Genomic DNA, 57,671 nt, shown 5'->3' with positions numbered 1-57,671 from the left:
AAATGAACGCACTTTTACGGCAGATGGAAGTGACGCCTCACTCCGGACAATGCAACCACGGACGCCCGACATATATTGAATTAAAACTGACAGATATCGAAAAACTCTTTTCTCGGCGATAGACCTTCCTATCTATAATCTTGTGGAAGGGGATTACACGGATAATACAGATCTATCGGGAGATCCATTTTGGACTTTGACTTTCTCAAGCTGAAACCTGCGACACAGTTTTCCGATGCCTTCTGCGATGATTTTTATGAAGAGGTTCCCGATGGCTGGTGGGTCATTGTTACCGATGTCGTAAATTCCACAAAAGCGATAGAATCCGGACGTTACAAGGATATCAATATGCTGGGTGCGGCCGGAATAACAGCTGTATTCAACGTTGTTGGCGGAGCCAGCATCCCCTTTGTCTTTGGGGGCGATGGCGCGACATTTCTCTGTTCTGATAAAGATTGCCCGGAACTGATCGCCGAACTGTTAGCCGTCAAAGCTTTTGGCCTACAGCATTACAATCTGGAACTTCGGGTTGGTTGCGTTCCAATGCATGAAGTGCGCGCGCAGGGAAAAAATGTTCAAGTCGCCCGTCTCGAGCTTTCCCCGGGTAACAGCTTGGCACTATTTAATGGTGGTGGGTTGGCTTTAGCTGACAGCATTATCAAGTCAGATAAAACGGGGCAATACTGTAAGAACCAACAAACAGAGAGACTCCCCAATCTCACAGGCCTTTCTTGTCGTTGGCAGCCGTTAAAGCCTGTAAATGGCCAGATTTTAACATTGCTGGTACAGGCCACTGTCGAAGAAGACTATGCCAGATTGGTCGAAGGCATTCAGATAATTTTGGATCGAGGGAATGTTGACTTCAACCCTGTAAAGCCGAAGGAGATGAAACTTTTAGGATTTTTTATGAATTTTTCTTTGGAAAGGTTCGCGGCCAGCGCAGGCTCTGACAGCAAAGTAGTCCCTGCTTTGAAGCTTTTGTTTGAAAGGCTTTATCAACGATTTTCCCACTTCTTTAATATCAAGTCAGGCCCTTACCAACCTGATATCTATTTGACAGAACTACGGAGTAATTCGGATTTTCGTAAGTTCGATGATATGGTCCGCATGGTTTTGGATTGTAAGCAAGATGTTATAGAAGAGTTGCAGTTATTTCTGGAAGCTGAACATAAAGCAGGTAATTTGATTTATGGCATTCATCTCTCTGACGAAGCTCTTATGACCTGCCTGTTATTGGATCTAAAGCACTCTCAGCATCTTCACTTTATCGACGGTGCAGACGGTGGATACGCCATGGCAGCAAAAAACCTTAAGGCACAAGCGAAGATTTAAATATTACTTCTCGGCGAGCCTAAGAAAAAAGAAAACGCGGGCTTTGCCGTATTTGCGGTTATCAACTTCTTCAAAGCCGGGAGGGGGTGTGATGGTCTCTTTGGCGTCGGCTTCGGCGACGATGAGGGCGGTTGGGGCGATCCAGCCTGCTTTGTCCAGAGCGGCGATTGAAGGGTCGCTTAGGTTTTGATTGTAGGGCGCATCCATCAATATAAGCGAACAGGGGTTTGTTGTCCTCGGTGGAAAAAGCGCATCACCGGCTATGATTTGGGTGGATAATTGTTCTTTGAGGGTTTTGATGTTGTTCTGGAGAGCTGTAAGGCTCTCTGGAGCTTTCTCAATAAAGGTTACATGCTTAGCTCCACGCGAGAGTGCTTCAAGCCCCAGGGCTCCTGTGCCAGCAAAGACATCAAGCACGTATTGGTCAACCAATAATCTGCTGGTGCCAGAGGGAAGTAGCCCGCGGCTGACATCGCCCTGGAGCAGGATATTAAAGAGCGATTCTCTTGTCCTGTCCAAAGTAGGCCGCGCCGTTTTGCCATCTGGGCAATCGAGCTGTCGTCCACGATGTCTGCCACCGACAATCCTCATTTTACGGACGCTTGCTCCGAGATGTAGGTTTGGTCGTTTTACGTGTGTCAGGCTTGCCCTGTTTACTTATGGGCTTGTTTACCGGACGGGCTGTCCCCTTACCACTAGTCGTCTTGCCAGATTTTCCTGCTTTACCTGATTTCACAGGGACTTCTACGGGCGCTTCTTTAGGGAGACCTAATTGATCTCTAACCAGTTTATATGGGAGTTCGACGATCTCACCTTCAGGAATTTCACCAAGCTGAAAAGGCCCGTAAGAAATTCTGATCAAACGGTTGACGACCAGACCGAGATGTTCACACACACGTCGAATTTCTCTATTCTTTCCTTCTTGAAGAGACATGGTCATCCAAGCATTGGATCGGGCTTGATTACTGATGGCTGCTTCAATTGGGGCGTAGTGTATACCTTCAATGGTCATACCCTCGCCGAGGGCCTTGATATGGTGATCCTCAACCGTGCCATGGACACGGACGCGGTAACGCCTGGTCCATCCTGTGGCCGGGAGTTCCATCTTGCGTTTGATTTCGCCGTCGTTGGTAAAGAGCAAAAGACCTTCGGAATTGTAATCCAGTCGTCCCACTGGCTGTAGGCGAGGAAGATCTTTTGGCAGATTGTCAAAGACAGTTGGACGGCCTTCCGGGTCACGTGCGGCCGTAATTTGGCCTTTTGGCTTGTGGTATTTCCAAATGCGTGCGCGCTCCGCCTGGGGAAGGGGCTCGCCATCGACGATAATTGTATTTTCAGGCCCAACAACAATGGCGGGTGACTCCAAGACTTTACCGTCGAGTTTAACCCGGCCTTCAGCGATCCAGCGTTCCGCATCCCGACGAGAACAGAGGCCTGCACGTGCGATTACTTTTGCAATGCGCTCTTTCTTATCGGAAACGGGTGCTGCCTCGACCCTTTGATAGGTATCCGCTTCGGGTTTAGGCGAAGCAGGCTTACCCTTGATGGGTCGATTATTGCCAACAGCCTTTGAAGGTCTGCCTTTGGCGCTTGGTCCTGACTTGGGACGGCTCGGTCGTGGTGTCTTTGTGTTTGTCATGGCCGGAATGTATGCCCGTGTAGCTCTTCTGTCTACTGTGAATAAAACAAATGACCTATGCAATTAATATCCAGTGTCTCTGTTACATGATCTGATACTTGACCTAACACCGATTTAGACGGAGAGTCCGCGACTATGGAAGAGGATGTAAAAGACATTTATTGCAAGAAACCTGGTGAAGCCATGGGGCTGGCGCTGAAGGAAGCACAAGCCGCTGCGAAAGCGGGGGAAGTTCCTGTTGGCGCGGTGATTATTGACAGCCAGACAGGTAAGGTTTTGGCGCGGGCTCATAACCGTGTTGAGCGGGATAATGATCCCACCGCCCATGCCGAAGTTCTGGCGATTAGGTCTTTAAGCAAGCAACAGAAAAACGCACGGCTGAAGGATTGTGATCTCTATGTCACCTTGGAGCCTTGCCCTATGTGTGCAACAGCGATTTCCTTCGCACGCATTCGACGCGTTTATTACGGCGCTTACGACCCTAAAGGTGGTGGCGTTGATCATGGCCCGTGCATATACGAGCACGACACCTGTCATCATCGCCCCGAAGTTTATGGCGGTTTGAGTGAAGAGGCCTGTGCCGCTCTTCTGAAATCATTCTTTCAAGAACGCCGATAAGTAAATCCTGCCTTCTGTGGGGCTGATGATTTCTCTTTAAGAAACGATTCTAACGAGCCAGTTCACGCCAGCCTATGTCACGGCGACAGAAACCTTCGGGCCAAGTGATTTTATCGACGGCCTGATAAGCCTTTTCCTGAGCTTCTTTGATATCTGTCCCTAAAGCGGTTACCCCTAACACGCGGCCACCGATGGCTTGTAAGCTGCCATCGTTGCCCGTGGTTGTTCCGGCATGGAAGACAGTTACCGCAGGATCTTGGTTGGCATCATCGACGCCTTTGATGACGGTGTTTTTCTCATAAGACGCCGGATAACCTTTTGCAGCCATAACCACGAGCAAAGCTGTTTCGTCGTGCCAATCCAAGGTGATTTTATCAATCCCGCCTTTTGCTGAGGCAAGAAGAGCTGGCAAGAGATCTGATTTCAACCGTAGGCACAGGGCCTGACATTCTGGATCACCAAACCGGACGTTGTACTCTATCAAACGCGGTCCCGTATCGGTCAGCATGAGGCCGGCAAAAAGAACGCCCTTATAAGGGTGACCTTCTGCTTTCATGCCATCGATCGTTGGCTTGATGCAGCGATCAAGAACTTGTTGTTCAAGTTCCGGGGTTAACACGGGGGCTGGTGAATAAGCACCCATACCGCCAGTATTTGGCCCGGTATCGCCTTCGCCGACGCGTTTGTGATCTTGTGCTGAGGCGAGGGGCAGATAATTTTCGCCATCTGTGAGGACAAAGAAACTGGCTTCTTCGCCCTGCATAAATTCTTCAATGACGACCTCGGCCCCTGCGGCCCCAAAGGCGCGGCCAGATAGAGCCTCTTCCACTGCGGTGTGGGCTTCCGACAGTGTCATCGCAACCGTCACCCCTTTACCAGCGGCGAGACCGTCTGTTTTGATAACAATCGGGGCACCTTGTTCATCCAAATATTTTTTGGCTGAAGGTAAATCTGTAAAGCGCTGATAGTTGGCTGTCGGAATATTATACTTGGCACAAAAGTCCTTCATAAAACCTTTGGAACCTTCCATCTCAGCCGCAGCAGCAGAGGGGCCAAACGCAGGCACGTTGATTTCTTCAAGTCTGTCGACAAGGCCATCAACCAGTTGAGCTTCCGGGCCGACGACGACAAAATCGATGGCACTCTTGGACACAAAATCAATGATTGCATCGAGATCTTCGGCCTTAATCGGCAGGCATTCTGCGACTTCAGAAATTCCGGCATTCCCAGGTGCACAATAGAGCTTTTCGCAAAGTGGAGACTTGGCAATAGACCAACAGAGTGCATGCTCACGGCCACCAGATCCAACGACGAGAATTTTCATTTTATGCTCCCGATATTCAGGCAATTTTTAAAGGGTCAATCAATCTGGCAAGCTTATGCCCTATTCAGCGTGGGAAAGCCAGTCTCAGTCTGCCTTCTTAGCTGCATTTTTTTAAGTGTTGGCGTGAGATATTTTAGATTGCTCTGTCGACTTTCGATAAGGGGCTGTTTAGGATAGCTCGTAATGACTGATCTATTTTCATCTCCCCCTTCTTCACCATCTGGCGAACGTGGTAATAACGCGCCAGCAATGAGTGTTAGTGAAATCTCTACGTCGATCAAACGCGAGCTTGAAACTCGGTTTGATCGTGTCCGTGTCCGCGGCGAAATCTCTGGCCTTAAACGTGCGGCCTCTGGCCATATTTATATGTCCTTGAAAGATGACAATGCTGTCTTGAGCGTTATATGCTGGCGTGGACAAGCTGCGAAACTCTCTGTTGATCCACAAGACGGGCTAGAGGTAATCGTAACGGGTAGAATTACGAGTTATCCCGGACGCTCGAACTATCAAATTGTGATCGATAGTATGGAAGTCGCTGGTGAGGGGGCGTTGCTTAAGCTCCTGGAAGAGCGCAAACGCATGCTGTCCTCGGAAGGTCTTTTTGCCGACGACAGTAAACGTGCTATTCCTTTCTTGCCTGAAGTTATCGGGGTTGTAACTTCGCCAACCGGGGCTGTTATCCGGGATATTATGCACAGACTATCCGATCGTTTCCCAAGGCGAGTTTTGGTCTGGCCCGTTCTTGTCCAAGGCAAAGGGGCTGCTGAACAAATTGCAGCGGCAATTGAAGGTTTTAACGCTCTCGAAATTGGAGGAAAAATTCCTCGACCCGATACACTGATTATCGCACGTGGTGGCGGCAGTTTAGAAGATCTTTGGGCTTTCAATGAGGAAATCGTTGTCCGTGCGGCTGCAAACTCCAAGATACCTTTGATTTCAGCTGTCGGTCATGAAACAGATACAACACTGATCGACTTTGCTTCGGATAAAAGAGCACCGACGCCAACTGCTGCAGCTGAAATGGCGGTTCCGGTCCGGGCTGAGCTCATTGGCGAAGTTCAGGATATTGGGCGCAGAATTTATTCCGGTGCAAACAGGCTTTTGAGTGAAAGACGCATGCAGGTTGAGGCTCTTTCTCGTGGTCTTCCTGATCCAAGACGTTTAATCGAAGAAAAGATGCAACGGCTGGATGATCGTGTGGAGCGGATGCGAAATGCCATGAGAGGCTTTTTGCGCCATCAGGCTGCTGGTTTGTCTGAACTTTCCGCGCGCTTGCCTCACCCTAAACAGCAAATACTTCTCGCCAATCAGCAACTGGTTGCCCTTAAAGATAGACTCAATGCATCTGGATCGTACTTGTTGCCAAAACGACAACAGGAACTTGATCGTCTTGACGCAGGTCGACGTATGGTTGCTGCGAGTAAACTTCGGATTGAACGCGCAGGGAATGAACTACGTTCTCTTGAACGTGTTCTTGAGGGGGTCTCTTATAAAAATGTCCTTAAACGTGGTTTTTCAGTTGTGCGTGGGGCAGATGGTAATGTGCTTGGACCTTCTGACATTTCGGATGGTACCCATCTGAATATAGAGTTTGCGGATACTGCGTTTGTTGAAGCTGTTGCCAGTGAGCCGACAAAGTCGTCTCCTTCAAATCCATCTTCAGGTGGGGAGAAGAAATCTTCTGTGAAGAAAAAGAAAGCGCTCCAAAAAGCGGATCAAAACCAAGGAAGCTTATTGTGATTAAATCCCTTTTACTTACTTTTTTTCTGATGCCTTTTCTTGGTCAAAGCGTTTTTGCTGAGGACATTGTTAGTTTAAAGGGAGAATTTATCCAGGGTGGAATTATTTTAGGACAAGCGCCAAGCGGGTCTGAAATTTCTCTGGGTGGCAAGGCGGTGAAAGCTTCTAAAGAGGGCCATTTTGTTTTTGGATTTGGTCGCGATGCCGAAAGCCCCGTTATTTTGATTATTCGTACGCCGGAGGGCGCCGTTGAAAAACGGGAACTTGTTCTTAAAAAGCGCGATTATAAAATTCAAAAAATTGAAGGCGTTGCTCAAAAATATGTTTCCCCGCCTAAGGAAGTTTCTGATCGAATAAGTCAGGATGCTAAATTGGTTGCTGAGGCTCGAACTTCAGACTTTGATGAACCGATGTTTGCACTTGGGTTTGTTTGGCCTGCTCGGGGTCGCATATCTGGTGTCTATGGTAGTCAGCGTGTATTTAATGGCGTGCCTAAGCGTCCGCATTTTGGGGTTGATGTTGCGGCACCGGTTGGGACGCCGATAACAGCACCTGCGCAAGGTATTGTAACCTTGGCGCATCCTGATCTGTACTACTCAGGAGGGACAGTGATTCTTGACCATGGGCACGGTTTATCTTCAACCTTTTTACATATGAATTCTGTCACAGTGAAAGTTGGGGATTTGTTGGAACAGGGGGATCAACTGGGCACCTTGGGGGCAACTGGCCGTGTGACTGGGCCTCACCTTGATTGGCGGATGAATTGGTTTAAGGAACGGGTGGATCCGCAGACACTTGTGGGTGTTATGCCGCAATAAAGTAGATCCAAGTTTAACCTATAAGTTAAACAGAATTCTTTAATTTGGTATAGGCTGTTTTCGGCCACCGCCGATGTAGCCATAGCCAATCTCCGGGTTTTTCTCTGATCCAACCTTCAATAATTTTATTGAGCTCTGTCATGCCTTCTATTCCCGCTTTATCTCTACTGAGCGTATCAGGAAAATCCACGGCAGAATGACAGGTTAAATGAAAGGATGCAGGGCCAGTGCGTTTACACTGTATCGGAAAAACAACAGCGTTTTTCTTTGCACCTAAAAGGGCAGGGGCCGCAGGGGTCATGGCCGGGATACCAAAAAAAGGGGCTTCTATTCCGTCGTTCATTTTTTGATCAGCGAGAATCCCAACAGCAGAGCCAGCTCTAATTGCTTTCAAAGAAGCGCGTGCGCCCTCGACACCTTTTGAAGCCGAAGTGTTCCCTGTAGAGGTTCTAATTTTATCAATAGCTTCCGCCACCAAGGGGTTATTGGGTTGGCGCACAATGATGGTTTGCGGATAGCCTCGTAAAGCCGCGGTCATTGGAAGGACTTCCCAATTGCCAATGTGAGCACCGACAAAGATAAACGCTTTGTCTTTTACTTCAGGGGCTTCAAATTTCTCAATACCTTCGACAGTAATGTAACCCTTGTCGAGTTGAACGATTTCCTTGAGATGAGGATATTCAAATATAACCCGCCCGAGGTTGTCCCACATGTCCCGGATAATTTGTTTGCGTTCCTCAGGGGAGAGTTCAGGCATGGCAAGTCGAAGATTTAAATCAGCCTTGCGGGTTATACCTAAACGCGGACCAATCGTACGTCCCAATAAGCCCCCAAAATTTGAACAGGCTTTAACAGGAAACAACCCAACCAAACCGATCAAGAAGCGGAAGCCAAGAGCTTCAATTTTATGGCCAACAGTCGGGATCGTGATCATTTGGGTCCGGATATTTTGTTGAGTAAATTCTCTAAAGCTTTGGAGTTATCCCAAACTGCTTGGATGGGCAAGCAATGGATAGTATCTCTCAGGTCCTCTGGAATTTTAACGTAATCTTTTTCAGTGGTGTAAATCAGATCAACGCCTGAGTTTTCCGCGGCTTTTATAATATTCGCTAAATCTGATTGGGTGTACTGATGGTGGTCGGGGAAATCTTTTGTACCCACAAGGACAGCTCCTTGTTGTTGGAGGGTCGCATAGAATTTTTGAGGATAGCCAATTGCGGCAAAAGCGAAAATTGATTTGCCCTTTATATCATCTAAAGAACTTGTGGAGGGGGGAGCTGATTTTGCGGCTGTAAGAGGTTCTACATGGGCGCGTAGGACTGGAATATCATTGGGTTGGGCGAGGTAGGAAGCTACCTCTGGGTTGGGCTGTTCGTTTGCCGGGCCCATGAGAACCACTGCATCAGCGCGGTTGATACCTCTGCTGATTGTCTCCCTTAACGGTCCGGCGGGGATCACGCGTCCGTTTCCAAAACCAAGATTGTTATCAACAACAATAAAGGAGAGGTCTTTGAACAGCGTTGGGTTTTGAAAACCGTCGTCTAGCAAGAGAATATCGCCACCCTGTGCAATGGCTAATTGTGCTGCTTTTACCCTGTCGCGGCTTACCCATGTAGGAAGGGTGCTCGAGAGCATCAGAGGCTCATCACCGACATCTGTTGCTTTGTGCAAATTGGGTTGAACTCTTAAGGGGCCGTGTTCAATGCCGCCATACCCTCTTGTAATTATATGAGGGGTAAACCCCAATTTAGTAAGTGTTTGGGCAACTGAACGTGTGATGGGGGTTTTTCCGCTTCCCCCGGCACTGAGATTGCCAATGCAAATGACCGGGACGCTTACTTTGACGGGCTTTGTAACCGCCTGCCGAAGATAACTGCCTAAAACATAGAAAAGAGAGCACGGGAGAAAAAGTGTACTGATGAGGCCACGGCTTTTCCAGAAATCAGGTGCGCGCATTAGCCTGCTTCCCCGTGGGTTCCGGATGTATAGGGCTGTGGCCAAAAGTTAGATCTGCTTCGGCGGTCAATTCGTTAAGTTGTTGTTCCAGCTGCTGGCGATAAAGCTCCAACTTCTCTTTCGAGGCATCGCGCTCTACCAAGATGGGTGTGCCCCAAAGAATGGTGCCGCGCGAGAAGGGGAGCGGTAGAAAGAAGCGATCCCAGGAATTGAACAGCTTGCGATTGGAAACGCTGCCCGTTACGGGGAGGATGGGACGTCCGGTCATCTGAGCGGCTTTTATAGCGCCATTTTTTGCACGCATCCTTGGGCCTTTGGGGCCGTCGGGAGTGACGCCAATAGCGCCCCCCTTATCGAGCGTTCGTTTCAAGGTGACAAGAGCTGAGGCGCCCCCGCGACGACTTGACCCTTCAACCGTTTTAAAACCGAGATTTTCAATCGACTTTGCAATGACTCTGCCATCTCTATGCGCAGAAATCAGCATATGAAATCTGCTGCGGTCGCTATGCTTCCAGGCGTGAAACATCATAATCATACGGGCGTGCCAGAAACAGCCGATGATATTAGATTCGTGCTCTAGATAGTGACGGGTCTCTTCTGACATACTCTCTTGCCAACGTGTCGTTGAGCGAACCAGCGTAATGTAGCTGGATATGAGCCTTGCGGCGAAGTTTTGAAAGAGGGCAGAGCGGAGAACCCGTTTCGATAATTTCATCGTTAGTTTTGAACGGATGTTTCTAAGGTGTCTGGATCTTCTGTAATAACGTGTGCTTCTTCTGCAAACTGTAGGGCATAGAGTTTGGCGTAGGTGCCGCCTTTTTCCACAAGTTCAGTGTGAGATCCTTGTTCTATGATTCGGCCCTGGTCCATCACATAAATCACATCGGCGTCAATAACGGTGGAAAGACGGTGGGCAATTACCAATGTGGTTCGCCCTTGCATCAGTGTATTGAGCGCGGTTTGAACGTGACGCTCAGATTCCGTATCAAGGGCTGAAGTCGCCTCATCCAGCAAAAGGACTGGGGCATTTTTCACCATAGCGCGGGCAATGGCGACCCGCTGGCGCTGACCGCCCGATAAGCGGGACCCACGAGGGCCAACCAAAGTTTCATAACCTTCGGGAAAATCTTGAATAAACTCGTGGGCGTGGGCGTTTTTGGCAGCAGTTATGATTTCTTCTTCTGTGGCATCCGATTTACCATAGGCAATATTGGCTCGGATTGTATCGTCAAAGAGCTGGATTTCCTGACTTACCAAGGCAATGGCTTGTCGCAAACTCATCATTGTCACATCACGAATGTCTTGTCCGTCGAGTGTAATACAACCCTCGCTCACATCATAAAATCGTGGGATCAGATTGAGAATGGATGTTTTACCAGCACCTGATGCACCGACAAGAGCGATTGTCTGGTTAGCTTTGGCAACAAGGTTGATATTTTTAAGTGCTGAGGTTTCATCGTCGTATTTGAAATTCACATGTTCAAAACGAACCTCACCCTTTGTTACCTGAAGAGCCTTTGCTGTGGGAGAGTCTTGTATCGCGGGTTCACTGTCGAGTACTGAATAAACCCTGTGAGCGGCAGCAAGACCTGTCTGCATACTGGCATTCAACTTAGAGAGTTTCTTAATCGGCTCATAGGCTAATAGCAGTGCCGTGATGAAGGCAAAGAAAGATCCGGGATCCTTAGTTCCTTGAATTACTTCGTTACCGCCATAAACAATGACAATTGCAATGGCTATCCCGCCCAGAGTTTCCATGATCGGTGAAAGGATAGAACTCGTGCGTGCTGACTTGAGATTTAAACGTAAAACTTTGTAGACAGTATCCGAGACACGTTTGGTCTCGTGGTCTTCCATATTGTAGGCTTTTACGTGACGAATACCTTGGAACGATTCGTCCAGTCGTGTTGTTAGCAGACCGAGAGATTCTTGAGTGTTGGTTGAAACTTTACGGATACGTCGTCCTGTTTTTACAATGGGTAGGATTGCTGTGGGGAATGCAGCAAAAGCAATCGTTGCCAGAAACCAATCTTGATAAAACATCATCCCGATCAAACCAATGGCGGTCAGGCTGTCTTTGCCGATTGATGTTAAAGTGTTCGAGACCACACCTTTGAGCATGTTGGCATCATTGGTGAAACGGGAAACCAGATTACCTGAAGATTCTTCATGAAAGTAAGAAAGGTCCGTTTGCATCAATTTTTTAAAGAGCTGGGTTTGTATTGTAGCGATAATTTCCAACCCCACATGCTGCATCAACATTGATTGCGCATAGGTTGCCAATCCCTTTACCAGAAAGATGGCCACGACAGCCATCGCAATTGGCATCAGAAGATCTTCGTTTCGATTGAGAAATATGTCGTTGATTATGGGTTCCATCTGCTTTGCCAGCATAACTGTAGATCCGGCAACGATTGCCATAGCAAGTAGAGATAATCCGATTTTGAGCAACTGGCCAGAGACGTAATCACGAAACAGGCGTTTGACCAAAAATCGTGTAGAGGCCTCGCCCAAAGGCATTTTTTTGCTTTTTTTACTCGACATTTCGCTCATTCAAATTGCACATATTCATATTATAATTGTTGATGTTTTAAGTTTAGTTTCCTGCAACGGTCATACCATCAATACGGACTGTTGGTGCGTTACTGCCATAACGAAATGTTAGATCGCTCGCTGGTGTGAGGTTTAAGAACATACTTTTAAGGTTACCAGCGATGGTTGCCTCGGAGACTGGGTATGCTATTTGGCCATTCTCGATCCAATATCCTCCTGCTCCTCGACTGTAATCCCCGGTCAATCCATTGACGCTAGAACCCATCATTTCAGTAACGAAGAAACCTTGTTTGATATCTTTGATCAGTTCTTCAACACTCAATTCGCCAGGTGCCATGTAAAGGTTCGTTGTTGAGGGGCCTGGATTTCCTGAGGTTCCGCGTGATGCGTGGCCAGTGCTTTTCAGGTTAAGCTGCCGGGCGGAACTGAGGCTCAATAACCAGGTTTTAAGCGTCCCATTCTCGATAATGTTTTGTTTACGGTTTGCAAGACCTTCTGCATCAAACGGTTTAGATCTTAATCCCCGATGAATATGTGGGTCGTCAACAATGGTGATTCCATCAGCAAAAATTTTCTGACCTAAAGATTCTTTAAGAAAGCTTGTTCCGCGGGCAATTGCGGGGCCAGTAATTGCACCGACCATGTGACCCATGATGCTTGATGAAACTCTGGGGTCAAAAACAACAGATATATCGTTTGCAGTATCCGGTTTGCGTGGATTGAGACGTTTGATGGTCTTCATTCCAGCACTGAGGCCGATTTCGGCTGAAGAGATGAGATCGTTACCATAGACAGCACTGGAAAAGTCATAATCTCTTTCCATGCATTCTTTTTCGCCTGCAAGTACTGAAACAGATACTGAATGACCGGAAGATTTGTAACTACCTGAGAAACCATTTGAGGCTGCGAGTGCTATGGTTGCTTCACCCCAACTTGCCTCGGCGCCACCAGAATTAGTTACTCCTTTGACCGCAAGAGCAGCTTCTTCACAATCTTTAGCTCTTTGAATAAGTTCGTCTGCGCTGGGCTCTATTGGGTCATAAATATCTAGCTCAGGAAAAGATTTTGTAATTTCATCTTCGCCTGCAATCCCGGCATACGGATCTTCGGGAACGGCTTTGGCCATAGAAATAACGCGCTCAACCAACTCATTTATTGCCTTTGGCGAAGTGTCGCTGGAAGAGACAACAGCATTTCTCTTTCCGATGAACACTCTAAGGCCTAAGTCGTTGCTTTCTTCGCGTTCCAGCTTTTCCATTTTCCCCAAACGTTGGGCATGAGACACGGAAACTGATTGAAACATAACGGCATCGGCTGCATCTGCTCCAGCAGCTTTGGCTTTTGTAATCAGATCTTCAAGCAGATTTTGTGACTCAATGGATGACGTCATGAATGTTCCTTGCATAGAAAAGTTATGGCTACATATATAGGCTAGCAAGGCGATGGAATAAAGCTGCAGATAAAGGTTTTATCTCTTTTTCTAAACTAAGTAGAGTTTCTGAACGAAACCAACCTGTCGGATATCAAATTAAAGGATCATAAGACCATTGGAGTAAGGCCTGTCGCTGCTTGGGACGACAGAAAATATCACCGGGATGGCAGTTCGCTTTTATTTGTCCGGCATGTCGGGCAAATGCTTTCCAGCGTTTGATTTGATGGGTGTCTACGCCAGGCAGTCGTCGTCCAAGGTAATATCTGCAATACCATTGAAACCATCCTCTGGGATCCGGAGCGATGATCCACCCTTTTTGCTGCCATACGTCCAATGGTTGCCGGCTTTTGATGCCAAAGTAATTTATGGAAGGATCAGCTGTGTCGCTTAACTTTGCTTTCTCATACCATTCTGGTGGAAACTCGTCCTGACAATCATTGCAATATTTCCCTTCAAAGATACCAAGTTCCAACATTTTTGATGGTGAATAGTATGGACGGAATTCAGGAGCAAAATCTTGTCCTGCTTCTGCGGACAAGGTGTAATGATAATTTTCTTGAAAGCGATCCTTTACGTGGATTATTTGGTCGATAGGCATATTTAACCTCGAAGTGATTTCAATCTAGGTTTCTTTAATCTTGGAGTCGGAAATGAAATAAAGCAGCCCCTGGTTAAGGGAGCTGCTTTATAACTGATCGGTAGAATGTGAGCCAAATTTTATTGCTGCGAAAGAATCTGGTTCGTTGCAGAGACAATGGCCTTGATAGAAGCAACGGTTGTGTTTGGATCAATCCCCACACCCCAAACCGTTTCGCCGTTACTGGTTTTTAGTTCCAGATAAGCGACAGCTTTAGCATCTGATCCATGCGTCAGTGAGTGCTGGTGATAATCCTCAACGTTCAAACGAACACCGAGGTTTTGGGCTATCGCATCTGTAAAGCCTGCGATGGGGCCATTGCCCTTACCGACAATTTCTTTTGCTTCCCCAAAATGTTTGATTTGGGCGGTCAGGTGGCGAATTTCTGCAGCATGAGTATCAGGTACAGTCGTGTGTCTGATAAATTCTACTGGAGTAGTGGTACGAAGATAGGCTTTTTCAAAACTATCCCAGATAACTTCTGGCGTAATCTCTTTACCGGAATTTTCGGCGATACCCTGGATTTTTTTAGAGAAATTAACCTGAAGATCTCGTGGTAAATCCATATGGTAATCGTTTTGCATGATATAGGCGACACCACCTTTACCAGACTGGCTATTGATACGAATGATTGCTTCGTAACTACGGCCAATATCCTGAGGATCAATTGGCAAGTAGGGAACTTCCCAATGATTGGAGTTGTTGGTTTTTAAGGCTGCCATACCTTTTTTAATGGCATCTTGGTGAGAGCCAGAGAAGGCTGTGTAAACAAGTTCTCCAACCCATGGATGGCGTTGATGAACGGGCAGTTGATTACAGTATTCAGCAGTATCTTTAATTTTTGTGATGTCCGAAATATCGAGTTCAGGATCAACGCCTTGTGTCATCATGTTCACAGCAAGCGTGACCAAGTCAACGTTGCCAGTACGTTCCCCATTACCAAATAAGGTGCCTTCAACACGGTCGGCTCCGGCCAGTAATCCGAGTTCTGTGGCTGCAACTGCAGTTCCACGGTCATTGTGTGGGTGTAAACTAATGATAACGGAATCGCGTTTATTGATGTTGTTACAAAACCATTCAATCTGATCGGCGTGAACGTTAGGCGTCGACATTTCAACAGTTGCAGGAAGATTAAGGATTACCTTATTCTTCGGGCTGGCTTCCCAAACGTCCATTACAGCTTCACAGATATCAATAGCAAAAGGCATTTCCGTGCCTGTAAAACTCTCTGGAGAGTATTGGTGGGTAATCTTGGTTTCAGGGACTGTAGGGATCAATTCTTTGATCAGCTTGGCGCCTTCAACAGCAATATCGATAATACCCTGCTTGTCTTGACGGAAAACAACGCGTCGTTGTAATTCCGAAGTTGAATTATAAAGGTGAATAATTGCGTTCTTCGCGCCCCGAATACTGTCGAAAGTCCGGCGAATAAGGTGCTCGCGTGATTGGGTCAATACCTGAATTGTGACATCGTCAGGGATCATATCCTGTTCGATCAGCGTGCGGAGAAAATCATAATCTGTTTGTGATGCTGAGGGAAAACCGACCTCGATTTCTTTGAAACCCATGTCCAAAAGCATCCGGTACATTTTCATTTTTCGGGTGGTATCCATTGGCTCAATCAGAGCTTGGTTGCCATCACGTAGATCTACCGAACACCAGATTGGTGCTTTTGCGATCGTCTTTGCAGGCCAGGTCCGGTTGGCCAAGGTAACAGTTTCAAACGGTTGGTATCTTTCAAATGGCATTTTATTCATAACGTTGTTCTCTCTAACTCTCCGGGGTGCTCGCATTTCGGCTTATCTCCCGGCATTATTATATAATATTTTGTTCTATGAAGTTAGCGGCAAATATTACGATCACCGGGGGCCGCTTAATGGCTTCGATGATCGTCAATAAGTCGTAGAGTGCCTGTCAGAGAGCGAATGTTGTGTGAAAGCTCAATCTGTGAAACTTGATCGTTAATAATTTTTTCTAAAGCAGGAGGCGTCACGTAGGGTGTCAACGAACAACACTCTGTATTGATTTCAAATGAAGATAACATTTTGCGGTAGTCCAGTAAATTCCGAGTTGCAAATAGCACTAACCCCGGCTCTCTCAATCAGGAGGCCGGGTTGATAAGTCGCTCTAGGAGGCGAGTACTCAGAATTGTTCCGCTTTTTGTCATAAGTATAAGATGCTGCGCAATTCAGGTCGGGTCAAGTATAGATTGATGGATTTTAAAATCAGTTCAGTTTTTTTTTGTCTTTGAGGAAGTCCACACAGATAAAAAGCATATTGACCTTTTCCCCATCAACCGAAAGAGGAAGAACGATATCTTCAATGGTTTTGAATTCTTTATAAGGGCCGATATAAGGAGGGTTTGCGATAACAGGTGCTCGGTCTGTTACGGCCTTCTCGAGCATGGTCCAAAGCTTACTGGGTTTCTTTTGATGGGGTATTGTCGAGATCCAGGACCCGGTATGGTTATCGTTCAAATGGAGGGCGATTTCTGATCCGATCAGTCTATATTTAAAATCCAATGGTTCGAGTTGGACCTCATGAATAAGAATGTGGGGTAGAAGATGCTGAAGATCGGCAGGATCTAAATCTGCCCGTGCCGGCATCAGACGGTCACCCCTCATTTTGTTCCAGTATTGAAAAACTTCGAAATTTATAACAGACTTAATTTTAGTTGGATCGAACACAGGTTTTCTTTCGGTATTTATTTTTTCCAGATGGCTTTACCTGAACCAGGGAGACCAAGTTCTGACCACATCGAATCTACTTTGTCGATAACGTCTGAATCCATACGAATTTCTTCGCCCCACTCGCGTTTGGTCTCTGGTTCCCATTTGTCGGTAGCATCAAGGCCAATTTTGGAACCAAGGCCGTTTTCGGGAGAAGCAAAGTCCAGATAATCAATTGGGGTGCCTTCGATTACTGTGATGTCTCGTGCGGGGTCCATTTTTGTTGATATTGCCCACATCACGTCTTTCCAATCGCGAGCATTGATGTCGTCATCAACGACAATTACCCACTTCGTATACATGAATTGACGCAAATATGACCAAACACCAAGCATGACGCGTTTGGCGTGCCCGGGGTATGCTTTTTTCATAGAAACAACAGCAATACGGTAGCTGCACCCTTCGGGTGGAAGCCAAAAATCAGTTATTTCAGGGAACTGTTGTTGGATAAGAGGGATAAAAACTTCGTTCAAAGCCTCACCAAGAACGGAAGGCTCGTCAGGGGGGCGTCCTGTGAAAGTGGAGAGGTAAATCGGTTCTTTCCGCATCGTGATTGCTGTGATTGTGAACACTGGGAATGGTTCTACTGAATTGTAGTATCCTGTGTGATCACCATAGGGACCTTCGTCACCATATTCATCAAGGCTGACATAGCCTTCAAGCACAATTTCAGCATTTGCCGGAACCTTAAGAGGAACGGTTTTGCAATCGACGAGTTCTACTTTTTTACCGCGAAGAAGACCGGCAAACTGGTACTCGGAAAGTGTATCTGGAACAGGTGTCACGGCAGCAATAATAGTGCCTGGGTCTGACCCCAAAACGACTGCTGCAGGGAGCGGTTCGGGCTTTTGTTTCTTCCAACGGGCATAGTGCTGTGCGCCACCTCTGTGTTTGAGCCAGCGCATAAGGGTTTTATTTTTCCCTAGAACTTGCATGCGGTAGATGCCGAGATTGTATATATCGGTCTTTTCCTCACCAGGCCCTTTGGTGACAACCAGCGGCCAGGTTATTAAGGGAGCAGGCTCGCCCGGCCAACATGTTTGTATCGGAAGCTTTGTCAGGTCGATATCGTCTCCGGTGAGAACAATTTCCTGACAGGGAGCAGATGAAACATTCTTAGGTTTCATTGCCATCACGGTTTTTAAGAGGGGGAGGTTGCTCCAGGCTTCCTTTAGGCTCGCAGGTGGTTCTGGCTGTCTAAGAAAAGCCAGTGTCTCTCCGACTTCTCTTAGTTGTTCGGGCGTACGTTCCATGCCAAGAGCAACGCGCTCAACAGTACCAAATAAATTCACAAGAACTGGCATCCCATAGGGAGTACCGTCTTTGTTGACCACATTTTCAAATAAAACCGCGGGACCTTTTTCAGCCAGTAATCTGGTTTGAATTTCGGTCATTTCTAGCTCTGGTGAAACCGGGTGTTGTACTCTGACGAGATTTCCATGTTCCTCAAGGTGCGAAATAAAATCCCGCAAAGATGCGTAAGGCATTTTATATGTTCAGGCTTCTTCTGGTTCAATGATCAAGGTTGTACCTTCTACGCTGGTTATACTCACCTTGGCACCTTCAGGTAAATCCCCACCTTTGATTTTCCAAATCACTCCGTTAACGGTCTCTCTGCCGACCCCATTTTTCAAGTCACTGGTTAGAATGAAATTCTGCCCTATGAGGTCGTGTCCTCGTTTGTTTAAGTTCGGACTGTCGCTAACTGGGGGATGTTTTTTTGCATAGATACGCCAAGCAGCCACAGAAATAACTGATAGCACGGCAAAAATAATGATTTGTTTTTCCCAGAGTAAGTCGGGGAAGAGATAAACAAGCGCACCGACGATACCTGCGGAAATTCCCATCCACAAAGCAATTGCACCCGGCGCAAAAACCTCAACGGCAATTAGGAAGAGGGCAAAAACCCACCAGTACCAGAACTGAACATCTGTAAAGCTTTCCATTAAGCTTATGCCTCATCGTTTTTGTTATTTGAAGTCCATGGTGATTTTGCCGGCGTTGATGATGTATCATCATTGCCGATGACTGTTTTCGCGAGTTCGGCAATTCCTGCAATAGATCCAAGAATTCCTGTGGCTTCCATCGGCAAGATCATGGTTTTCTGGTTAGGGGAATCGGCAAACTTACCAAATGCTTCGACGTACTTCTGTGCAACAAAATAGTTAATTGCTTGAATGTCGCCTTCTGCAATAGCCTTGGACACTGACTCGGCTGCTTTGGCTTCTGCTTCTGCTTCACGTTCGCGGGCTTCAGCGTCCCTGAATGCTGATTCTTTACGACCTTCGGCCTCAAGGATAGCAGACTGTTTTAGGCCTTCAGCCCTCAAAATTTGAGCTTGGCGAACCCCTTCGGCCTCAAGAATGCTGGCACGTTTGTCACGTTCAGCTTTCATCTGGCGCCCCATAGATTCAACCAAATCCTTTGGAGGGGTAATGTCTTTAATTTCTACACGGGTAACTTTGACACCCCAAGGTGCTGTGGCTTCATCAACGACGTTAATAAGCTCTGCATTAATCTTATCACGTTTGGAAAGTAATTCGTCCAAATCCATTGATCCCATGACGGTACGAATATTTGTCATGGTGAGGTTTAATATTGCACGCTGGAGATCTCTAACTTCGTATGCCGCCATTGCCGCGTCCATTATCTGATAAAAGACAACTCCATCTACTTCGACTGACGCATTGTCCTTTGTAATGACTTCTTGAGATGGAACGTCCATGACCGTTTCCATCATGTTCAGTTCTGCGCCGACCCGATCTACGATGGGGACGATTAAATTTAAACCAGGTGTCAGTGTTTTTGTGTAACGACCGAAACGTTCGATGGTCATTTCAGTTCCTTGAGGAACTGACTTTACACCCATTAGGACAAGAATAACGGCTACAATAACAACGGCGATAGCAAAAATGGAAAAGGCGGAAAGCATATAAACCTCTAAAAAGAAAACATTTAAAATTTGCAACTATTAGGTTCGACTATACCTGACAGAATCAGAAATGAAATTTTAAAAAGGCAATCGTGAAAATACGAAATATCACAGGCGTAGATGAACTTCGAAATTGTAAGGTATAGGTGCTATGCAAATTTTTCCTTTAATTTCGCCATTTTTAACTATTACTCTTTTGTGAAGAGGCCTATAGTACCCAGAAGTACGTATGTACCGAGACAATTTCGGCTAGTTAAATAAGAGCATAGTAATGGCACAGTTTTTTGTAGTTGGCGGCGAATATGCAGATACTTCTTTCTGCGATGCTGTTGGGGGGGGCGAAGAGTGGATCGGCCCATTTAACGATTATGAATCTGCAAAAAAAGAGTGGTCACGTAAGGCGTGGCTTACGGTTGATGAGTGTACAACTCGCTTCCGTATTGAACGGATTGATACAGATACGCCTCCGCCTTGTACTGACTAGATAGCGTTTTCTGATGCCTTGGGAACTTCCTCGTGACCAAAGTGCTAGGCTTCGTATCGCCAAGGGGTATCCCTTTGAGGCTCCAAAATCTTCTTATCTATTTGTAGATGGGAAGGTGGAGCCTTTTTCTGATACTGAGAAGTACGGAGTATCTTTGAGCAAGCGTAAAGCCGTTATTGCTCATGGCTCTAATCGTGCGCCGGAACAACTCAAGCGAAAATTTTTTAGACACATCTCTGGCCAAGATCCGATTCCGGTCACTGCTATCTGGCTAAATGACCATGATGTTGTTTATTCAGCGCATGTTGCCCGCTATGGTTCGATTGCCGCAGAATTGATCTATAGTCCGGGTACAGAGGTACAGGTGTTTTTAACTTGGCTTACTGAGGCCCAGTTAGAGAGAATGCATGCAACGGAATTGCCCGGGGGGAGTTATTCTTATGGTCATATCAAAAGTACATGGGTTTCGGCTGATAGGCTTGATCTTCCAATAGACTCTATTGGCACAGCTGTTTATCGGAGTTCGACTGGGATACTGAATTACAACAACAACCCCGTCGCGATTTCTGCTCTGCCTGCTCGGAATCGTTTGTTGGCCGATTGGTCTCAAGAGCAGGCTCTGAGTTATGTGCACGGTACATCTGATTTAAAGAATCTTGATCAGGCGATTCTTCGCTCAATAGATTCTAATTCCTATCGAAATCAGCTTACAGATAAATTAAAAGAACAATCTTTAGATGTTTTTCATCCAACATATGCTATTGTAGAGTGAGAGTTCCAATGATTTGGAATTCTTTTTTGCTTGCAATTGAAAATCAGGTTCTTTAAGACCGCGCATTCTATGCCGCTTTACAGGGATCTGTAGCAGGAGAAGTACAGATCGCGATTGAGCCAAAGTCATCTACTGGTTGGAGAGGATGTAAAGTGTCCAATGCGCACGCCCTCTTCCAATTGGGGATGGACTTGAATCAAGATTCAAGCACCACCCAAACGGAAGAAAACAAATCCGAGTGTCGACAAGCTTTTGATGCTGTCGCGGTCGAGGCTTCTAATGTCGTCAAGTTTGATGAAGAACCGAAAGATTTCTTTATCGAACGTGATGGGGAGAAGTTTGCTGGTATGCACTTGATCATTGATCTATGTGGTGCATCTCGTCTTGACGATCTTGATTTTATTAAGAAGACCCTGATTGATTGTGTTGAAAAGTCTAAAGCGACGCTTTTGCATATTCATCTACATCACTTTACGCCAAACGGCGGCGTATCAGGTGTGGCGGTGCTTGCTGAGTCCCATATTTCAATCCACACATGGCCCGAAAAAGGCTATGCAGCACTTGATGTGTTTATGTGTGGGGATTCTGAACCTCATAACTCTATCGATGTCTTGAGTGAGGCTTTTAAACCTACAAAGGTTGTCGTAGATGAAATGCGTCGGGGGAAAGAACTGGAATGAGCGGATGGATAACGGAGGCTCTTCACGGAGACTTCCATACCAACTTTCGCGTCAATAAAGTCCTTTTCGATAATCAGACAGAACATCAAAACCTCGTAATTTATGAGAACGAAATTTATGGCCGAGTTATGGCTTTGGACGGCGTTACACAAATTACGGAACGTGATGAATTTATCTATCACGAGATGCTTGCGCACCTTCCAATTCTTGCTCATGGCAACGTTCGGAAGGTTTTGATTATTGGTGGTGGCGATGGTGGTATGCTTGAAGAAGTCCTCAAGCATAAAGACGTTGATAAAGTCACAATGGTTGAGCTTGACCGTACAGTGATCGAGCTCAGCAAAGAGCATCTTCCTATGATATGCGGAGATGCTTTTGATGATCCGCGGTTGGACCTTGTGATTAAAGACGGATGTCTTTTTATGAAAGAATGTTGTGAAAAGTACGACCTGATCATCGTGGATTCTACTGATCCTATCGGACCAGGTGAAGTTCTTTTTACAGATAATTTTTACACCGATTGTAAAAAATGTCTATCAGAGGACGGTATTCTGGTAACCCAAAATGGTGTGCCTTTTCACCAAGCCACTGAATTGAAGTCGACGATGTCGTTCTTTAAGCCAATCTTCGAAGAAACGACATGTTATATGGCGACGATCCCGACGTATGTCGGTGGACCTATGGCCTTTGGCTGGGGAACAGATAAAGCAGGTTTGAAAGATGTTTCTGTTGCAGAGCTTCAGGTCCGCTTCGCCGCATCGGAGATTGAAACTGATTATTATACCCCTGAAGTTCATAGAGCAGCTTTTGCCCTACCAAAATATGTTCAGGAACTGGTTGACTGATTCGTATCTAAATGTGGATTTTTTGGAAAAGGAGCCCAATGGCTCCTTCTTTTTATGGCAGTTTAAAGTTTAAGAAAGTTTTTGTGCAGGCATAAGGTCCCGCACCGAGTTACCAAAATAAATAGCATCCGCTGTGTTCAGGTCTTCCGAAGTCAAAATTTTCTCTGTCAGCCCTTTGTATCCTTCTTTTAAAAGGTGGGATCGGAGAGTTCCGTTTAAGACGCCACTGCTAATCGGTGGTGTGAAGAGTTGTCCATTGCGTTCTAAAAAGAAATTAGTTCTGGCCCCTTCTGTGATCTCTCCATGCTCATTGGTAAAGAGGACCTCATCACAGCCTGTCCACTTATTTTGCGTGGCCAACTCATCTTCATAAAACGCTCTGCGTGTAGTTTTGTGATAAAAGAAGATATCACTGCTATCGACGATTTTGTCAGAGAGGACGAAGCCGATGACTTTCGAGGAGGTGTGCAATTGAATTGCTGTGGTGGTGATTGTGGTGCTGCCGTCTTTATGCAGTAAAAGCCGTACTCTTTGGATGCCGCTCAGGCTGAGGTCGTTGAGCGCGGTTTCAATAGTAGTTCGTTCGAAGGGGTAACCAAAAAAACCGGCAGAATTTTCAAGTCGCTCAAGGTGTTCGCCGAGAAGGTAAAATCCCTGGCCTTCTTCCCATCTTAATGTTTCAATTAGATCAAATAGCGGTTTAGCATAGCCAGCCAAATTCCCGGATAAAAACTGACCTTTCAGCAGACATTCCTGATACTCGGATTCAGGACTGGAATCAAATACGATCCCACTGCCAATGCCCATCTCTCCTGCTCCATTCTTATTGAGCACAAGAGTCCGGATCGCGACATTGAACTGAGTATCGCCATTGGGAGCAATGTGGCCGATTGATCCAGTATAGACGCCACGGGGCTCTTGTTCCAACTCTGAGATGATCTCCATTGTCCGAACTTTTGGAGCGCCAGTAATAGAGCCACACGGGAAAAGGCGTTTTATAAGATCTGTTGGTGTGATCTCATTTAACAACTTGCCGACAATATTTGAGGTCATTTGGTGAAGAGAGCGGTAGGTCTCTACTGTGAAAAGCTCGGTAACTTTTATAGTTCCGATTTTACACACGCGCCCCATATCATTTCGGAGTAGGTCGACGATCATCAAGTTTTCTGCCCGGGATTTTTCATCCTGAGTGAGCCATATTTTGTTCTCATTGTCTTCTTGTTGAGTCTTTCCGCGCTGAACAGTTCCTTTCATGGGGCGTGTCCGGACATTTTCCCCTTCGGTAGATAAAAAGATCTCCGGTGAGAGGGAAAGGACGACCTGGTTACCAGTGTTTATATAGGCACCGTTCGCGACGCTTTGTCGTTGCCGTAATTCCTGGAAAAGGGCGATGGGGTCGCCCGAGATTTTAAAGTTATGTTTGAAAGTATAATTTACCTGATAGGTGTCACCGGCTGCGATATACGCTTTGACCTTGTCTATCGCTTTACAATAGCTTTTTTCATCCATTGAAGGAGACAGGTCTTTTAGTTGATATTCCCCGGATCTTTGTTTGGCTAGAAATTTGTGGGTCTCTGCTGGGTTTAAAGGAATTTTTTTTTCAAAAACACCAAACCATAACAAGGGAACTTGGCGATCTTCATCAGAAGGGAGCAGGGTTGTAAGTTTTTCTTCCAGAAGATATCCGAGCTCGTACGAAAGATAGCCTGCGAGGTGTTTGCCTTGTGCTTTTTGGCGGTCGATCTGTTCAAAAGCTGCGGCCAAAGCCGTGGGACTTTCACACGTTATGGTGCTTGAGGGATTGATAAACAGTACAGAACCGTTGCCAGAGAGCGTATCGTCGAGCAGGACAAAGGGTTCAGTTTGTTTTTGTAAGTACGCGTTCATCAGCCTGATGCTTGGTTTTTATTCTAAAAAGAGCTTTAACGCGCCCTGCGGTTGAGGTCCAGTTTTGTTTGGTTCTATCGTATCATAATTATCTTATATTTGGAGCGAAGGAGGACGGTTTGCGGCAGGTTCTCGTTTGAAACCGTAATGCCGTTGGGTAGAGCTTAATTAAAAAGATATCTATCGGCAGAACTTCCAAACGACAGCATTGCGGACATCAGTATCCTCAAGAGATGAGGATGTTAAAACTGAATAGGCTATAATTCGTTTCAAACCCATTTTGGGGAGGTATGTCCGACCTGGATCGCCCATTAAAACAGTCGTCCCTTGATGAGAGAGGTCCTTGAGCCACTGTGTGATTTCTTCAGCCATGGGACCTTCATAACAAACATCACCAGCCAAAATGAGATCCCATCCTGCATTCGGTTCGCCTACCAAATTTTCGACACATGTATTAATACGAACATTATTGAGTTCGGCATTAAGCTTTGTTGCTGTTATGGCAAAGGGATCGATGTCCACGGCGAGAACGTCTTTTGCTCCGGCAAGTTTGGCGGCTATTGCTTGCAGGCCGCAGCCACATGCAAAATCTAGGACTCGCTTCCCTTTGACCACGTGTGGATGGTTCAGAATATATTGAGCGAGAGCTTGGCCTCCGGCCCAGGCAAAGGCCCAAAAGGGAATATCCAAACCGAGGGTTTCAAGTTCTTTTTCCCCGTGCTGCCAAAAAGGGAGGTCTTCAACGGCAAGGTAAAGCTGTATTTGATCTCCAAGAAGTGGTGTGCCAGACGGGCGGGTATTTTCTTTGATGAAAGCTTTTGGATTGCTGATGGGCTTAAGCATCAAGTGAAGTCACCAATGCTAAAGTGGATATTAAAGCTGAAACAAAAGAGGAGACGGAGTATTTTGAGAAATTCATTTGACGTTTGCAGCCATAAAAATTCCAGCAAGGAAGATCCACCCAATAATCCTGTTGGATTTAAATTTACTCAGGCAGTCATGGGCGTTGTCAATTTTTACGGTGGTAATTTGCCAGATAAAATGAAGAGACATAACGCCGATGCCAATCCAAAAAGGCCAAATTAATCCCATCACCCATCCGGCCGTCGCAAAGCAAATTGTACAGAGACTATAAAAAACAATAAGCCAAGACTGAGTATGGCGTCCAAGTCTAAGGGCGGTGGATTTTACCCCAATTAAGGCGTCGTCTTCTTTGTCCTGATGGGCATAGATGGTGTCGTAGCCTAAGGTCCAAGCGATTCCACCTATGTAAAGTAATAGGGCGGGTAATGATAATTCTCCGCGGACAGCAGCCCACCCAACCAAAGCGCCCCAATTGAATGTGAGGCCGAGCCATGCTTGCGGCCAATAAGTAATACGCTTCATAAAGGGATAGCAGATTACCAGAATAATAGCTGAGGCAGCTAAAATCATGCTAAAGCTATTGAATTGTATAAGAACCAATAATCCGATTGAGAGCTGAAAAATAAGGAATGCAGTGGCTTGTTTCATAGACAACTCGCCGCTGGCTAGGGGGCGTGTTGCTGTTCGAGCGACTTTTTTATCATAATCCCGATCGGCCATGTCGTTGATCGTGCAGCCTGCACCACGCATGGCCAAAGCACCGATGGCAAATAAAACAAGGTAATAGGCTGGCGCAAATGAACTACCAAGTTGATACCCCGGTGCGGTTGTGGCCAACATCATGGACCACCAACATGGGAATAGTAGGAGCCAAGTGCCAATAGGACGATCCAGTCTTGCTAAACGCAAATAGGGTCGCGTCCAGGCTGGAGATAAGTGAATAATCAGATGATCATTCTTTATGTCGCTTGAAGTTTTGGTCATATCGGGCGTTGTGTTATCTCTTTGAGGGATGTTATCAATTTTCTTTAAGCACGATGTGATAGATACACGTGATACATGTCTTTGTGAAGGTAGGTTCGAGAGATGGAGCGGGTCGTAACGAGACTCTATGTTAAAGATAGCCTGTCCGAAGGCGCGACTGTCGGGCTTGATGCCGCTGGTGCTCATTATATGCGTTCAGTTCTTCGCCTTAATTCAGGCGCTCGAATCGGTTTGTTTAATGAACGCGATGGCGAGTGGTTGGGTATTATTGACGGGTTGGGCAAGGGCTGGTGTTCCTTGCAGATTGGAGAACAACGTCGTCTACCTGCTCAAGAGCCTGATATCTGGCTGGTATTTGCCCCGATAAAAAGGTCTCGTATCGATTTCCTTGCTGAGAAAGCAGGAGAACTTGGCTGTTCTCGTATCGTCCCAATTTTTACCCGATATACCGATGTAAAGCGTATTAATCGTGATCGATTGGCCGCACATGCACGGGAATCTGCGGAACAGTGTGAGCGTTTGTCGGTTACAGAGGTTGTTGAAGCGACCACATTGGATAAATTAATTGAAAGTTGGCCTCAAGATCGCCGGTTACTGGTTTGTGCCGAATTTGGTGATGCTGCGCCGATTGCACAAATTTTAACTGATTTACTGGTAGAAGAGCCAGAAGCTGGTCAGCAGCCCTGGGCTGTTTTGATTGGTCCGGAAGGCGGTTTTGCTAAAGAAGAGCTTGAAGCTCTGCATCGCCTTCCTTATGTGACATCAATCGGTCTTGGCCCGCGCGTATTGCGGGCTGATACGGCTGCTGTCGCCGCCTTGTCTTGTTGGCAGGCGATTTTAGGAGATGGGGGTATGCGCCCACCAAAAGGAACAACGCCGGTTAGAGGTACCTAAAAAGGTAATCTTTCCGCATCTATGGAATCTGAACTATGTCCGACGCCTCTTCCTCATCACCCGTGATTACGGATAAAGCCCAACTTATTTCTTACTTCGAAAGTGGGAACAAGCCGAAAGATCAATGGCGGATTGGGACCGAACATGAAAAGTTCGCCTACTGCGATGAAACCTTTAAGCCGCTCAAGTACGATGGTGAAAAATCTATCAAGGTTATTCTTGAAGGTCTTGCCAATCGCTTTGGGTGGACGCCGGGATATGAGGGCGAAAATATTATTGCCCTGACGGATGCGGGTGCTTCCGTAACTCTGGAGCCGGGTGGACAACTAGAGCTTTCGGGTGCGCCGTTGGAAACTGTACATGACACCTGTCGTGAAGTTCATTCGCACCTACATCAGGTTAAGGAAATTACTGAGCCCCTGGGTATTCATATGATGGGGATGGGTTATAATCCAAAATGGAATCGTGACGCGGTGAATTGGATGCCTAAAGGGCGTTACAAAATTATGCGCGATTATATGCCTAAACGCGGTAATCTTGGGCTGGATATGATGAGTTTGAGCTGTACAGTTCAGGTCAATCTAGATTATTCCAGCGAAGCGGATATGGTTAAAAAATTTAGAACCAGCCTTGCGCTTCAGCCTCTTGCAACAGCCCTTTTTGCGAATTCACCTTTCTCGAATGGCAAACCGAATGGTTTCCTGAGTTACCGTAGTCATCTATGGACAGATACTGATCCTGACCGCTGTGGCATGCTGTCGTTTGTGTTTGAGGATGGCATGAGTTTTGAGCGTTATCTTGATTATGTTCTCGATGTGCCAATGTATTTTGTTTATCGAAATGGTATCTATCATGATGCGAGCGGGGAATCTTTCCGTGATTTCATGCAGGGCAAACTCAAGGTGTTGCCAGGGGAATTGCCAACGATTAAAGATTGGGATGACCATATCACAACGGCATTCCCAGAAGTCCGCATGAAAAAATTTCTTGAGATGCGCGGTGCTGATGGCGGTCCATGGAAGTCCCTTTGTGCATTACCTGCATTGTGGGTAGGTCTGCTTTACGATCAATCGGCTCTTGATGCCGCTTGGGATTTGGTCAAAGGCTGGACCGATGAAGAGCGTCAATTGTTGAGATCTGAAGTCCCTGCCAAAGGGTTTTCGGCTGAAGTTCGGGGGCAAAAAATACAGGAACTTGCGGTAGAAGTCGTAAAAATTGCGGCAAGTGGTCTTGAAAACCGAGGGCGGACAGATGCCCAAGGTCGCGATGAGGTGCATTTTTTGGATACGCTGTTGGAAACGGCTGAAAGTGGGATTACACCTGCTGAAGAAAAACTTAAAGCTTATCACGATAATTGGAATCAATCCGTTGATCCAATATTTGTAGAGAATGCCTACTAAATACGCCGACTGATGTTTGATTCAAAAAAGGGTTAGCCTGGTGGGTTAACCCTTTTTTATTGAAATAAAAAAAACCCCAGCAAAAGCTGGGGTATCAAGATATCGATACAAGGGTCGATAGGAGGTTGAAGAAATAATTCTACGTCTGATTGTATTAACTAAAAGTTAACAATACAACTATAAATAGTTTTTTATTCTTACGAAGTTCCGCCGACTGTGATTTGATCTAAGAGCAAGGTTGGTTGGCCAACCCCAACAGGAACACCTTGGCCATTTTTGCCACAAGTACCAATACCATCATCCATTTCCATGTCATTACCAACCTTGGAAATTTTTTGCATAGCTTCGGGGCCATTACCAATAAGCGTGGCACCTTTAACGGCTTCACCAACAACGCCATCCTTAACCATGTAAGCCTCGGTGCAGGAAAATACGAATTTACCTGAAGTAATATCGACCTGTCCTCCACCAAAGTTAACGGCATAAATACCGTTCTTTACGGACTTTAGCATTTCTTTGGGATCGTGCGCACCATTTTGCATGATTGTATTTGTCATACGAGGCATGGGGATGTGAGCATAGCTCTGTCGACGACCGTTCCCAGTTGAATCTTGTCCCATCAACCGCGCATTTTGACGATCTTGCATATAACCAACCAAAATACCGTCCTTGATCAAAGTGGTACATTGTGAGGGGGTGCCTTCATCGTCAACGGAGATTGAACCGCGCCGATCAGAAATAGTTCCATCATCAACAACAGTAACACCAGGAGAAGCAACGCGCTCGCCAATACGGTCACTAAAGGTTGATGTTTTTTTGCGGTTGAAATCCCCTTCAAGGCCATGTCCAACTGCTTCGTGTAGTAAAATTCCGGGCCATCCTGGGCCAAGAAGGACTTGCATTTCTCCAGCAGGGGCAGGGATCGCACTGAGATTTACCAACGCACGTCGGATCGCTTCGTCCGTACCTTTTTGCCAATAGTCTGGATCAAGTAAACTGTCATAGACAAAACGTCCGCCGCCGCCATAGGAACCGCTTTCCATTTTGTCACCTTCTGCAACGGTGACCGAGATGTTCAGGCGGACAAGTGGACGAATGTCAGCAACTCTGTGTTCATCAGCCCGGATAATTTGAACCGCTTGCCATTCTCCGGAAATCGAGGCGCTTACTTGAACAACGCGAGAATCTTTCCCTCGAGCATAGGCATCGATATCACTCAAGACTTTGATTTTGGTTTCAAAGGCACAGGCGGAAAGAGGATTGTCTTCTGTGTAGAGGGCTCTGTTCGTTCCTTGAGGAGAACTGGCCATCGTTCCCGAGTGTCCACTGTGAACAGCTTGGACGGTGTTGGCTGCGCGTAAAATGGCTTCTTCGCTGAGGTCGCTGGCGTGCGCATACCCGGCACTTTCCCCAGCAATAGTACGTAGACCAAATCCTTGAGAGGTATCAAAGCTCGCATTTTTTAAACGACCATCATCAAATACCATGCCTTCGGATTGGCGGTATTCAAGATAGAGTTCACCATCATCAGCACCGGACAGGGCGTTATTAACAATGCCTTCCAATCGCTTTTGATCAAGATCGGTTTTATTGAAAAAAAGATCGTCGGTTGTGGCAATGTAGCTCATAAATAGATTCCTTAAATATACCGTTGGTAACAATATAGGCGCTCTGGACAGTCAGGCCAACGTTATTGACTTCCATATTAAATAGAAACTTGCCACACTCGTTCGGGGCGAAGGCTTAAAACGCTTCGAAGATAACGAAGTGATAAACAAACATCCACAAAATCGTGGAGTAGAGTTGATAGAGGGAAGTAGATGCTGCGCGATCATCCGTTGAGGGTCGAGCTCTGTAATGAGTTGCATGCCAGGCCTTTTACCCAATTGGCTGGGCCGGAAACAATTACTCATTTAGGGATGTTAACAAACGAGGAGATGGCAGAGGAAGAGCGCATGCATGTTGGCCTGTTATGCCAACGCTTTAACGTTGCTGCGCCGTCTCCGGGGATCAAACACTTTATGGCAGATATGGGGCACTTCTTTTTAGTGTGGGAGCGCCATACGGAATTCTCGACCTATACTTTCTTTCTCAACCGTCGTGATGCGGATCGTAAGGATCGAGGCAGAGTGCTTTCTAAAAAAAGAAATCTAGAACCTTTTGTAAAGGCTGCGATTGACCTGGTGCCCGATGATTGGTTGAAAGCGGTGCCGGGGGAAAGATTGGTTGGAGTGCATCTTGAGCTCGAAGGACCAGATTCTCCTGAGAGAACGATGGAAAAACAGGTGGCTTTTTTTCCATCGGGAAATCTCTCAGCCTGTGTTCTACGGGGAGGACTTGCTGCCGTTTGGATGGATTTTTCCATCAACGATGACGGTTATGGACGTATACTTGTTAAGGACTACGGACTTAAGCCTCGCCAACTCGGTCGAACTGTTCAGCGATTATTAGAAATAGAAACTTATCGTATGATGGCGCTTTTGTCGCTGCCACTTGCGCAGCAATATGGGGCACGGTTAGCAAAAGCAGGACGTGTATTGACCGAAATCACCACGCGGATGACGGATCAACGAGAAGTCGATAATGAAAAAAATTTACTACGTGAACTTACGGAACTTTCTGCCGAAATAGAACAAGCCGCTGCGGCGACCAGCTATCGATTTTCTGCGTCTCAGGCCTATTACGAGCTTGTAAAGCAAAGAAATCAGAAGCTTAAAGAAGATTATATGGATGGTTTTCAGAAAATAGAAAGCTTCTTGGATCGGCGGTTGTCACCCGCAATGAGGACATGCGAAGCCATGGGTTTGCGATTGGATACACTGTCTAAAAGGGTCGCACGGGCGGGGCAATTGTTACGAACACGAGTTGATATTCAATTAGAAGAACAAAACTCGGCCTTGCTTAAGTCTATGGATAAAAGAGCGCGTATTCAGCTTCGTCTACAGGAAACGGTAGAGGGATTGTCTGTTGCTGCTATCAGCTACTATGTGGTCAGTCTTATTTATTATTTATCCAAAGGGATCAAATCTATTGGATTCGGCCTTGATGCCTCGATTGTGGCCGCAATTTCCATACCGTTTGTTGTCTCTGCCTTGTGGTTGGGGGTTCGGCGAGTTCGGCGAATAGTTGAGCGGGATAGTCAGGATTAAGGCGTTAAGATTGTTTGGTATTTTATGAATTTTGGTGGTATTGCTGTCTGTGCGTCATAAGGTCGCATAATAAGCTTGATTGTACTTTACTTGCTGTATAATCAGCCAAAAAGTAAAAAATAGACGCACTAAAGCGCTCCGTAAGCGTACTTCTAGCGTGACTGGGGCTTGTACTCCAAGCTTTCAATGGGGTAGGTTGCGCCAGAATAATAAATAGAGTCCGACTTAATTCCTATTTATCAATATGGATTGTAGTCTTGGAATCGGGATAAGACTTTGATTTCGATCAATTGGAATTAAAGTCACAGAACACAGGATATTGAGTACATGAGGTTTCTGAAACGGATTGCCTATATTTTTAGCGCTGTTGCGTTGGTCAGTGGATTAGCGGTTACAGCTAATGCTTCTCAGCCGACAGCTTGGGGACTTGGGTTCCAGGAAGCTGCTACGCCGGTTATGGAACAAATTACGAGCTTTGGTAGCTTGCTCCATTACTTGATGGCTGCTGTAACACTTTTTGTATTGTTTCTATTGCTTTATGTCATGTGGCGTTTCTCAGAGAAGCGTAATCCAGTACCATCCAAAACAAGCCACAATACGTTGATTGAGATCATTTGGACTGCGGTACCTGTTATAATTTTGGTTATTATTGCGATCCCATCTTTCAAACTGCTTTACGCAGCTGACAGTAATCCTAATACCGAGATGACAATTAAGGCAATTGGTAAACAGTGGTACTGGTCTTATGAATACCCTGATCAGGGTGATTTCACTTTTGATGCTTATATGAAATCAGAAGATGAGCTGGAACCTGGTGAGCCACGCCTGCTTGCTACGGATAACGCTGTTGTCGTTCCTGTCGATACCAAGATCCGTCTTCTTGTGGCAGGTGATGATGTTATCCATTCTTTTGCGATGCCTGCTTTTGGTTTGAAGCTGGACGGCGTGCCTGGTCGTATTAACGAAACTTGGTTCGAAGTAACCAAGGAAGGTACTTATTACGGTCAATGTTCAGAGATTTGTGGTACGGGTCATTCTTACATGCCGATCATGATCAAAGCTGTTTCAAAGGAAGAATTCGCCAAGTGGGTAGAGTTTGCCAAAGAAGAGTATGCTGAGATTGAGACCGATAATTCTGTACAGTTGGCTCAACTTAACTGAGTTATTTTACAGATTTTAACGAATAATCGGTTATAGCGCCAAATAGAAGCGCTGAAGAAAACGAAATAGAGGATATGAGATATGGGTACTGCTGCTGAAACCCATCACGATCACGATCACATGCCGGGGTTCTTTACGCGTTGGTTCTGTTCAACCAACCACAAAGACATCGGTATTCTGTATCTGGTCTTTTCAGTAATTACCGCTTTAATCGGCGGTGCATTTTCCGTTTACATGCGTTTGGAGCTTCAGGAGCCAGGCGTTCAATATTTCCTTACGGGAGATGGTGAACCAAACGGTCAATGGTGGAATGTAATCGTCACTGCGCACGGCTTTATCATGGTTTTCTTCGTGGTTATGCCTGCGGTTATTGGTGGTTTCGGTAACTACTTTGTTCCGCTTATGATCGGGGCGCCTGATATGGCTTTCCCACGTATGAACAATATCTCCTTTTGGTTGATTGTTCCTGCATTCCTTTTGCTTCTTGGATCTTCACTTGTTGGTCAGGGTGCGGGAACTGGATGGACAGTGTATCCTCCATTATCCTCAGCGCTTGGTCATCCAGGTGCTTCCGTGGATATGGCAATTTTTGCACTTCACTTGGCTGGTGCCTCGTCGATCCTCGGTGCCGTTAACTTTATCACGACAATCTTTAATATGCGTGCTCCAGGCATGACCCTTCACAAGATGCCTCTTTTTGTTTGGTCAATGCTTGTAACAGCTTTCTTGCTGCTTCTTGCCGTTCCTGTACTGGGTGGTGCGATCACCATGCTTTTGACAGACCGCAATTTTGGCACGACATTCTTTGATCCAACTGGCGGTGGTGATCCGATCTTGTATCAGCATCTGTTCTGGTTCTTCGGTCATCCTGAAGTGTACATCATGATCCTTCCTGGATTTGGTATCATTTCTCACATCATCTCAACCTTTAGCCGTAAGCCTATTTTTGGCTATCTCGGCATGGCCTATGCCATGTGTGCAATTGGTTTTGTTGGGTTCGTTGTGTGGGCGCACCACATGTACACAGTTGGTTTGGACGTGAATACACGTGCTTACTTTACAACTGCGACACTGGTGATTGCTGTACCAACAGGGATTAAAATTTTCTCATGGATTGCGACAATGTGGGGCGGATCGCTTCGTTTCACAGTGCCAATGGTATGGGCGCTTGGCTTTATCTTCCTCTTCACCCTTGGTGGTGTTACCGGGGTTGTTCTTGCTAACTCAGGTGTCGATCTGCCAATGCATGATACTTATTATGTCGTTGCCCACTTCCATTATGTTTTGAGCCTTGGTGCTGTCTTTGCCATTATTGCTGGCATGTACTACTGGATGGGAAAAATGTCCGGCCGTGATTATCCTGCTTGGGCTGGGTATCTTCACTTCTTCCTGACATTTGTCGGTGTGAACATGATTTTCTTCCCACAGCATTTCTTGGGTATGCAAGGGATGCCACGTCGTTATGTCGATTATCCTGATGCTTATGCTGGCTTCAATGCGATCTCTTCGTATGGCGCGTATATCACTTTTGCTGCAACAATCTTCTTCGTACTACTAACGATTTATACGATGAAGTTTGGTCGCCGCGTATCTGATAACCCATGGGGTGAAAGCGCAACGACTTTGGAGTGGACAGTTTCTTCTCCTCCTCCGTTCCATTGCTTCAACGAACTACCTAAAATTAAGTAACGGTAGTTAGAATAGTCCGGCCGCTGCATTGTATCGTGGCCGGATTTAATCAGGAGTGAATTGTGGCCGATACATCTATTGAAAATACAACTGTAAGTGCTGAAGCTGTTTCGTATAACAGCGAAATTGCACAGATTGCTGACTTTTGGACTTTGATGAAGCCTGGAGTTATGTATCTGGTTGTGTTTACCGGGTTCGCCGGTTTGATGGTTGCCCCGGGTACAATCCATCCCTTTTTAGGTGCTGTTGCTATCCTTTGTATTGCAATTGCATCTGGCGGGGCTGGTGCTATCAATATGTGGTACGATCGCGACATTGACGCGATTATGACGCGAACAAAACGGCGGCCAATTCCTGCTGGACGTATGGCTCCGGACGTTGCTCTGAGTTTTGGCGTAATCCTTAGTATATTTTCTGCTATGCTAATGGGACTTGCGGTTAATTGGACCGCCGGGTTACTTCTGGCTTTGGCTAACGGATTTTATGTTTTTGTCTATACGATGTTCTTGAAGCGTCGGACACCTCAAAACATTGTCATTGGTGGTGCAGCGGGGGCATTTCCTCCAATGATTGGTTGGGCTGCGGTAACGGGTACCGTCAGTATTGAATCAATCGTTTTATTTCTGGTTATCTTTATGTGGACGCCGCCTCACTTCTGGGCACTGGCTCTTTATAAAGATGGTGATTATGCGGCAGCTAAAGTTCCAATGCTACCGGTCGTAGCTGGACGAAAAAATACAAAATGGCAGATGCTGGTTTATACTCTCGCTCTTTTCCCGATTGTATTGGCACCAGTATATTTCAATATCGCAGGTATGTTTTATGGGGCAGTCGCTTTGATTGCGAGCCTCTATTTCCTCTATCTAAATATACGAGTTTTGTGTTCTGATGAAGACCGTCATGCACGGAAAATGTTCTTATTCTCTATTCTCTATCTGTTTGTTTTGTTCGCAGTACTGATCATAGATCGGTCCCCAGGTATCATGAGTTTGATTGCAGGTTAAAATGGAAGAGAAAAAAACAGTGAAGTATGAAACAGTGGAAAACTCGCAAGAGATCCATAAGCAGAGAAAACGTCGTAATTGGGCCTTTTTGGGGCTGCTGTTGGGGTTTATCGTGTTAATTTATGCTGTGACCATTGTTAAAATGGGAATGAACTAAGTATGGCGACCTCTGTGAACAAAAATACACGTGTGGCACTGGTCCTCGGCGGTCTCGTCTGCGGCATGGTAGGGCTCGCGTTTGCTTCTGTTCCGTTGTATCGATTGTTCTGTCAGGTGACTGGATTTGGGGGCACTACACAGGTGTCTGAAGCTGGTGCTGAAGATAATCTGGTCGTATCAGATCGGGATATGACGATCCGGTTTGATTCAACAGTTAATGGAGATCTACCTTGGAAATTCAAGCCTGCGCAAAGAGCGGTGGATTTGAAAGTTGGGGAAGAAGGAATAGCGTTTTATCGCGCGAAAAATACGTCTGACAAAAAGGTCAAAGGTGTAGCAACGTTCAATGTTACGCCTCTTAAAGCCGGTCAGTATTTTGTTAAAATTGATTGTTTCTGTTTTTCGGAACAGACTCTCTTGCCAGGGCAGGAAGTTGATATGCCTGTCACATTTTATGTGGACCCTGAAATTGAGAATGATCCGAATCTAAGTGATGTAAAGACAATAACTCTTTCCTATACCTTCTTCAGAGATGATGAAGAAGAAGGGCAGGAAGTGAGTGACTTGAGTAACAACGCCGGAAGTAATCCGGTAATAGAGATTAATTAACAATACGCTTAGCGTCTGGTTAAGGTGGGATATCATGAGTGCAGGGCACGACGAAGTAAAACATCCGTATCATTTGGTTGATCCAAGCCCATGGCCTTTGATCACAGCATTTGCCGCAGGGCTTATGTTCACAGGCCTGGTTATGATGATGCATGACTATACAAACTATGTGTTGTATGCAGGTATTGTCGCAGTTGTGATTTGTGCCGCCGCTTGGTGGCGTGACGTGGTCAACGAAGCTGTCGTCCGCGACCTGCACACTCCAGTTGTCCGTATTGGCCTGCGTTATGGAATGGTGTTATTTATCGCTTCTGAAGTCATGTTTTTTGTGGCGTTCTTCTGGGCATATTTTAATGCGGCATTTTACCCGCCTGATGTTATCGGTGGCGTTTGGCCTCCTGCTGACGTGGTGACGTTTGATGCTTTCGACCTTCCATTCTTGAATACGCTGATTCTTCTTTTATCTGGTTGTACTGTGACGTGGGCGCATCATGCCATCATTAAGAAAGAGCAGAAACAAGCGGTCAATGCTCTGATCATTACTGTTGCTTTAGGCTTGATCTTTACGTCGCTTCAGGCCTTTGAATACAGCCATGCTGCATTTGGGTTTACTGATGGGATCTATTCTTCCACATTCTACATGGCGACTGGTTTTCACGGCTTCCATGTGATCATTGGTACGATTTTCCTTTTTGTATGTTTGATCCGTACAAAAAAAGGTCACTTTACACCTGAAGCGCATGTTGGTTTCGAGGCTGCGGCTTGGTACTGGCATTTTGTGGATGTTGTTTGGTTGTTCCTATTTGTAGCTGTTTACTGGTGGGGCGGCTAACCAACCTCGCTATTCAGGGAAATCCTGAGATAATAAGTTATGGAGTAGGCCGTGTCTGACGACGAGATTGTTTTTAAAACCTCGCCCGTTAAGGCCGGCCTTCTTTGCAAGTGCCCAAGGTGTGGTAAAGGTCGTATTTACAAGGGGCTATTAAAGCTTGTAGGTGAATGTTCTGTGTGTGGCTTTAACCTCGCAAAATCAGACAGTGGAGATGGGCCTGCGGTATTCATTGTCTTTATTCTTGGCTTCATTATTGTGCCTATGGCGATTTGGGTTGAACTTTCGCTTGAGCCACCGATTATTGTTCATTTATTAATTTGTCCAATAATTGTAGTAGGCGGATCAATCGCTTTGCTCAGGCCTTTGAAAGGGCTTATGGTGGCGCTCCAATATCACCATAAAGCAAGCGACTCAGGATCTGTCGATTATGACTAAAGGCGTAGCACGCAAATTTCAGCCCACTTTCTGGCCGACGATATTCTCAATCTTTGTAATCATTTTGGCATTATGTCTGGGGACGTGGCAGATTTACCGCATGGAGTGGAAGGAAGATCAAATTCTTCTCCGAACAGAACGGTCAATTGCTGAACCTTTTTCTTTTGTTGAGCGGTTTCCGGGCGAAGTTGAAAATCCGAAAGCGGATGAGTTTTTAAAAGTCTGGGTCGAAGGTGAATTTCAGCACGATAAAGAATTTTATTTGGGTGCGCGTTCGCTTGATCGTCGTTTGGGTCTACAGGTTGTTACCCCATTACTTATGAATGATGGTCGGGAAATCCTGATTAATCGGGGATTTATTTTATCCGAACTTAAAGATCCGAGCACACGCCAAGAAGCACAAGTTACGGGTACGGTTAAAGTCGAAGGCTTAATCCGTATAGGAGGATGGAAGGGGTATGAATTTGTCCGTCCCCAAAATGATCCCGTGAAAAATTTTTGGTTTTACGTCGATAATGATGTCATGAGCAAGACAGTAGATTTAAACAATCCCGTAAAAAGTGTTTATCTTGATGCTGGACCAGATGTGAATCCCGGTGGTTACCCGCTTGGAGGTCAAACCAGAATTGAGCTGGTCAACAATCATCTGACATATGTCCTGACTTGGTTTTCTATGGCATTGATTCTTGCCGTGATTTATTTCATTTTTCATTACCGTCCTGTTCTAAAAAAAGAAGACGAATAAATAATATTGTTACTTCTGTTAAGGCGTTAAACCGTTGGATTTAGAGATGTCATCTTATCAAGCCCTTGAAAAAAAATTCCGCCGTATGAATGCAATTGGCGAAGCGAGTGGTGTCCTGGGATGGGACATGTCCACCGTAATGCCTGCAGGTGGCGCGGAAGCTCGTATGGAGCAATTGGCGGCACTAAGTGGCGTGCGTCACGAGATTCTTACGAGTAGAGAGATGGAAGATCTCTTTGCTGGTGCCCTTGAAAAAAAAGGTGATCTGGGTAGTTGGCAGTTGGCGAACCTCCGAGAAATGCAGAGAATTTGGCGCCATGCTACGACCCTAGAAAGTGATTTTGTTGAAGCACAGACCAAAGCGTGTAAAAAGTGCGAAATGATCTGGAGATCGGCGCGGCCGGATAATGATTTTGCGTCAATTTTACCTGCGCTTAAAGAAGTTCTTAATCTCACGCGACAAGAGGCGAAGATCAAAGCTGAGGTCTTTGAATGTGATACTTACGACGCATTGCTTGATCATTTTGAACCCGGTGGAAAATCAATTCGAATTGACGCCATTTTTGATGATCTTGCGACTTTCTTACCTGAGTTTACTCAAGCCGTTCAAGAAAAGCAGGCATCTGAACCTCAAGCAATCATGCCTGATGGCCCATTTTCTATTACTGATCAGGAAAAGCTTGGGCGTGAAATGATTAAGGCTGTTGGCTTTGATTTCAATCATGGTCGCCTTGATGTCAGCTTACACCCATTCTGTGGCGGGGTGCCGGATGATATCCGCATTACGACAAGATACGATGAAAATGATTTCATGACGTCGATGATGGGTGTTCTTCATGAAACGGGCCATGCCATGTATGAGCGTAACCTGCCGAAAGACTGGCGCCTGCAACCAGTGGGATCGGCCCGTGGTATGACCATGCATGAGAGCCAATCACTGATTATCGAAATGCAAGCGAGCCGCAGTGAAGAATTTGTATCCTATATCGCCAGTAAAGCTCAGACTGCCTTCAAGGGAAAAAGTTCTGCCTGGGCATCAGATAACATGCAGCGGATTTATAACAAGGTAAAACCTGATTTCATTCGAGTTGACGCAGATGAAGTAACTTATCCTGCCCATGTTATCTTGAGGTATCGTCTAGAAAAAGAGTTGATCAATGGTTCTATGGAACTGGATACTCTCCCTGAAGCATGGAGTGATGGACTTGAGAAGTTGTTGGGGATCCGTCCGCCGAACGACACAATGGGTTGTTTGCAGGATATTCATTGGTATGACGGGGCATGGGGGTATTTTCCAACCTATACACTTGGGGCCATGGCTGCGGCGCAACTGTTTGCATCTGCGAAGTCAGAAGTTCCCGCGATCCCGGAAGCATTGGGAAGGGGAGATTTCTCTCCCTTGATGGGATGGCTTCGTAAAAATGTTCACACTTGGGGCTCTTTCTTGTCGACAGACGAATTGTTGACAAGGGTGACTGGACATCCGCTTGATACCCAGGTGTTTAAAGCGCATCTCAAAGCTCGGTATTTGGAATCTTAATAGAGTGTTGCATCTTGCTTGCTGCCCTCCAAAGGGCGCAGTACAGTTGCGGTCTTGAGTTGATAGTTACGAAATACGTTGCAAAAGTGACGGTCTAGGAAATCATGAAATACATCAGTACCCGTGGGCAGGCAGATGCTCTTAATTTCGATGAGGCCCTCTTGGCTGGTTTGGCCAGAGATGGAGGCCTTTACCTACCAGAAAAATGGCCTGAGTTTTCAGCTGAAGAAATTCGTGACATGGCAGGTAAGCCTTATACCGAAATCGTCTTTAGGGTCGTAAAGCCTTTTATCGATGGTGTAATACCGGATAAGGATCTCAAAGAGATCATCGAAGACAGCTATGCAGGTTTCCGTCACACAGCGATAGCGCCTTTGAAGCAAATTAATGGCCGCATCTGGGTCATGGAATTATTTCATGGACCTACTCTGGCATTTAAAGATTTTGCCTTACAAATGCTTGGTCGGCTGTTTGATTATATCCTTAAAAAGCGGGGAGAACGGATCACCATCGTTGGGGCAACCTCGGGCGATACTGGTTCAGCTGCTATCGAGGCATGCAGGGATCGTGATCAAATTGATATTTATATCCTGCACCCTCATGGACGTGTATCGGAAGTACAACGACGGCAGATGACAACGGTAACATCACATAATGTTACCAATATTGCTTTAGAGGGAACATTTGACGATTGCCAGGATCATGTGAAGGCAATGTTCAATGATCAAAATTTCAGGGATACTGTTAATTTATCTGCTGTTAATTCCATCAACTGGGCGCGTATTATGTCCCAGATTGCTTATTATTTTGCTGCAGGGGTTGCTCTGGGAGCTCCTGATCGTCCGATAGGGTTTTCTGTTCCGACAGGTAATTTTGGGAATGTCTTTGCAGCCTATGCTGCGGGTCGCATGGGGTTACCTGTGTCACAGCTTGTCGTCGGCTCGAACAGAAATGATATTTTGACGCGTTTCTTTGAGACCGGATCTATGACAATGAACCCGGTTGAACCGAGTTTGTCACCTTCGATGGACATTCAGGTTTCAAGTAATTTTGAACGCTTACTCTTTGATTTGCTAGACCGGGATGGTTCGGCTGTTGAAGCTGCATTAAATGCATTTCGAGAAGGTGGAAATTTTGATCTCGAACCTGAACGTCACCAACGGGTTTTACGTTTGTTTGATGCCTATCGTCTCGATGATGAGCAAACACTTTCTATGATCAGTGATTATTACGTGAAAACAGGTGAGCTCTTCGACCCACACTCTGTTATTGCGGTTGCTGCTGCAGAAGCCAAAATACGAGATGATGTCCCTGCCATGGTTTGCATGGCGACTGCTCATCCTGCAAAATTTCCAGACGCGGTCTGTAAAGCCTCTGGTGTTACGCCTGAACTTCCTGAGCACATGGCGGATCTATTCGACCGCGAAGAGAAGTATACGGTGATGGACAACGATTTAACCAAGCTAAAAGACTTGGTCCTCTCTCGACGGAGAAACAGCTAACTAATGACAATTGAAATCTCTACATTATCTAACGGCCTGCGTGTTGCGACAGACAAACAGGAGTCCGTTGAATCTGTTTCACTTGGTGCGTGGATCGGGGTTGGGACGAGAAATGAGCAGGCCGAGGTTAACGGCGTTGCTCACTTACTTGAGCATATGGTATTTAAAGGCACAGAAAAACGTTCAGCGTACGATATAGCAGAAGAGATCGAAGCTGTGGGCGGGCAGTTAAATGCCTATACGTCGCGTGAGAATACGGCCTTTTATGCAAAAGTACTGTCTGACGATGTTCCACTGGCTTTGGATACTGTCGCAGATATTCTTCAACGACCTTTGTTTGAAGACGAAGAGCTACAAAAAGAACGCCACGTTGTCCTACAGGAACTGGGGCAAGCCAATGATACTCCAGATGACATTATTTTTGACCATTTTCAGGAAACAGCATACAGCAATCAATCTCTTGGACGCCCTGTTTTGGGGACGAGCGAGATTGTCAGTCGGCTCTCTTCTGATGATTTGAAAAGTTACCTCTCTAGTAATTATGGTAGCGACACAATGGTGGTCTGTGCTTCAGGAAAGGTCGATCATCAAGAGTTTGTAAAGTTGGCTGAAGATCAATTTGGTGGTTTACAAAAAATAACACCAAAGGATCTGGAACCTTCTGCTTATGTGGGCGGTGATTTCCGTGAAGAAAGAGATCTGGAACAGGTACATTATCTCCTTGGATTTAAAGGAACTGACTACCTGAGTCCGGATTATTACGCAGCGAATGTTCTCTCCACACTCTTTGGAGGTGGGATGTCTTCTCGGTTGTTCCAGGAGATAAGAGAAAAACGCGGGCTCGTCTATACCATCTATTCGTTTGCTTCCAGCTTTATGGATAACGGCCTTTTTGGTATTTATGCTGGGACTGGTGAAAAGGAAATTTCAGAGTTGGTTCCTGTTGTTTCCGATATGATGCTTGAGCTTACAGGTAATATCAAAGAAGAAGAAGTTGTTCGGGCTCGAACGCAACTTAAAGCATCGATCTTAATGGGGCGCGAAAGTACTGGAGTGCGTTGTGAACAACTTGCACAACAACTTTTGATTTTTGATCGATCAATTACTGTTGATGAAACTGTTGCCAAAATTGATGCGGTTGACGTATGCGATGTTCAGAATTTTGCCAAAACCATGTTGCAAAGCCCGATGACGATGGCTGCGTTGGGGCCTTTGAGTAATCTTGAGAATAAAGAGGCATTACAAAAGAGGTTTTCGGCCTGATGTTATTGAGCGGCATGGGGTACTGGGATATGCGTAGGCTCCGTTTAATGAATGAACGGGTATACTTGCGTGCGCCACAATCCGGTGATTGGAAAGAATGGGCTGAGCTTCGGAGGGTGAGCCGAAGCTTTTTAACACCTTGGGAACCGACTTGGTCTCAAGACAACCTCAGTAAGCCTTCCTTTCGAGATAAGCTTCGGGTCTATCGTATGGATTGGCGGCACGATGTGAGTTACTCGTTCTATGCTTTCTCACGGTCTAACGATCAAATGCTCGGCGGAATTACTCTTGGCAATGTGCGCCGGGGAGCCGCTCACATGGGAACTATTGGTTACTGGATGGGGGAAGTACACGCTGGCCAGGGATACATGACCGAAATTTTATCATCGGTTATTGACTACGCTTTTGATGAACTAGCTCTTCATCGTTTGGAAGCGGCTTGTTTGAATCATAATGAAGCAAGTAAAGCAGTTTTGGAAAAAGTGGGTTTCAGAGTTGAAGGCCATGCTCGGGGATATTTGAAAATTGATGGGAAGTGGCAGGATCATACTACTTTTTCTCTTTTACAAAATGATCCTCGTTTGTCTCGCAAGGGCTGGTTAGAAGGCAAGCTTTAGTTCTGACGTGAAACTTGAGGCTTTATTAGAGCTGTTAGCAGCTCGCCCAATAATAATTGTCGCTTTTGTGTTTCGTTATGCATGCCCAGATTCAAATGATAAACAATTGGGGTCTATTCCAATCTTCGACATAGCCAAATCCCATTTATTCTGTAAATCGGATCCAAACAGGATGTCGTCATCATAATCTGCAACCAACCAGCCGTTTTGATGTAGCTCGTCATTGAGTTGACCTGGTCCCCAGCCTGCATAACCCAAAGCTAGAAGGCTTTTGTCTGGGCCTTCATTATTCGCGATATCGTTGAGAATATCGATTGTTGCGGTCATCGCGATAGATTCAGCTACGAGCATAGTGCCGTCTTGCTGGTATTCGTTGCTATGTAAAACAAAACCACGTCCAGATTCCACGGGGCCACCAAAATGCACTCGTACTTCTGAATTTGGAGTTGGTTTTTTGATATCGAGTTGTTCCATTAGATCGTGAAAAGTGATGCTTTTAACCAATTGGTTGAGAACCAGACCCATTGCACCGTCTTCGTTGTGTGCACAGATGTATATTACTGAGTGGGTGAAACGAGGATCGGTCATTTGAGGCATAGCGATCAGTAACTTGCCGGTCAAAAAATCGTTACTTTGTAAGCTCGTCATTGCAATTCAGGACCTCCTAAGCCGATATAAGGGAGATAACCTTGCGACAGTTTGAAACACTGATTTGAAATGTAATCTTTCGAGGCATTCCGTCGCATCGTATAATCACTATATACTATATAAGTTTATACATTAAGAATTATAACGGCCCGTTAAAGGCACAGATAACACAATTTACGCAGTAGAGCGCAGATAGTGTTTTTATGGCAACTCAGTAGGATTATCCGTGGTATTTTATAACACCCTTAAAAAAAACCTTGTTCGTGTTCTGATCACTTGCTGGATGCTTTGCCTTGGGGTGCTTACGAGCTCAGCCAACGTCATGGCTTCGACTTCTCCTTGGATAGATACTGATTTTTCTCGAATCCGTATTGTTTCTGGACAGGAAACCCTTGGTGAGCAAGGACAGGTGATGCTGGGCTTACAATTCGAGCTAGAAGAAGGGTGGAAGACTTATTGGAGAACACCAGGTGATGCAGGTTTTCCGGTTTCTTTGACCTTAGAGGGGAGTGAAAACTTATCGTCATGGGAATTCTTTTGGCCAGTTCCTCATCGTTTTACGCTCTTTGGATTAGATACCTTTGGTTACAGTCAGGAAGTTGTTTTCCCCTTTCGTATCAAAGCACAGGACCCCTCCAAAGATGTACTAATTAAAGGCCAAGTTAGTTACCTGCTTTGCCAGGAAATATGCATTCCCTTTGATGTCGAAGTCCAAATGAGACTACCAGCAGGTGAGGCTTTTCCTTCCTTGGAAGAAAGTATTGTCTCACAATATGTAGAACAAGTCCCCGGTCTTGGAGCTGAGGTTGGTTTAAGTATTGAAAACTCGTTCCTTCGTGGCGAAGGAGATCAATTAACGCTTGTTGCTACTGGCGTCTCTAAAAGTAATCCCTTTATTTCTCCGGATATAATCGTAGAAGGTCCTCCCGGGTTTTCATTTTCTAGCCCAAAAGTGAAGCTTTCTGATAACTCCACGAGAGTGGAATTTGTGATTCCTGTGTCCGTAGCCAAAGAGAATAAAGGAGTGTTGGAGGGGAAGCTCTTGACCTTATCCTTGATTGATGGGGTTAGGGGGGCTGAGAGTGAAAAGCGTGCTCAGTTTGCTTCTGGTATAAATTCGAGTATTCCTACTCCAGTAGAATTTCTCACCATTTTGGCCATCGCCCTTCTTGGCGGCTTTATTCTTAATTTGATGCCCTGTGTTCTCCCTGTTTTGTCATTGAAACTCCTTTCTGTGATCAAACATGAGGGAAACGACAACACTGAACTCAGGAGAAGTTTTTTATTCCTTAGTCTAGGGATTTTGACTTCATTTTGGTTGTTAGCAGGGCTTGCAATTGGCTTAAAGGCTGCTGGGGTATCTGTGGGTTGGGGAATACAGTTTCAGCAACCGTTATTCTTGATTGCCATGGGCGGGATTGTAACACTCTTTGCTGCAAATCTTTTTGGTTGGTTTGAAGTCTTTGCCCCTGCTGCGCTATCAGATAAAGCGTTAACGGTGAGTGATCGAAAAGGGAACTCTGGTGATTTTCTCAAAGGCATGTTTGCGACGTTATTGGCGACACCTTGTTCAGCACCTTTTCTTGGAACGGCGGTTGGATTTGCTCTCGCACGCGGGACCCTAGAAATATTTGGAATTTTCACACTTTTAGGACTGGGGATGTCCATTCCGTACCTTCTTGTGGCCATTAGACCAGAGTTTGCAAGAATACTTCCTAAGCCAGGTAAGTGGATGGTGTGGTTAAAGACTGTTTTAGGCTTGATGCTATTAGGAACAACTGTTTGGTTGCTAAGCGTGCTTTTTGTACAGGTTGGGTTGGTTGCTACTATTGTAGTGGGTGCCCTCTTGGCCCTAGGTATGGCTGCTTTATCTCTTAAGAGTGTTGCCATGATACACCGCATCATAATAATTGGTGTTCTTGCGCTCTTCTCAATGGCTGTACCTTATGTGTTGGCTACAGCGCCTCAACAGGCTACTCGTTCGGATTTATGGCAACCATTTGAGCCAGCCCAGATATCTAAACTTGTTGGCGAAGGTAACATAGTTTTTGTGGATGTGACGGCTGATTGGTGTATTACGTGCCAAGTAAATAAGAAATTGGTTCTGGAGAAGGATGAGATACAGTCTCGATTGGGCCAGAGTGACGTTATTGCGATGCTTGGGGACTGGACGCTACCGAGTGAGGAGATAACCGCTTATCTTAAGCAATATGATCGATATGGAATTCCGTTTAATATTGTATATGGCCCAAATGCTCCGAACGGAATTGTTCTCTCTGAATTACTTTCTGTAAGTGAGGTAGAAAAGGCTTTTGATCGGGCTGCTTCTAAGTAAGATTAAAGGATACCTTTCAATTTAATACTTAGAGGAATTATATAATGGCAATCGCTGTTGGAGATAAAGTTCCATCTGTTTCTGTTTGGACAAAAAATGAAGACGGAATCAGTACTCTTGATGTTGCTGAGTTCTGTTCAGGTAAAACCGTAGCTCTTTTTGCTGTACCTGGCGCCTTTACACCAACATGTCAGGAACAACATTTCCCAAGTTTCAAATCCAATGCGGCAGCACTAAAAAACAAAGGTGTTGATGCTATTGCCTGTATGTCTGTGAACGATCCATTCGTGATGCAAGCCTGGGGAAAGTTGCTTGATGCAGAAGGCGATATCATGATGCTTGCAGATGCAGAATGCGAATTAGCTACGGCCTTTGGACTTACAATGGATGCTTCTGGTGCAGGCCTTAGACAGCGAGCTTCGCGTTTCTCGATGCTTATTAAAGACGGGGTTGTTACGGCGCTTCATACTGAAGAAGCAGGCGGATATGAACAATCGAGTGCGGAAGTACTCTTAAACGACATTTAATAAATTTTTAAAAAAGAGAGAAGGATCTAAATGTCCTTCCCTCTTTTTTGGGTACAGACAAAAGCTATAGATATCTCGGGTGAAAGTAAAACTTCGGTATACAAACGCAATCTATGGAAGTTGTCATGTCCTGTAGAAATATTTCTCAGAGAAGCGGATAAGTATAAAGCAGGCCAAGAGTGATTCATTGTTTTACCGCGTCACAGTGTTATTTTAGCATTTATATGCTGTTATTCATGAAGGTCGTGGTATCTCGTGCCTTTGGTGTACGCCGAGCGTATGCGATACTGGGCACCTATAAGTATTTGAAATTTCAAAAAATAATTTGATTAATTAAAATTATGAAAAATTCATCTTAAGTTTAAGTTTATTTGAAAACGTAAAATATTGATTTTTTTTCTAATTAGAGTATATTGATTGTTTAGTATTGGTGCATTGCGCAGGTATGCGCTTAACACTCTCTAAGTATTGGAGACGGTCAAATGCCTACCGTTAATGGCGCGTCGATTGGTGCGGCGTCTCTGCAAAATTCACGTTTGCAGCATAACACCATTAATAAACTTGCAAGTGGTTCTAATATACCAAGAGCTTCCGATTCGGCAGCTTCTTTGGCAATTTCAACAGTATTGCAAGCTGACACCGTTGTTCTTAACCAGAACGCGGCAACAGCAGCTCAGGGCGCAAGCATCGGCCAAATCGCCGATGGCGGTCTTGCTCGAATTTCTGATGGTTTGATCAGAATGAAAGAGCTTGCTGCGCAAGCTTTGTCTGGTACTCAAGACCCCGCAAGCCTGTCTGCGATTAATGCTGAATTTGTCCAGATTCGGGACGGAATATCACAGATTGCCGAGAGCACGACTTTTAATGGTCGGGGACTCTTGGATAATACGGATAGTTCCGATTTCCTTATTGGTACAGATGTCGGTGATACTATATCGTTAGACGGTGCCGATGCGACTGGGCTGGCACTCGGTATTTCTGGCCTTACAGTTGATACTACCGCAAATGCGACAGCTGCGTTTGGGGCAATAGATAATGCTTTAAGTCAGGTCAGTGGTTTTCGAGCTAACGTGGGAGCTACGATTTCACGATTTGAGGTTGCGGGTGAAAATATCTCAAGCCAGATTGAAAATGTTACAGCCGCGAATTCCTCGCTAGCTGATGCAGATATTTCAGCGCAAGTTACGAGCCTCGTGACGTCAAGAGTTTTGAATGAAGTTGAACTTGCTATGCAAGCGCAAGCAAACAAAAATCCTCAAGCTCTTCTTAAGATTTTAGAAAGTTAAGTTCTACAGTTTTTTGTATGATTAAAAAGGCATGGTTTTATTTGTATGAAGCCATGCCTTGTCGTGCGAGTTCGTCAGCACGTTCATTTTCTGGATGTCCTGCGTGACCTTTAACCCATTTCCACTCGACATCGTGGATTTTTAAAGCTTCAACAAGCTGTTTCCAAAGTTCGACATTCTTCACAGGTTTCTTGTTAGCTGTTTTCCAACCATTTTTTTGCCAGTTGAAGATCCATTTAGTGATACCATCTTTTACGTAGACGCTATCGGTCGTCAAGATAACGTAGGATGGCTTTTTAAGGGCATTTAAGGCTGATATAGCACCTTGAAGTTCCATGCGATTATTCGTGGTTTCTTGATCACCGCCACAGAGCTCTTTTTCATTATCTTTGTAAAGCAGTAAGGCTCCCCAGCCTCCAGGACCCGGGTTCCCTGAGCATGCGCCGTCTGTGAAAATATTTACTGGCGTTTTATTGCTCATAAGATGATCCCGTAATCTGAAACATTTTTAACGGACTGATGGAATTTTAGTTTATTGAGGTATTCTAGGGGATCTTTAGGCTTAACGAAGGCACCTTCTGGATGATTTACCCAATCGTAAAGACGGGTTAGTAAAAAGCGTAAAGAAGCACCGCGGGCAAGAATGGGCAGGGCCTTTAACTCTTCTTTTGTGAGAGGTCGGACCTCCTGATATGCTTTGATGAGCAACTGTGCTTTTGTTATATTAAACGAGTTGTCCAGTTCAAAACACCACGCATTTAAACAAATGGCAATTTCATAGGCGAGTAAATCATTGCAGGCGAAGTAGAAGTCAATAACGCCGGAGAGTTTTTCGTGTATGAAAAATACGTTATCTTGAAACATGTCGGCGTGGATGACGCCTTTGGGTAAAGTATCGGGCCAGTTTGCGTCAAGGAAAGTAAATTCGTCTTTTAGGGTTTGGGTTAGTCCGAGTTTTATTTGCTCGCCTTTTTCCTCACAGGCGTTGAGTACTTCTTCCCAGCCATCAACAGAAAGTGAGTTTGGACGTTGTATTTTGAAATCTTGTCCAGCGAGATGCATTTCGGCCATGGTTCGACCTAAAGCGCGACAATGAAAAGGTTGAATTCTCCGCGGCCACATGCCTTCCAAAAAGGCCGTTATAGCTGCGGGACGCCCGCAAAGTTCACGTAAGTTATTTCCATCTTTTCCGGCAATAGGAACTGGGCAGGATATGCCTTTTGCAGCAAGGTGCTGCATGTATCCCAGAAAGAACGGCAGATCTGTTTTTTCTACACGTTTTTCATAAAGAGTAAGGATGAAAAGCCCCAAGGTCGTATGGAGAATAAAGTTGGAATTCTCTACACCCTCGGCAATGCCTTTCAGAGAAAGAACCTCTCCGATGTTATATTCGGTGAGAAATGCGTCGACCTCATCGTCGGGAACTTCTGTATATACGGCCATTGAAGTCTCAGTGAATTTCTTTGTTTGTTGTGGTGTCCAGTAAAGCTTTGGGAACTCTAAAGACGACGTTCTCATCACGAATATTGATCTCTTCGATGGTGACGTCAAAGTGATCTTTACAGGCTTCGATGACTTCTTCAACGAGCACTTCTGGTGCCGATGCCCCGGCGGTGATGCCAAGGGTTTTGACGCCCACTAACTGTTCCCACTTTATATCGACAGCCCGTTGAACGAGAGCTGATTTATCGCAACCTTGTTTAAAGGCGACTTCAACTAATCTCTTTGAATTTGATGAGTTGGGAGCGCCGATGACAAGCAGGGCTTCACAGCGCTTGGCGATCGCTTTGACGGCTTCTTGTCTATTGGTGGTTGCGTAACAGATATCTTCTTTTTTCGGTTCAGACATGTTGGGAAACCGGCGCATTAATACTTTTACAATAGAGGCCGTGTCGTCAACAGAAAGCGTTGTCTGGGTGACGTACGCCAAATTATCGGGGTCAGAAACTTCCAGTTGTTCAGCGTCTTGTTCTGTTTCAACAAGAACAATAGATCCTTCGTCGATCTGTCCCATGGTGCCAATGACTTCGGGATGCCCTTCGTGACCGATGAGAATGACCTGCCTGCCGTCTTTCTCGTGGCGTTCGGCTTCTCTATGGACCTTGCTTACAAGAGGGCAAGTGGCATCGAAATAGAGCAACTCTCGGGCTTGCGCTGCTGCCGGAACCGATTTTGGTACGCCGTGGGCTGAAAAAATAACAGGGAGGCCTTCGGGGACTTCGTCAAGTTCCTGGACAAAAATAGCACCTTTTTGCTCTAGGTTCTCAACAACGAAACGGTTGTGTACGATTTCGTGCCTGACGTATACGGGAGCACCATGTTTAATCAATGCGCGTTCAACGATTTCGATCGCACGATCAACTCCTGCACAAAAACCTCGGGGGCTGGCGAGTAAAATGGTTAGAGATGGTTTCGTCATGAAGCTTGTCCGTATTTTCCCACGAGAATAACTCATGTTGATTCAGGGGCAACCTAATACACAGTTAAAGGCTAGAAAAGGCTTAAAGATAAAGTGGAACATCTTAGGGTAAAATACCGTGGTATAACAGTAGGGGTGTGTTCCTGCTTTGCAATGCTACAAATAGTCGTTAAAGTTGCCTCGAATCTTTCAAAACAGTTTTCCTAAAAGCTGTGATGAATATGGAAAAAATGAGGATGGGTAATGCTCTTGTAGAGTTGCTCTGATCATAATTTATAGGGTTAAAAGGTTTATGGGGCGTTTAATGAATTGGTCGCTATCTCGTCTGTTATCTATGCTTGCTTTGGCTGGGGTTACATTATTCGGGCTTGCTGGCTGTGGATTGATCGAACCAGAAAAGGCTCCTCCGGCATGCCCGGAAATTGTTGTGTTGAAAGAAGCGCAGGAGATGACACGTTTTCAAGGTAACGGGCGTGATCTAACGGATGTAACTTTCGAAGCCAGCATTAATAATTTTGTGAGGGGGTGTATTCTCGATGAAGAGACAAATGTCCTAAAAAATCAGCTGGTTGTCCGTTTTGAGTTGAATCAAGGGCCTGCAAGCGACGGAGGTGCGAAGTTTAATTATTTTGTTGCCGTCGCAACACATGATCGTAAAATTTTATCGAGAGAGTCTTTCTCTCTCGTCGCTCCTTTTGAGGGAAACAGAACCTCTGTGGCCATCGTTGATAACATATACCCTTCTATTTCCCTTGGTCGTGGGCAGACTGGCGAAGATTATATAGTCTTTATTGGCTTTGAACTTTCACGCAGTGAGCTTTATTATAATAAAACCAAACTATAAGCTCGGAAAACGATAATTCTCTCCCGGAGGGACGTATAGTACTCTTGTTGATTTATACTTGGGTAAGGCTTTGGGACGTAATTTTTAAACGTATCTTCCTAATTTGATTTGTTTCTGATCAGAAGTCCTTGATGAGACATCGCTTAAAATTTCCTTTTGGAAATAAGTCTATGATATTGAATAAATTTGGTCGCGTTCACTTAAAATTGTGTCGTGGCTAGTTGACTTTTGTTCAGAACAGCGTAAATGATTACAAATCAGGTTGTAGCTATACAATTTGATATTTGCCGTAATACCTCTCGCGGGAGAGTCTGTTAAAAAGTTTCCGACAGGAAATTTTTTGAATGGCGCCGAAGGAGCAACCGCCCCGGAAACTCTCAGGCACACGGACCGCAGAGGCAGGCAACTCTGGAAAGCTTTGCAAAATGTAAAGCACCGACGGAGTAAGCAGGAGTGTTTTATCTCTTGTGAATCTCTCAGGTTCTAAGACAGAGGGGGATGCAATAGTCGATTGACTATTGTGTTTTGTCCTTTGTGCTACGGAGCTTGTTTATGTCGGAAAACCTTAAAAAAACACCCCTTTATGATTTGCATGTGGAATTGGGTGCCAAAATGGTTCCTTTCGCGGGTTATTCCATGCCTGTGCAATACCCTGCTGGAATCATGACCGAACATAAACATACCCGTACTGGTGCAGCCATCTTTGATGTGTCTCATATGGGTATTGTTCGTTTGATGGGTGAAAACGCAATTCCCGCACTTGAAAGTTTATTACCTGCAGACCTCGAAAACTTAGCTGAGAACTCAATTCGCTACAGCTTTTTTACCAATGATGCCGGCGGTATTCTTGATGATTTGATGATCACAAAAGTCCCCGGCGGTTTGAGCTTAGTTATTAACGCTGCTTGTAAAGACGCGGATATTGCGCACATCAAATCTAAAATTGGGAACCAAGTTGAAGTTGAAGTTGAGTACGGCAATGCTCTTATCGCACTTCAAGGACCTAAATCTGTAGACGTACTTACTCGCTTTGATGCCCGCTGTGCTGACATGAAGTTTATGACATTCATGACGTTGGACATTAATGGCGTTAGTTGTCAGGTAAGCCGTTCAGGCTATACAGGCGAAGATGGGTATGAGATTGCAATTCCGGGCGATAAAGCCGAGGCAATTGTCCGCCGTCTGTTGGACGAGCCAGAAGTTGAAGTTTCCGGTTTAGGCGCGCGCGATTCTCTCCGGATGGAAGCTGGCCTTTGCCTGTATGGCAATGATATCGATACCACAACAACTCCAATTGAAGCTGGTCTGATTTGGGCTATTCAAAAAAGGCGCCGGACCGAAGGCGGCTTTCCAGGCGACGATGTGATTCTTAAACAGATAGCCGATGGGGCGCCCCGTCGGCTGGTCGGTATTCTTCCTGAAGGCCGTGCACCATTACGGGCCGGTGTTGAAATTGCGAACGCTGACGGTGACGTCGTTGGTAAAGTGACTAGCGGAGGCTTTGGGCCATCTGTTGGCGGGCCGATTGCAATTGCTTATGTGGCTTCAGACTACAAAACACCAGATACTGCGTTGAACGCTTTGGTCCGCGGTAAGGAGTTGCCGTGTCGTGTTGTGAAAATGCCGTTTGAGCAAAAAAGCTATTTCCGCGGTTAATAATCAGACTTCCCTTGGGATAATTCCCAATAAAACAGGGCTACGTCCCACATAACAAACCCTTGAATAAAAAAACATTAGGTAAAAGGATCAGGATTATGAGTGAAGTTAAATTCAGTGAAGACCACGAATGGATTGTTGTTGATGGTGACATTGGCACAGTAGGAATTACAGAATTTGCTCAAGAGCAGCTTGGCGATGTCGTTTTTGTTGAAGTACCTGAAGAAGGTAAAGAGCTTGAGCAGGGGGATGAAGCTGCGGTTGTCGAATCTGTTAAAGCCGCAAGTGAAGTTCTGGCCATTTGTGATGGTGAAGTAATTGAAGGTAACGAAGCTCTGGCTGATGAACCAAGCCTGGTAAACTCTGCCCCAATGGGTGAAGGCTGGTTCTACAAAGTCAAGATCTCTGATCCTTCGCAGCTTGATGAACTCATGGATGCAGATGCCTACAAAACCTTCATTGAAGGCCAAGGCTAATAAATTTGGGCTAAATGGGTTGTTTCATAACTCTCAAATTTAGCTCAAAAGTTTTAGCCCGTAATTTTTAAGAAAGACTGCACTAACGAGTGCGTTTGGATAATACCAGCCCTTTGCAGGGCTGGGCATTCATCTGATGATTAAGGAATTCGTCATGTCTGATACAAAAATGTCTCTTCTGGACTTAGAACAGAAAACTGATTTTGTTCGTCGCCACATCGGCCCGAATACTGCTGAGCAAACTGAAATGCTTGCATTGCTTGGGCTTGGCTCTTTGGAAGAGCTTTCTGACAAGACTGTACCAAAAGCTATTCTGGAAACAGATGCTCTTGCTTTGGCGGGAAGCCAGACCGAAACTGATGTACTTGCTCACGCCCGTTCAATTGCGATGAAGAACAAGGTTTTTAAATCGTTCATCGGTATGGGCTATTACGGTACGCATGTTCCAAAAGTCATCTTGAGAAACGTTCTTGAAAATCCAGGTTGGTATACGGCCTATACGCCTTATCAAGCTGAAATTTCACAAGGCCGTCTTGAAGCAGTTTTGAATTATCAGACAATGATTACTGATCTTTCGGGCATGGAGTTAGCAAACTCTTCCATGCTTGACGAGGGCACGGCTGCGGCTGAGGCGATGACTTTCTGTCGTCGTGTGGCTAAAAGTAAAGCAACAGTTTTCTTTGTTGATCAGGATTTATTGCCGCAAAGCATCGCGGTAATTAAAACGCGTGCTGATGCGCTTGGTTATGAAGTTCTTGTGGGGGATCCGCGTAAAGATTTGGATCCGACAGCTGTATACGGTGCTTTATTCCAGTATCCGGGTGTTTCCGGTCGTATTGATGACTATAGCGATCTCATTGCGGCTATTCAGGCAAACAAGGGCCTCGCAGGTTTGGCTGCTGACCTCCTTGCGTTGACATTGATCAAAAGCCCTGGTGAGCTAGGTGCTGATTTTGCGATCGGTTCTGCGCAACGCTTTGGTGTTCCAATGGGCTTTGGGGGGCCGCACGCTGGATATTTTGCAACGCGTGATTCTTTTAAACGTTCTATTCCTGCTCGTTTGGTTGGTATGTCGGTTGATTCTCATGGGGAACCAGCTCTTCGTATGGCTTTGCAGACCCGTGAGCAGCATATTCGTCGTGATAAAGCGACAAGTAATATTTGTACTGCTCAGGCGCTTCTTGCCAACATGGCAGGTTTTTATGCGACCTATCACGGCCCTGAAGGTCTCAAGACAATCGCGCGGCGTGTTGCCCGATTAACATCGATTTTTGCTGCGGGCCTAAAGGCTGCTGGGATCGAAGTTCTTCACGACGCTTTCTTCGATACTGTGTCGATTAAAGTTGAAGGTAAAGCAGACGCTATTGCTGCAAAAGCCCGTGATAATAAAATGAACCTTCGGGTCGTGGACGCTGATACTCTTGGTGTTTCTGTTGATGAAACGACCTCTCGTGATGATATCGAAGTTCTGTGGTCTGTATTTGGTGTTGCTGGTCCATCAGTTGTTGAGCTAGACAAAACAACTGATAGTAATCTTCCTGTGGCGCTTGCACGTCGTACAAAGTTTCTAACTCACCCGACCTTTAACAGCTACCACTCTGAAACAGAGATGATGCGTTACCTTCGGAAGTTAGCTGATAAAGATATCGGTTTGGACAGGGCAATGATCCCACTGGGGTCATGTACAATGAAGCTGAACGCCGTGACAGAGATGATCCCGGTTACTTGGCCTGAGTTTGGGGAAATTCATCCCTTCGTTCCTCTTGATCAAGCACAAGGTTATGTTGAGCTTATCAAAGATCTGGAAAACATGTTGGTTGAGATCACTGGGTATGATGCGGTTTCTCTTCAGCCTAATTCTGGTTCACAAGGTGAATACGCTGGCTTGTTGGCGATCCGTAAATACCATGAAAGCCGTGGTGATTTGCAACGAAACATCTGCCTGATCCCTGCCTCAGCTCACGGAACAAATCCAGCTTCAGCGGCTTTGGCCGGAATGAAAGTTGTGGTTGTTAACTGTGACGAAGAAGGCTACGTCGATAACGAAGATCTATATGCCAAAGCAGAAAAGCATCAGGAAAATCTTGCTGCAGTAATGATTACCTATCCTTCTACACATGGTGTGTTCGAAGAAGAGGTTCGTAAAACCTGTAGTATTGTTCATGATTTCGGCGGTCAGGTTTATGTCGACGGTGCAAACATGAATGCGATGGTTGGTCTTGCTAAACCGGGGCATTTTGGTGGTGATGTTTCCCACCTTAACTTACATAAAACATTCTGTATTCCACACGGTGGTGGTGGCCCAGGTGTTGGCCCGATCGGGGTTGGTAAACATCTTGCTCCGTTCTTGCCAAATCATTCCTTGGTTAATGAAGCTGGACCTGAAACAGGTCAGGGTGCTGTTACTTCTGCTCCTTGGGGATCTGCGAGTATTCTACCTATTACTTGGAGCTACCTAAAGTTAATGGGGTCGGCTGGCTTGAAAAAAGCCACACAGGTTGCAATTTTGAATGCAAACTATTTAGCCAAACGTCTCTCTGATCACTACCCCGTTCTATATAGCTCCAAAAACGGTATGGTGGCGCATGAGTGCATTATTGATGTGCGTCCAATCAAAGATGATATTGGCGTTACTGTTGATGATATCGCTAAACGTTTGATTGATTATGGTTTTCACGCACCAACAATGTCTTTCCCAGTGCCTGGTACATTGATGATTGAACCTACTGAATCCGAATCAAAATATGAGATTGATCGTTTGGCTGATGCAATGATTTCAATCCGTAAAGAGATTGATCGAGTAGCTTCAGGGGAACTCCCGCTTGAGGACAATATGCTATGTAATGCACCGCATACTGCTGCTTCAATGCTCTCTGAGACCTGGGATCATCCTTATTCACGTGAAGAAGCTGCATACCCTGTAGCTGCTCTGCGTGATGGTAAATATTGGGCACCTGTTGGACGTGTGGATAATGTCTACGGTGATCGGAATCTAGTTTGCTCTTGCCCTTCTATCGAGAGCTATAGAGACGCGGCTGAATAGGCCGCTGCAACGGAGAGACCAGATGAGGCCAATTGCTGGGTGTCTCATTGATCTGATCTCTCCGTCCTGACTGGGCGCGTATGTTAGGCAAGGGACGGCTTAACATACTTGGAATGGGGCCGCACCTCATTCCCGCCCGTTGCTGGGACTGGAGTTCGCGTGCAAACGCGGACTCCTTTTTTATTTTATTGCTACCAAGATGTCTATTGCTGATTTTATTAATGGGAGTACCATGGCCGAATTCCCCATATGAACTTTGTTGAAAATGTCATATGAATGAATGGGGAACCCTTAAATCAGTAAAAAATTTGGAGTGTATTTATGTGCCGTTGGCTAGCCTATTCCGGAGATGAGATATTTTTGGAAGAACTCCTCTTTAAGCCTGAAAACTCGCTAGTTGAACAATCTCTGCATGCAACAGAGGCAAAGGTAGCAACGAACGGTGATGGCTTTGGGGTCGGGTGGTATGGTCAAAAAGAAATTCCCGGTTTGTATCGAGAAATTATGCCAGCATGGAATGACTGTAACCTTCAGCACTTAGCAAACCAAATTCGCTCGTCACATTTTTTTGCTCATGTCCGAGCTTCTACAGGGACTGCGACTTCTCGGGCAAATTGTCATCCCTTTGCTTATGATAATTGGATGGGAATGCATAACGGTCAAGTCGGTGGATATGAACACTTTAGACGACCACTTGAAGCCCATATTACTGACGAACATTATGCCAAACGGATGGGGACTACAGATAGTGAAGCCTTGTTCTATATGCTATTCAAACTTGGTTTGAAACGTGACCCTGTCAACGCAATCAGAACAATGGTTGAAATCGTTACCAGCTTACAAAAGCAATATCATATTACAGAAGCTTTCCGCTGTACGATGGCTATAACAGACGGCACACGGATTTACTGCCTTCGGTACTCGAGTGATCGCTATGCACCCTCATTGTACTGGAGACATCAAGATGGACGCCTAGTCGTGGTTTCTGAGCCTTTAACAGATGATCATACGGATTGGAACAAAGTTCCTGAATCTCACATCTTGATTGCCAACAGAGCTGATGTGGAAGAAATCGTCGCACTTTAAAGCGTCATTCTATTGATTAAGGGGCCAAATTTTATTGTAACCTCTTTTTTTAATGTCTTTACTAGAGCTGATACCGCATTGGATTGTTAGGATCATCTGTTCAAATCAAGCTACTATTTGTGTCGC

53 protein-coding genes and 2 riboswitches (1 of these 55 running past the window's edge) are annotated in these 57,671 nt (G+C 45.6%); of the genes, 31 read left to right on the top strand and 22 right to left on the bottom strand.

The window, feature by feature from the left end; genetic code table 11:
* Together mutL and ACFSKO_RS02100 are read left to right on the top strand one after the other, a co-directional pair.
* Positions 1–122, top strand: partial view of a DNA mismatch repair endonuclease MutL gene (gene mutL, locus ACFSKO_RS02105; RefSeq protein ID WP_380247910.1) — the end only. Its footprint begins 1,801 nt before the window's first position; 122 of the gene's 1,923 nt are visible here — the last part of the coding sequence; the start codon falls outside the window, past its left edge; its stop codon occupies positions 120–122.
* A gap of 67 nt (positions 123–189) precedes the next feature.
* On the top strand, positions 190–1,332 hold the full coding sequence (locus ACFSKO_RS02100; RefSeq protein WP_380247908.1) for a DUF3095 family protein: 1,143 nt from the start codon (positions 190–192) through the stop codon (positions 1,330–1,332).
* Positions 1,333–1,335: 3 nt separating this feature from the next.
* Here ACFSKO_RS02100 and rsmD read toward each other — a convergent pair whose 3' ends face one another.
* Positions 1,336–1,923 carry a 16S rRNA (guanine(966)-N(2))-methyltransferase RsmD gene (rsmD, locus tag ACFSKO_RS02095; RefSeq protein WP_380247906.1) on the bottom strand — a complete coding sequence of 196 codons (588 nt, stop codon included), beginning with the start codon at positions 1,921–1,923 and terminating at the stop codon, positions 1,336–1,338.
* A 1-nt stretch (position 1,924) separates the two neighbouring features.
* Positions 1,925–2,971, bottom strand: coding sequence for a pseudouridine synthase (locus ACFSKO_RS02090; RefSeq protein ID WP_380247903.1), 1,047 nt, complete (start codon positions 2,969–2,971; stop codon positions 1,925–1,927).
* A 135-nt stretch (positions 2,972–3,106) separates the two neighbouring features.
* Here ACFSKO_RS02090 and ACFSKO_RS02085 point away from each other — a divergent pair, with 135 nt between their 5' ends.
* The gene (locus tag ACFSKO_RS02085; RefSeq protein ID WP_380247901.1) at positions 3,107–3,589 is read left to right on the top strand and encodes a nucleoside deaminase; all 483 of its coding nucleotides are present in this window, start codon (positions 3,107–3,109) and stop codon (positions 3,587–3,589) included.
* Between the two features lie 49 nt (positions 3,590–3,638).
* On the opposite strand, the gene purD is transcribed toward ACFSKO_RS02085, so the two are convergent.
* On the bottom strand, positions 3,639–4,913 hold the full coding sequence (gene purD, locus ACFSKO_RS02080) for a phosphoribosylamine--glycine ligase (RefSeq protein ID WP_380247899.1): 1,275 nt from the start codon (positions 4,911–4,913) through the stop codon (positions 3,639–3,641).
* Positions 4,914–5,096: 183 nt separating this feature from the next.
* Here purD and xseA point away from each other — a divergent pair, with 183 nt between their 5' ends.
* Together xseA and ACFSKO_RS02070 are read left to right on the top strand one after the other, a co-directional pair.
* Positions 5,097–6,653 carry an exodeoxyribonuclease VII large subunit gene (gene xseA, locus ACFSKO_RS02075; RefSeq protein WP_380247897.1) on the top strand — a complete coding sequence of 519 codons (1,557 nt, stop codon included), beginning with the start codon at positions 5,097–5,099 and terminating at the stop codon, positions 6,651–6,653.
* Complete coding sequence (locus ACFSKO_RS02070) at positions 6,650–7,471, top strand: M23 family metallopeptidase (protein WP_380247895.1); 822 nt, start codon at positions 6,650–6,652, stop codon at positions 7,469–7,471. Before xseA ends, ACFSKO_RS02070 begins: the two co-directional genes overlap by 4 nt.
* 25 nt (positions 7,472–7,496) lie before the next feature.
* Here ACFSKO_RS02070 and ACFSKO_RS02065 read toward each other — a convergent pair whose 3' ends face one another.
* From ACFSKO_RS02065 to ACFSKO_RS02015, 11 genes are all read right to left on the bottom strand, one after another.
* On the bottom strand, positions 7,497–8,405 hold the full coding sequence (locus ACFSKO_RS02065) for a lysophospholipid acyltransferase family protein (protein ID WP_380247892.1): 909 nt from the start codon (positions 8,403–8,405) through the stop codon (positions 7,497–7,499).
* Complete coding sequence (gene lpxK, locus ACFSKO_RS02060; RefSeq protein WP_380247890.1) at positions 8,402–9,427, bottom strand: tetraacyldisaccharide 4'-kinase; 1,026 nt, start codon at positions 9,425–9,427, stop codon at positions 8,402–8,404. Before lpxK ends, ACFSKO_RS02065 begins: the two co-directional genes overlap by 4 nt.
* Positions 9,414–10,142 carry a lysophospholipid acyltransferase family protein gene (locus ACFSKO_RS02055; RefSeq protein ID WP_380247888.1) on the bottom strand — a complete coding sequence of 243 codons (729 nt, stop codon included), beginning with the start codon at positions 10,140–10,142 and terminating at the stop codon, positions 9,414–9,416. Before ACFSKO_RS02055 ends, lpxK begins: the two co-directional genes overlap by 14 nt.
* Positions 10,143–10,144: 2 nt before the next feature.
* On the bottom strand, positions 10,145–11,971 hold the full coding sequence (locus tag ACFSKO_RS02050) for an ABC transporter ATP-binding protein (protein ID WP_380247886.1): 1,827 nt from the start codon (positions 11,969–11,971) through the stop codon (positions 10,145–10,147).
* Positions 11,972–12,023: 52 nt separating this feature from the next.
* Positions 12,024–13,370, bottom strand: a complete 1,347-nt coding sequence (locus ACFSKO_RS02045; RefSeq protein ID WP_380247885.1) for a TldD/PmbA family protein — start codon at positions 13,368–13,370, stop codon at positions 12,024–12,026.
* 133 nt (positions 13,371–13,503) lie between these two features.
* Positions 13,504–14,010: a hypothetical protein gene (locus ACFSKO_RS02040; protein WP_380247883.1), complete on the bottom strand. Its 507-nt coding sequence runs from the start codon at positions 14,008–14,010 to the stop codon at positions 13,504–13,506.
* A gap of 119 nt (positions 14,011–14,129) precedes the next feature.
* Positions 14,130–15,806 (bottom strand): 2-isopropylmalate synthase, encoded by a 1,677-nt coding sequence (gene leuA / locus ACFSKO_RS02035; RefSeq protein ID WP_380247881.1) that lies wholly within the window; start codon positions 15,804–15,806, stop codon positions 14,130–14,132.
* Positions 15,807–16,274: 468 nt separating this feature from the next.
* Complete coding sequence (locus tag ACFSKO_RS02030) at positions 16,275–16,736, bottom strand: PAS domain-containing protein (protein WP_380247879.1); 462 nt, start codon at positions 16,734–16,736, stop codon at positions 16,275–16,277.
* Between the two features lie 17 nt (positions 16,737–16,753).
* On the bottom strand, positions 16,754–18,265 hold the full coding sequence (locus ACFSKO_RS02025; RefSeq protein ID WP_380247877.1) for a UbiD family decarboxylase: 1,512 nt from the start codon (positions 18,263–18,265) through the stop codon (positions 16,754–16,756).
* A gap of 9 nt (positions 18,266–18,274) precedes the next feature.
* Positions 18,275–18,724, bottom strand: a complete 450-nt coding sequence (locus tag ACFSKO_RS02020; protein ID WP_380247875.1) for an NfeD family protein — start codon at positions 18,722–18,724, stop codon at positions 18,275–18,277.
* Positions 18,725–18,729: 5 nt separating this feature from the next.
* Positions 18,730–19,710, bottom strand: coding sequence for an SPFH domain-containing protein (locus tag ACFSKO_RS02015; RefSeq protein WP_380247872.1), 981 nt, complete (start codon positions 19,708–19,710; stop codon positions 18,730–18,732).
* Between the two features lie 271 nt (positions 19,711–19,981).
* Between ACFSKO_RS02015 and ACFSKO_RS02010 the strand changes: the two genes are divergently transcribed.
* The 4 genes from ACFSKO_RS02010 (at position 19,982) to speE (ending at position 22,491) form a co-directional block, all read left to right on the top strand.
* Positions 19,982–20,194: a DUF4170 domain-containing protein gene (locus tag ACFSKO_RS02010; RefSeq protein WP_380247870.1), complete on the top strand. Its 213-nt coding sequence runs from the start codon at positions 19,982–19,984 to the stop codon at positions 20,192–20,194.
* 13 nt (positions 20,195–20,207) lie between these two features.
* The gene (locus tag ACFSKO_RS02005; RefSeq protein WP_380247868.1) at positions 20,208–20,966 is read left to right on the top strand and encodes a hypothetical protein; all 759 of its coding nucleotides are present in this window, start codon (positions 20,208–20,210) and stop codon (positions 20,964–20,966) included.
* A 152-nt stretch (positions 20,967–21,118) separates the two neighbouring features.
* Positions 21,119–21,646 carry an adenosylmethionine decarboxylase gene (gene speD / locus ACFSKO_RS02000; RefSeq protein WP_417456983.1) on the top strand — a complete coding sequence of 176 codons (528 nt, stop codon included), beginning with the start codon at positions 21,119–21,121 and terminating at the stop codon, positions 21,644–21,646.
* Positions 21,643–22,491: a polyamine aminopropyltransferase gene (gene speE / locus ACFSKO_RS01995; protein WP_380247866.1), complete on the top strand. Its 849-nt coding sequence runs from the start codon at positions 21,643–21,645 to the stop codon at positions 22,489–22,491. Before speD ends, speE begins: the two co-directional genes overlap by 4 nt.
* Positions 22,492–22,560: 69 nt before the next feature.
* Here the strand turns inward: speE and ACFSKO_RS01990 are convergent, their stop codons facing one another.
* The 3 genes from ACFSKO_RS01990 to ubiA all read right to left on the bottom strand — a co-directional run bounded on the left by ACFSKO_RS01990 (position 22,561) and on the right by ubiA (position 26,226).
* The gene (locus ACFSKO_RS01990) at positions 22,561–24,378 is read right to left on the bottom strand and encodes an aminodeoxychorismate synthase component I (RefSeq protein WP_380247864.1); all 1,818 of its coding nucleotides are present in this window, start codon (positions 24,376–24,378) and stop codon (positions 22,561–22,563) included.
* Between the two features lie 180 nt (positions 24,379–24,558).
* On the bottom strand, positions 24,559–25,221 hold the full coding sequence (locus tag ACFSKO_RS01985; RefSeq protein ID WP_380247862.1) for a class I SAM-dependent methyltransferase: 663 nt from the start codon (positions 25,219–25,221) through the stop codon (positions 24,559–24,561).
* 72 nt (positions 25,222–25,293) lie between these two features.
* Positions 25,294–26,226, bottom strand: coding sequence for a 4-hydroxybenzoate octaprenyltransferase (ubiA, locus tag ACFSKO_RS01980; RefSeq protein WP_380247860.1), 933 nt, complete (start codon positions 26,224–26,226; stop codon positions 25,294–25,296).
* 102 nt (positions 26,227–26,328) lie between these two features.
* Here ubiA and ACFSKO_RS01975 point away from each other — a divergent pair, with 102 nt between their 5' ends.
* Both ACFSKO_RS01975 and ACFSKO_RS01970 read left to right on the top strand, forming a co-directional pair.
* Positions 26,329–27,120 (top strand): 16S rRNA (uracil(1498)-N(3))-methyltransferase, encoded by a 792-nt coding sequence (locus ACFSKO_RS01975; RefSeq protein WP_380247857.1) that lies wholly within the window; start codon positions 26,329–26,331, stop codon positions 27,118–27,120.
* 35 nt (positions 27,121–27,155) lie between these two features.
* Positions 27,156–28,520, top strand: a complete 1,365-nt coding sequence (locus ACFSKO_RS01970; protein WP_380247855.1) for a glutamate--cysteine ligase — start codon at positions 27,156–27,158, stop codon at positions 28,518–28,520.
* A gap of 197 nt (positions 28,521–28,717) precedes the next feature.
* Here ACFSKO_RS01970 and tldD read toward each other — a convergent pair whose 3' ends face one another.
* Entirely contained in the window at positions 28,718–30,148 is a 1,431-nt protein-coding gene (gene tldD / locus ACFSKO_RS01965) for a metalloprotease TldD (RefSeq protein ID WP_380247853.1), read from the bottom strand.
* A gap of 192 nt (positions 30,149–30,340) precedes the next feature.
* Between tldD and ACFSKO_RS01960 the strand changes: the two genes are divergently transcribed.
* The 12 genes from ACFSKO_RS01960 to ACFSKO_RS01905 all read left to right on the top strand — a co-directional run bounded on the left by ACFSKO_RS01960 (position 30,341) and on the right by ACFSKO_RS01905 (position 43,225).
* Complete coding sequence (locus ACFSKO_RS01960; protein WP_380247850.1) at positions 30,341–31,669, top strand: DUF3422 family protein; 1,329 nt, start codon at positions 30,341–30,343, stop codon at positions 31,667–31,669.
* A 327-nt stretch (positions 31,670–31,996) separates the two neighbouring features.
* Complete coding sequence (gene coxB / locus ACFSKO_RS01955) at positions 31,997–32,830, top strand: cytochrome c oxidase subunit II (protein WP_380247848.1); 834 nt, start codon at positions 31,997–31,999, stop codon at positions 32,828–32,830.
* Between the two features lie 81 nt (positions 32,831–32,911).
* Positions 32,912–34,519, top strand: a complete 1,608-nt coding sequence (gene ctaD, locus ACFSKO_RS01950; RefSeq protein ID WP_380247846.1) for a cytochrome c oxidase subunit I — start codon at positions 32,912–32,914, stop codon at positions 34,517–34,519.
* A gap of 62 nt (positions 34,520–34,581) precedes the next feature.
* A complete protein-coding gene (gene cyoE, locus ACFSKO_RS01945; protein ID WP_380247844.1) occupies positions 34,582–35,523 on the top strand; it encodes a heme o synthase in 942 nt (313 codons plus the stop codon).
* Positions 35,524–35,682: 159 nt separating this feature from the next.
* Entirely contained in the window at positions 35,683–36,291 is a 609-nt protein-coding gene (locus ACFSKO_RS01940; protein WP_380247842.1) for a cytochrome c oxidase assembly protein, read from the top strand.
* 34 nt (positions 36,292–36,325) lie between these two features.
* Positions 36,326–37,123 carry a cytochrome c oxidase subunit 3 gene (locus tag ACFSKO_RS01935; protein ID WP_380247840.1) on the top strand — a complete coding sequence of 266 codons (798 nt, stop codon included), beginning with the start codon at positions 36,326–36,328 and terminating at the stop codon, positions 37,121–37,123.
* 51 nt (positions 37,124–37,174) lie between these two features.
* Positions 37,175–37,558 carry a DUF983 domain-containing protein gene (locus ACFSKO_RS01930; protein WP_380247837.1) on the top strand — a complete coding sequence of 128 codons (384 nt, stop codon included), beginning with the start codon at positions 37,175–37,177 and terminating at the stop codon, positions 37,556–37,558.
* Positions 37,551–38,303 carry an SURF1 family protein gene (locus ACFSKO_RS01925; protein ID WP_380247835.1) on the top strand — a complete coding sequence of 251 codons (753 nt, stop codon included), beginning with the start codon at positions 37,551–37,553 and terminating at the stop codon, positions 38,301–38,303. The genes ACFSKO_RS01930 and ACFSKO_RS01925 overlap by 8 nt, the downstream gene beginning before the upstream one ends.
* 46 nt (positions 38,304–38,349) lie before the next feature.
* Positions 38,350–39,843, top strand: a complete 1,494-nt coding sequence (locus ACFSKO_RS01920) for a carboxypeptidase M32 (RefSeq protein WP_380247833.1) — start codon at positions 38,350–38,352, stop codon at positions 39,841–39,843.
* Between the two features lie 104 nt (positions 39,844–39,947).
* Positions 39,948–41,345 (top strand): threonine synthase, encoded by a 1,398-nt coding sequence (thrC, locus tag ACFSKO_RS01915; protein WP_380247831.1) that lies wholly within the window; start codon positions 39,948–39,950, stop codon positions 41,343–41,345.
* Positions 41,346–41,348: 3 nt separating this feature from the next.
* Positions 41,349–42,608 (top strand): M16 family metallopeptidase, encoded by a 1,260-nt coding sequence (locus tag ACFSKO_RS01910; protein ID WP_380247829.1) that lies wholly within the window; start codon positions 41,349–41,351, stop codon positions 42,606–42,608.
* 47 nt (positions 42,609–42,655) lie between these two features.
* Complete coding sequence (locus ACFSKO_RS01905) at positions 42,656–43,225, top strand: GNAT family N-acetyltransferase (RefSeq protein ID WP_380247827.1); 570 nt, start codon at positions 42,656–42,658, stop codon at positions 43,223–43,225.
* 75 nt (positions 43,226–43,300) lie between these two features.
* Here ACFSKO_RS01905 and ACFSKO_RS01900 read toward each other — a convergent pair whose 3' ends face one another.
* Entirely contained in the window at positions 43,301–43,873 is a 573-nt protein-coding gene (locus tag ACFSKO_RS01900; protein WP_380247825.1) for a YqgE/AlgH family protein, read from the bottom strand.
* Positions 43,874–44,099: 226 nt separating this feature from the next.
* On the opposite strand from ACFSKO_RS01900, the gene ACFSKO_RS01895 reads away from it, so the two are divergent.
* The 3 genes from ACFSKO_RS01895 (at position 44,100) to ACFSKO_RS01885 (ending at position 48,021) form a co-directional block, all read left to right on the top strand.
* The gene (locus ACFSKO_RS01895) at positions 44,100–46,208 is read left to right on the top strand and encodes a protein-disulfide reductase DsbD family protein (RefSeq protein WP_380247823.1); all 2,109 of its coding nucleotides are present in this window, start codon (positions 44,100–44,102) and stop codon (positions 46,206–46,208) included.
* A 44-nt stretch (positions 46,209–46,252) separates the two neighbouring features.
* Positions 46,253–46,735, top strand: coding sequence for a peroxiredoxin (locus ACFSKO_RS01890; protein WP_380247821.1), 483 nt, complete (start codon positions 46,253–46,255; stop codon positions 46,733–46,735).
* Positions 46,736–47,217: 482 nt separating this feature from the next.
* Positions 47,218–48,021 (top strand): flagellin N-terminal helical domain-containing protein, encoded by an 804-nt coding sequence (locus ACFSKO_RS01885; RefSeq protein WP_380247819.1) that lies wholly within the window; start codon positions 47,218–47,220, stop codon positions 48,019–48,021.
* A gap of 37 nt (positions 48,022–48,058) precedes the next feature.
* On the opposite strand, the gene rnhA is transcribed toward ACFSKO_RS01885, so the two are convergent.
* The 3 genes from rnhA to ispH are packed head-to-tail and all read right to left on the bottom strand — an operon-like array spanning position 48,059 to position 50,440.
* Complete coding sequence (rnhA, locus tag ACFSKO_RS01880; protein WP_380247817.1) at positions 48,059–48,502, bottom strand: ribonuclease HI; 444 nt, start codon at positions 48,500–48,502, stop codon at positions 48,059–48,061.
* Entirely contained in the window at positions 48,499–49,464 is a 966-nt protein-coding gene (locus ACFSKO_RS01875; RefSeq protein WP_380247814.1) for a homoserine kinase, read from the bottom strand. Before ACFSKO_RS01875 ends, rnhA begins: the two co-directional genes overlap by 4 nt.
* Positions 49,465–49,471: 7 nt before the next feature.
* Positions 49,472–50,440, bottom strand: a complete 969-nt coding sequence (gene ispH, locus ACFSKO_RS01870; protein ID WP_380247812.1) for a 4-hydroxy-3-methylbut-2-enyl diphosphate reductase — start codon at positions 50,438–50,440, stop codon at positions 49,472–49,474.
* Positions 50,441–50,744: 304 nt separating this feature from the next.
* On the opposite strand from ispH, the gene ACFSKO_RS01865 reads away from it, so the two are divergent.
* The 5 genes from ACFSKO_RS01865 (at position 50,745) to ACFSKO_RS01845 (ending at position 57,545) form a co-directional block, all read left to right on the top strand.
* Positions 50,745–51,284 carry a hypothetical protein gene (locus tag ACFSKO_RS01865; protein WP_380247810.1) on the top strand — a complete coding sequence of 180 codons (540 nt, stop codon included), beginning with the start codon at positions 50,745–50,747 and terminating at the stop codon, positions 51,282–51,284.
* A gap of 292 nt (positions 51,285–51,576) precedes the next feature.
* Positions 51,577–51,687, top strand: a riboswitch (glycine riboswitch).
* Positions 51,688–51,785, top strand: a riboswitch (glycine riboswitch).
* A gap of 51 nt (positions 51,786–51,836) precedes the next feature.
* Complete coding sequence (gene gcvT / locus ACFSKO_RS01860; RefSeq protein ID WP_380247808.1) at positions 51,837–52,940, top strand: glycine cleavage system aminomethyltransferase GcvT; 1,104 nt, start codon at positions 51,837–51,839, stop codon at positions 52,938–52,940.
* 98 nt (positions 52,941–53,038) lie between these two features.
* Entirely contained in the window at positions 53,039–53,416 is a 378-nt protein-coding gene (gcvH, locus tag ACFSKO_RS01855) for a glycine cleavage system protein GcvH (protein ID WP_380247806.1), read from the top strand.
* 154 nt (positions 53,417–53,570) lie between these two features.
* Positions 53,571–56,459: an aminomethyl-transferring glycine dehydrogenase gene (gene gcvP, locus ACFSKO_RS01850; RefSeq protein ID WP_380247804.1), complete on the top strand. Its 2,889-nt coding sequence runs from the start codon at positions 53,571–53,573 to the stop codon at positions 56,457–56,459.
* A 321-nt stretch (positions 56,460–56,780) separates the two neighbouring features.
* Positions 56,781–57,545, top strand: coding sequence for a class II glutamine amidotransferase (locus ACFSKO_RS01845; RefSeq protein ID WP_380247802.1), 765 nt, complete (start codon positions 56,781–56,783; stop codon positions 57,543–57,545).
* The last annotated feature ends 126 nt before the right edge of the window (positions 57,546–57,671 follow it).

Origin of the sequence: Kiloniella antarctica (genome assembly GCF_042682825.1) — a bacterium.
Classification (GTDB): domain Bacteria; phylum Pseudomonadota; class Alphaproteobacteria; order Kiloniellales; family Kiloniellaceae; genus Kiloniella; species Kiloniella antarctica.
Note: the sequence above shows the minus strand (reverse complement) of the source record. Positions and strands in the feature narration are given on the sequence as shown.

What these genes read in the sequence shown, in the direction of transcription:
- ACFSKO_RS01890 (WP_380247821.1), top strand. Translation starts at nt 46,253, where the DNA reads ATGGCAATCGCTGTTGGAGATAAAGTTCCATCTGTTTCTGTTTGGACA.
- ACFSKO_RS01940 (WP_380247842.1), top strand. Translation starts at nt 35,683, where the DNA reads ATGGCGACCTCTGTGAACAAAAATACACGTGTGGCACTGGTCCTCGGC.
- ACFSKO_RS01925 (WP_380247835.1), top strand. Translation starts at nt 37,551, where the DNA reads ATGACTAAAGGCGTAGCACGCAAATTTCAGCCCACTTTCTGGCCGACG.
- ACFSKO_RS01865 (WP_380247810.1), top strand. Translation starts at nt 50,745, where the DNA reads ATGAATTGGTCGCTATCTCGTCTGTTATCTATGCTTGCTTTGGCTGGG.
- speE (WP_380247866.1), top strand. Translation starts at nt 21,643, where the DNA reads ATGAGCGGATGGATAACGGAGGCTCTTCACGGAGACTTCCATACCAAC.
- ACFSKO_RS02020 (WP_380247875.1), bottom strand. Translation starts at nt 18,724, where the DNA reads ATGGAAAGCTTTACAGATGTTCAGTTCTGGTACTGGTGGGTTTTTGCC.
- ACFSKO_RS01975 (WP_380247857.1), top strand. Translation starts at nt 26,329, where the DNA reads ATGGAGCGGGTCGTAACGAGACTCTATGTTAAAGATAGCCTGTCCGAA.
- coxB (WP_380247848.1), top strand. Translation starts at nt 31,997, where the DNA reads ATGAGGTTTCTGAAACGGATTGCCTATATTTTTAGCGCTGTTGCGTTG.
- ACFSKO_RS01920 (WP_380247833.1), top strand. Translation starts at nt 38,350, where the DNA reads ATGTCATCTTATCAAGCCCTTGAAAAAAAATTCCGCCGTATGAATGCA.
- ACFSKO_RS01985 (WP_380247862.1), bottom strand. Translation starts at nt 25,221, where the DNA reads ATGCTTAAGCCCATCAGCAATCCAAAAGCTTTCATCAAAGAAAATACC.
- ACFSKO_RS01960 (WP_380247850.1), top strand. Translation starts at nt 30,341, where the DNA reads ATGCTGCGCGATCATCCGTTGAGGGTCGAGCTCTGTAATGAGTTGCAT.
- ubiA (WP_380247860.1), bottom strand. Translation starts at nt 26,226, where the DNA reads ATGACCAAAACTTCAAGCGACATAAAGAATGATCATCTGATTATTCAC.
- ACFSKO_RS01910 (WP_380247829.1), top strand. Translation starts at nt 41,349, where the DNA reads ATGACAATTGAAATCTCTACATTATCTAACGGCCTGCGTGTTGCGACA.
- ACFSKO_RS02065 (WP_380247892.1), bottom strand. Translation starts at nt 8,405, where the DNA reads ATGATCACGATCCCGACTGTTGGCCATAAAATTGAAGCTCTTGGCTTC.
- purD (WP_380247899.1), bottom strand. Translation starts at nt 4,913, where the DNA reads ATGAAAATTCTCGTCGTTGGATCTGGTGGCCGTGAGCATGCACTCTGT.
- ACFSKO_RS01900 (WP_380247825.1), bottom strand. Translation starts at nt 43,873, where the DNA reads ATGACGAGCTTACAAAGTAACGATTTTTTGACCGGCAAGTTACTGATC.
- ACFSKO_RS01905 (WP_380247827.1), top strand. Translation starts at nt 42,656, where the DNA reads ATGAATGAACGGGTATACTTGCGTGCGCCACAATCCGGTGATTGGAAA.
- ACFSKO_RS01875 (WP_380247814.1), bottom strand. Translation starts at nt 49,464, where the DNA reads ATGGCCGTATATACAGAAGTTCCCGACGATGAGGTCGACGCATTTCTC.
- ACFSKO_RS02040 (WP_380247883.1), bottom strand. Translation starts at nt 14,010, where the DNA reads ATGCCTATCGACCAAATAATCCACGTAAAGGATCGCTTTCAAGAAAAT.
- gcvH (WP_380247806.1), top strand. Translation starts at nt 53,039, where the DNA reads ATGAGTGAAGTTAAATTCAGTGAAGACCACGAATGGATTGTTGTTGAT.
- ispH (WP_380247812.1), bottom strand. Translation starts at nt 50,440, where the DNA reads ATGACGAAACCATCTCTAACCATTTTACTCGCCAGCCCCCGAGGTTTT.
- xseA (WP_380247897.1), top strand. Translation starts at nt 5,097, where the DNA reads ATGACTGATCTATTTTCATCTCCCCCTTCTTCACCATCTGGCGAACGT.
- ACFSKO_RS02055 (WP_380247888.1), bottom strand. Translation starts at nt 10,142, where the DNA reads ATGAAATTATCGAAACGGGTTCTCCGCTCTGCCCTCTTTCAAAACTTC.
- ACFSKO_RS01990 (WP_380247864.1), bottom strand. Translation starts at nt 24,378, where the DNA reads ATGAACGCGTACTTACAAAAACAAACTGAACCCTTTGTCCTGCTCGAC.
- ACFSKO_RS02010 (WP_380247870.1), top strand. Translation starts at nt 19,982, where the DNA reads ATGGCACAGTTTTTTGTAGTTGGCGGCGAATATGCAGATACTTCTTTC.
- ACFSKO_RS02090 (WP_380247903.1), bottom strand. Translation starts at nt 2,971, where the DNA reads ATGACAAACACAAAGACACCACGACCGAGCCGTCCCAAGTCAGGACCA.
- ctaD (WP_380247846.1), top strand. Translation starts at nt 32,912, where the DNA reads ATGGGTACTGCTGCTGAAACCCATCACGATCACGATCACATGCCGGGG.
- ACFSKO_RS02025 (WP_380247877.1), bottom strand. Translation starts at nt 18,265, where the DNA reads ATGCCTTACGCATCTTTGCGGGATTTTATTTCGCACCTTGAGGAACAT.
- ACFSKO_RS02005 (WP_380247868.1), top strand. Translation starts at nt 20,208, where the DNA reads ATGCCTTGGGAACTTCCTCGTGACCAAAGTGCTAGGCTTCGTATCGCC.
- leuA (WP_380247881.1), bottom strand. Translation starts at nt 15,806, where the DNA reads ATGAATAAAATGCCATTTGAAAGATACCAACCGTTTGAAACTGTTACC.
- thrC (WP_380247831.1), top strand. Translation starts at nt 39,948, where the DNA reads ATGAAATACATCAGTACCCGTGGGCAGGCAGATGCTCTTAATTTCGAT.
- gcvP (WP_380247804.1), top strand. Translation starts at nt 53,571, where the DNA reads ATGTCTGATACAAAAATGTCTCTTCTGGACTTAGAACAGAAAACTGAT.
- rnhA (WP_380247817.1), bottom strand. Translation starts at nt 48,502, where the DNA reads ATGAGCAATAAAACGCCAGTAAATATTTTCACAGACGGCGCATGCTCA.
- ACFSKO_RS01885 (WP_380247819.1), top strand. Translation starts at nt 47,218, where the DNA reads ATGCCTACCGTTAATGGCGCGTCGATTGGTGCGGCGTCTCTGCAAAAT.
- ACFSKO_RS01970 (WP_380247855.1), top strand. Translation starts at nt 27,156, where the DNA reads ATGTCCGACGCCTCTTCCTCATCACCCGTGATTACGGATAAAGCCCAA.
- ACFSKO_RS02045 (WP_380247885.1), bottom strand. Translation starts at nt 13,370, where the DNA reads ATGACGTCATCCATTGAGTCACAAAATCTGCTTGAAGATCTGATTACA.
- tldD (WP_380247853.1), bottom strand. Translation starts at nt 30,148, where the DNA reads ATGAGCTACATTGCCACAACCGACGATCTTTTTTTCAATAAAACCGAT.
- lpxK (WP_380247890.1), bottom strand. Translation starts at nt 9,427, where the DNA reads ATGCGCGCACCTGATTTCTGGAAAAGCCGTGGCCTCATCAGTACACTT.
- ACFSKO_RS01845 (WP_380247802.1), top strand. Translation starts at nt 56,781, where the DNA reads ATGTGCCGTTGGCTAGCCTATTCCGGAGATGAGATATTTTTGGAAGAA.
- gcvT (WP_380247808.1), top strand. Translation starts at nt 51,837, where the DNA reads ATGTCGGAAAACCTTAAAAAAACACCCCTTTATGATTTGCATGTGGAA.
- ACFSKO_RS02085 (WP_380247901.1), top strand. Translation starts at nt 3,107, where the DNA reads ATGGAAGAGGATGTAAAAGACATTTATTGCAAGAAACCTGGTGAAGCC.
- rsmD (WP_380247906.1), bottom strand. Translation starts at nt 1,923, where the DNA reads ATGAGGATTGTCGGTGGCAGACATCGTGGACGACAGCTCGATTGCCCA.
- ACFSKO_RS01935 (WP_380247840.1), top strand. Translation starts at nt 36,326, where the DNA reads ATGAGTGCAGGGCACGACGAAGTAAAACATCCGTATCATTTGGTTGAT.
- ACFSKO_RS02015 (WP_380247872.1), bottom strand. Translation starts at nt 19,710, where the DNA reads ATGCTTTCCGCCTTTTCCATTTTTGCTATCGCCGTTGTTATTGTAGCC.
- ACFSKO_RS02050 (WP_380247886.1), bottom strand. Translation starts at nt 11,971, where the DNA reads ATGTCGAGTAAAAAAAGCAAAAAAATGCCTTTGGGCGAGGCCTCTACA.